52 protein-coding genes and 5 pseudogenes (1 of these 57 only partly in view) are annotated in these 57345 nt (G+C 58.9%); 23 read left to right on the top strand and 34 right to left on the bottom strand.

Features of this window, described 5'->3' with window-relative positions:
* From NMG46_RS26205 to NMG46_RS26175, 7 genes are all read right to left on the bottom strand, one after another.
* A protein-coding gene (locus NMG46_RS26205; RefSeq protein ID WP_128204860.1) for a 1-aminocyclopropane-1-carboxylate deaminase crosses the window boundary here: on the bottom strand, positions 1-572 show its 5' portion. 442 nt of this gene lie to the left of the window's left edge; 572 of the gene's 1014 nt are visible here — the first part of the coding sequence; its start codon is at positions 570-572; its stop codon lies beyond the left edge, outside the window.
* A gap of 273 nt (positions 573-845) precedes the next feature.
* Positions 846-1223: an exopolysaccharide production repressor protein gene (locus NMG46_RS26200; RefSeq protein WP_126057659.1), complete on the bottom strand. Its 378-nt coding sequence runs from the start codon at positions 1221-1223 to the stop codon at positions 846-848.
* Between the two features lie 27 nt (positions 1224-1250).
* On the bottom strand, positions 1251-1568 hold the full coding sequence (gene fdxB / locus NMG46_RS26195; RefSeq protein ID WP_254820259.1) for a ferredoxin III, nif-specific: 318 nt from the start codon (positions 1566-1568) through the stop codon (positions 1251-1253).
* Positions 1565-1768 carry a CCE_0567 family metalloprotein gene (locus tag NMG46_RS26190; RefSeq protein WP_128167322.1) on the bottom strand — a complete coding sequence of 68 codons (204 nt, stop codon included), beginning with the start codon at positions 1766-1768 and terminating at the stop codon, positions 1565-1567. The genes fdxB and NMG46_RS26190 overlap by 4 nt, the downstream gene beginning before the upstream one ends.
* Positions 1769-1814: 46 nt before the next feature.
* The gene (locus tag NMG46_RS26185; protein ID WP_245493164.1) at positions 1815-2258 is read right to left on the bottom strand and encodes a DUF269 domain-containing protein; all 444 of its coding nucleotides are present in this window, start codon (positions 2256-2258) and stop codon (positions 1815-1817) included.
* A gap of 330 nt (positions 2259-2588) precedes the next feature.
* Complete coding sequence (locus NMG46_RS26180) at positions 2589-3746, bottom strand: TlpA disulfide reductase family protein (protein WP_254820258.1); 1158 nt, start codon at positions 3744-3746, stop codon at positions 2589-2591.
* A gap of 449 nt (positions 3747-4195) precedes the next feature.
* Positions 4196-4390 (bottom strand): hypothetical protein, encoded by a 195-nt coding sequence (locus tag NMG46_RS26175; protein WP_254820257.1) that lies wholly within the window; start codon positions 4388-4390, stop codon positions 4196-4198.
* 950 nt (positions 4391-5340) lie between these two features.
* Between NMG46_RS26175 and NMG46_RS26170 the strand changes: the two genes are divergently transcribed.
* Both NMG46_RS26170 and pyrE read left to right on the top strand, forming a co-directional pair.
* The gene (locus NMG46_RS26170) at positions 5341-6126 is read left to right on the top strand and encodes an acetoacetate decarboxylase (protein ID WP_029356505.1); all 786 of its coding nucleotides are present in this window, start codon (positions 5341-5343) and stop codon (positions 6124-6126) included.
* Positions 6127-7153: 1027 nt separating this feature from the next.
* The gene (pyrE, locus tag NMG46_RS26165; protein WP_029356507.1) at positions 7154-7750 is read left to right on the top strand and encodes an orotate phosphoribosyltransferase; all 597 of its coding nucleotides are present in this window, start codon (positions 7154-7156) and stop codon (positions 7748-7750) included.
* A gap of 1109 nt (positions 7751-8859) precedes the next feature.
* Here pyrE and NMG46_RS26160 read toward each other — a convergent pair.
* From NMG46_RS26160 to nifH, 10 genes are all read right to left on the bottom strand, one after another.
* Complete coding sequence (locus NMG46_RS26160) at positions 8860-10158, bottom strand: lysine N(6)-hydroxylase/L-ornithine N(5)-oxygenase family protein (protein ID WP_254820256.1); 1299 nt, start codon at positions 10156-10158, stop codon at positions 8860-8862.
* An 842-nt stretch (positions 10159-11000) separates the two neighbouring features.
* Positions 11001-11873: a universal stress protein gene (locus NMG46_RS26155; protein WP_127399748.1), complete on the bottom strand. Its 873-nt coding sequence runs from the start codon at positions 11871-11873 to the stop codon at positions 11001-11003.
* A gap of 97 nt (positions 11874-11970) precedes the next feature.
* Positions 11971-12675 (bottom strand): response regulator transcription factor, encoded by a 705-nt coding sequence (locus tag NMG46_RS26150; RefSeq protein ID WP_236378829.1) that lies wholly within the window; start codon positions 12673-12675, stop codon positions 11971-11973.
* 107 nt (positions 12676-12782) lie between these two features.
* Complete coding sequence (locus NMG46_RS26145; protein ID WP_254820255.1) at positions 12783-13262, bottom strand: NifX-associated nitrogen fixation protein; 480 nt, start codon at positions 13260-13262, stop codon at positions 12783-12785.
* Positions 13263-13276: 14 nt separating this feature from the next.
* Complete coding sequence (gene nifX, locus NMG46_RS26140; protein WP_095517136.1) at positions 13277-13774, bottom strand: nitrogen fixation protein NifX; 498 nt, start codon at positions 13772-13774, stop codon at positions 13277-13279.
* Positions 13740-15122, bottom strand: a complete 1383-nt coding sequence (gene nifN / locus NMG46_RS26135; protein WP_127239619.1) for a nitrogenase iron-molybdenum cofactor biosynthesis protein NifN — start codon at positions 15120-15122, stop codon at positions 13740-13742. Before nifN ends, nifX begins: the two co-directional genes overlap by 35 nt.
* Positions 15123-15130: 8 nt before the next feature.
* Positions 15131-16606: a nitrogenase iron-molybdenum cofactor biosynthesis protein NifE gene (gene nifE, locus NMG46_RS26130; protein ID WP_029356524.1), complete on the bottom strand. Its 1476-nt coding sequence runs from the start codon at positions 16604-16606 to the stop codon at positions 15131-15133.
* A 61-nt stretch (positions 16607-16667) separates the two neighbouring features.
* Entirely contained in the window at positions 16668-18209 is a 1542-nt protein-coding gene (gene nifK, locus NMG46_RS26125; protein WP_254820254.1) for a nitrogenase molybdenum-iron protein subunit beta, read from the bottom strand.
* A 129-nt stretch (positions 18210-18338) separates the two neighbouring features.
* On the bottom strand, positions 18339-19841 hold the full coding sequence (gene nifD / locus NMG46_RS26120; protein WP_024505262.1) for a nitrogenase molybdenum-iron protein alpha chain: 1503 nt from the start codon (positions 19839-19841) through the stop codon (positions 18339-18341).
* A gap of 86 nt (positions 19842-19927) precedes the next feature.
* Complete coding sequence (gene nifH / locus NMG46_RS26115; RefSeq protein ID WP_024505261.1) at positions 19928-20821, bottom strand: nitrogenase iron protein; 894 nt, start codon at positions 20819-20821, stop codon at positions 19928-19930.
* A 589-nt stretch (positions 20822-21410) separates the two neighbouring features.
* Between nifH and NMG46_RS26110 the strand changes: the two genes are divergently transcribed.
* Entirely contained in the window at positions 21411-21974 is a 564-nt protein-coding gene (locus tag NMG46_RS26110) for a type II toxin-antitoxin system prevent-host-death family antitoxin (RefSeq protein ID WP_236378831.1), read from the top strand.
* Positions 21975-22035: 61 nt separating this feature from the next.
* A complete protein-coding gene (locus NMG46_RS26105; protein WP_254820253.1) occupies positions 22036-22383 on the top strand; it encodes a hypothetical protein in 348 nt (115 codons plus the stop codon).
* 577 nt (positions 22384-22960) lie between these two features.
* On the opposite strand, the gene queE is transcribed toward NMG46_RS26105, so the two are convergent.
* The 3 genes from queE to queC are packed head-to-tail and all read right to left on the bottom strand — an operon-like array spanning position 22961 to position 24746.
* A complete protein-coding gene (gene queE / locus NMG46_RS26100; protein ID WP_029356533.1) occupies positions 22961-23686 on the bottom strand; it encodes a 7-carboxy-7-deazaguanine synthase QueE in 726 nt (241 codons plus the stop codon).
* Between the two features lie 5 nt (positions 23687-23691).
* Positions 23692-24048 carry a 6-carboxytetrahydropterin synthase QueD gene (gene queD / locus NMG46_RS26095; protein WP_029356535.1) on the bottom strand — a complete coding sequence of 119 codons (357 nt, stop codon included), beginning with the start codon at positions 24046-24048 and terminating at the stop codon, positions 23692-23694.
* Positions 24048-24746: a 7-cyano-7-deazaguanine synthase QueC gene (gene queC / locus NMG46_RS26090; protein ID WP_254820260.1), complete on the bottom strand. Its 699-nt coding sequence runs from the start codon at positions 24744-24746 to the stop codon at positions 24048-24050. Before queC ends, queD begins: the two co-directional genes overlap by 1 nt.
* Positions 24747-25316: 570 nt before the next feature.
* Here queC and NMG46_RS26085 point away from each other — a divergent pair.
* A pseudogene (locus NMG46_RS26085) lies at positions 25317-25620 on the top strand (transposase); the annotation flags it as partial.
* Positions 25621-25696: 76 nt separating this feature from the next.
* On the opposite strand, the gene NMG46_RS26080 reads toward NMG46_RS26085, so the two are convergent.
* The 5 genes and pseudogenes from NMG46_RS26080 to NMG46_RS26060 form a co-directional block, all read right to left on the bottom strand.
* On the bottom strand, positions 25697-26731 hold the full coding sequence (locus NMG46_RS26080; protein WP_029356540.1) for an LLM class flavin-dependent oxidoreductase: 1035 nt from the start codon (positions 26729-26731) through the stop codon (positions 25697-25699).
* A 27-nt stretch (positions 26732-26758) separates the two neighbouring features.
* The gene (gene hisC, locus NMG46_RS26075; protein ID WP_126038032.1) at positions 26759-27955 is read right to left on the bottom strand and encodes a histidinol-phosphate transaminase; all 1197 of its coding nucleotides are present in this window, start codon (positions 27953-27955) and stop codon (positions 26759-26761) included.
* A gap of 173 nt (positions 27956-28128) precedes the next feature.
* Positions 28129-28361, bottom strand: a pseudogene (locus NMG46_RS26070) (IS21 family transposase); the annotation flags it as partial.
* A gap of 168 nt (positions 28362-28529) precedes the next feature.
* Positions 28530-28796, bottom strand: coding sequence for an asparagine synthase-related protein (locus NMG46_RS26065; protein WP_029356549.1), 267 nt, complete (start codon positions 28794-28796; stop codon positions 28530-28532).
* Positions 28793-29104, bottom strand: coding sequence for a hypothetical protein (locus NMG46_RS26060; RefSeq protein WP_254820252.1), 312 nt, complete (start codon positions 29102-29104; stop codon positions 28793-28795). The genes NMG46_RS26065 and NMG46_RS26060 overlap by 4 nt, the downstream gene beginning before the upstream one ends.
* A 1204-nt stretch (positions 29105-30308) precedes the next feature.
* On the opposite strand from NMG46_RS26060, the gene NMG46_RS26055 reads away from it, so the two are divergent.
* Both NMG46_RS26055 and rpoN read left to right on the top strand, forming a co-directional pair.
* On the top strand, positions 30309-30842 hold the full coding sequence (locus NMG46_RS26055) for a peroxiredoxin (RefSeq protein ID WP_029356553.1): 534 nt from the start codon (positions 30309-30311) through the stop codon (positions 30840-30842).
* A gap of 69 nt (positions 30843-30911) precedes the next feature.
* The gene (rpoN, locus tag NMG46_RS26050) at positions 30912-32345 is read left to right on the top strand and encodes an RNA polymerase factor sigma-54 (RefSeq protein WP_254820251.1); all 1434 of its coding nucleotides are present in this window, start codon (positions 30912-30914) and stop codon (positions 32343-32345) included.
* On the opposite strand, the gene NMG46_RS26045 is transcribed toward rpoN, so the two are convergent.
* The 6 genes and pseudogenes from NMG46_RS26045 to NMG46_RS26020 all read right to left on the bottom strand — a co-directional run bounded on the left by NMG46_RS26045 (position 32342) and on the right by NMG46_RS26020 (position 37952).
* A complete protein-coding gene (locus NMG46_RS26045; RefSeq protein ID WP_254820250.1) occupies positions 32342-32941 on the bottom strand; it encodes a nitrogen fixation protein NifQ in 600 nt (199 codons plus the stop codon). The genes rpoN and NMG46_RS26045 overlap by 4 nt on opposite strands.
* 14 nt (positions 32942-32955) lie before the next feature.
* Entirely contained in the window at positions 32956-34008 is a 1053-nt protein-coding gene (locus NMG46_RS26040) for an LLM class flavin-dependent oxidoreductase (protein ID WP_254820249.1), read from the bottom strand.
* Positions 34009-34145: 137 nt separating this feature from the next.
* On the bottom strand, positions 34146-35747 hold the full coding sequence (locus tag NMG46_RS26035; RefSeq protein WP_029356561.1) for an SDR family oxidoreductase: 1602 nt from the start codon (positions 35745-35747) through the stop codon (positions 34146-34148).
* Between the two features lie 148 nt (positions 35748-35895).
* Positions 35896-36483 carry a nuclear transport factor 2 family protein gene (locus NMG46_RS26030; protein WP_050580531.1) on the bottom strand — a complete coding sequence of 196 codons (588 nt, stop codon included), beginning with the start codon at positions 36481-36483 and terminating at the stop codon, positions 35896-35898.
* Between the two features lie 138 nt (positions 36484-36621).
* Positions 36622-36744, bottom strand: a pseudogene (locus NMG46_RS26025) (ferredoxin); the annotation flags it as partial.
* A 29-nt stretch (positions 36745-36773) separates the two neighbouring features.
* Positions 36774-37952 (bottom strand): cytochrome P450, encoded by a 1179-nt coding sequence (locus tag NMG46_RS26020; protein ID WP_029356565.1) that lies wholly within the window; start codon positions 37950-37952, stop codon positions 36774-36776.
* Positions 37953-39436: 1484 nt separating this feature from the next.
* Here NMG46_RS26020 and NMG46_RS26015 point away from each other — a divergent pair.
* Positions 39437-40669 carry an MFS transporter gene (locus tag NMG46_RS26015; RefSeq protein ID WP_029356567.1) on the top strand — a complete coding sequence of 411 codons (1233 nt, stop codon included), beginning with the start codon at positions 39437-39439 and terminating at the stop codon, positions 40667-40669.
* A gap of 264 nt (positions 40670-40933) precedes the next feature.
* Here NMG46_RS26015 and NMG46_RS26010 read toward each other — a convergent pair.
* A pseudogene (locus NMG46_RS26010) lies at positions 40934-41965 on the bottom strand (hemin-degrading factor); the annotation flags it as partial.
* Positions 41966-42551: 586 nt separating this feature from the next.
* Here NMG46_RS26010 and NMG46_RS26005 point away from each other — a divergent pair.
* The 15 genes from NMG46_RS26005 (at position 42552) to NMG46_RS25935 (ending at position 54089) form a co-directional block, all read left to right on the top strand.
* Entirely contained in the window at positions 42552-42872 is a 321-nt protein-coding gene (locus tag NMG46_RS26005) for an iron-sulfur cluster assembly accessory protein (RefSeq protein WP_029356570.1), read from the top strand.
* Positions 42873-42889: 17 nt separating this feature from the next.
* Entirely contained in the window at positions 42890-43207 is a 318-nt protein-coding gene (locus NMG46_RS26000; protein WP_126038026.1) for a hypothetical protein, read from the top strand.
* Positions 43208-43220: 13 nt separating this feature from the next.
* Entirely contained in the window at positions 43221-44432 is a 1212-nt protein-coding gene (nifS, locus tag NMG46_RS25995; protein WP_029356572.1) for a cysteine desulfurase NifS, read from the top strand.
* Between the two features lie 180 nt (positions 44433-44612).
* Positions 44613-44990: a nitrogenase stabilizing/protective protein NifW gene (gene nifW / locus NMG46_RS25990; protein WP_029356574.1), complete on the top strand. Its 378-nt coding sequence runs from the start codon at positions 44613-44615 to the stop codon at positions 44988-44990.
* 187 nt (positions 44991-45177) lie between these two features.
* Entirely contained in the window at positions 45178-46029 is an 852-nt protein-coding gene (locus NMG46_RS25985; RefSeq protein WP_029356576.1) for an electron transfer flavoprotein subunit beta/FixA family protein, read from the top strand.
* Between the two features lie 16 nt (positions 46030-46045).
* Positions 46046-47155 carry an electron transfer flavoprotein subunit alpha/FixB family protein gene (locus NMG46_RS25980; RefSeq protein WP_029356578.1) on the top strand — a complete coding sequence of 370 codons (1110 nt, stop codon included), beginning with the start codon at positions 46046-46048 and terminating at the stop codon, positions 47153-47155.
* A 10-nt stretch (positions 47156-47165) separates the two neighbouring features.
* Positions 47166-48470, top strand: coding sequence for an FAD-binding protein (locus NMG46_RS25975; protein ID WP_024505236.1), 1305 nt, complete (start codon positions 47166-47168; stop codon positions 48468-48470).
* Positions 48471-48482: 12 nt separating this feature from the next.
* The gene (locus NMG46_RS25970; RefSeq protein WP_024505235.1) at positions 48483-48782 is read left to right on the top strand and encodes a ferredoxin family protein; all 300 of its coding nucleotides are present in this window, start codon (positions 48483-48485) and stop codon (positions 48780-48782) included.
* A 266-nt stretch (positions 48783-49048) separates the two neighbouring features.
* Positions 49049-49765 (top strand): alpha/beta fold hydrolase, encoded by a 717-nt coding sequence (locus tag NMG46_RS25965; RefSeq protein WP_029356581.1) that lies wholly within the window; start codon positions 49049-49051, stop codon positions 49763-49765.
* 616 nt (positions 49766-50381) lie between these two features.
* Positions 50382-50570: a helix-turn-helix domain-containing protein gene (locus tag NMG46_RS30050; protein WP_348627402.1), complete on the top strand. Its 189-nt coding sequence runs from the start codon at positions 50382-50384 to the stop codon at positions 50568-50570.
* A gap of 272 nt (positions 50571-50842) precedes the next feature.
* A complete protein-coding gene (nifB, locus tag NMG46_RS25955) occupies positions 50843-52324 on the top strand; it encodes a nitrogenase cofactor biosynthesis protein NifB (RefSeq protein WP_029356585.1) in 1482 nt (493 codons plus the stop codon).
* A 29-nt stretch (positions 52325-52353) separates the two neighbouring features.
* Entirely contained in the window at positions 52354-52548 is a 195-nt protein-coding gene (locus NMG46_RS25950) for a 4Fe-4S binding protein (protein ID WP_029356587.1), read from the top strand.
* An 83-nt stretch (positions 52549-52631) separates the two neighbouring features.
* Complete coding sequence (locus NMG46_RS25945) at positions 52632-52952, top strand: nitrogen fixation protein NifZ (RefSeq protein WP_029356589.1); 321 nt, start codon at positions 52632-52634, stop codon at positions 52950-52952.
* Entirely contained in the window at positions 52949-53161 is a 213-nt protein-coding gene (gene nifT, locus NMG46_RS25940; RefSeq protein WP_024505230.1) for a putative nitrogen fixation protein NifT, read from the top strand. The genes NMG46_RS25945 and nifT overlap by 4 nt, the downstream gene beginning before the upstream one ends.
* A gap of 34 nt (positions 53162-53195) precedes the next feature.
* Positions 53196-54089, top strand: a complete 894-nt coding sequence (locus NMG46_RS25935) for an SIR2 family protein (RefSeq protein ID WP_029356592.1) — start codon at positions 53196-53198, stop codon at positions 54087-54089.
* Between the two features lie 307 nt (positions 54090-54396).
* Here the strand turns inward: NMG46_RS25935 and NMG46_RS25930 are convergent, their stop codons facing one another.
* Positions 54397-54963, bottom strand: coding sequence for a sugar O-acetyltransferase (locus tag NMG46_RS25930; RefSeq protein ID WP_029356595.1), 567 nt, complete (start codon positions 54961-54963; stop codon positions 54397-54399).
* A 584-nt stretch (positions 54964-55547) separates the two neighbouring features.
* Positions 55548-56591: pseudogene (gene nifA, locus NMG46_RS25925) on the bottom strand (nif-specific transcriptional activator NifA); the annotation flags it as partial.
* Positions 56592-57345: the final 754 nt, after the last annotated feature.

Raw genomic sequence — 57345 nt, 5'->3', positions numbered from 1 at the left:
TAGTCGAAGGCAAACCCAAGCTGCTTTTCCTGGGCGCGCACCTCCTCAGCGAACCCCACATAGCCCAGGCCGCCGTATTTGTGGACAGAGGCGCCGGCCGGTATCGCATAGGGCCTGCCGCCCCTTGCCTTGACCTCATAAAGTGCCTTTTCCCAGCTGCGGCGGATGCCGATGTCAAAGCCCTCGTCAACCAGGCGCACCTCTGCCCCCATGATGCGGCTCAAGAGGATATTGCCGACCCGGTCGTAGACGGCATCATCATGCGGGACCCAGCTCTCCTGGACCAGGAGGCATTTCATGCCGATCTTGGCGGCGACCGCAGCGACCATGCGCGTATGGTTGGACTGCACGCCACCGATTGTGACGAGCGTATCGGCATCTGACGCGATCGCGTCGGGCACAATGTATTCGAGCTTGCGCAGCTTGTTTCCGCCGAACGCGAGACCGGAGTTGCAGTCCTCGCGTTTGGCGTAGATTTCCACCTTGTCGCCCAGATGCTTGCCGAGGCGGTCGAGCCTCTCGATCGGCGTGGGCCCAAAGGTGAGCGGATAACGTTCGAATTTTTCCAGCATGCTTTCTCCAGCAAAAAAGTACCTGAACCGGCTACGCACCGGTCAGCCCAAGGGTATGTGTGATCAAAGCCACCCGTCTTTCGAAGCGGGTGAAGAAGACGTTCATCGTTATTACAGCACCGAGTTTGTCATTGCGACAAGCAGACCGCATCCGGCGTGCTGCGATGACTCTTATGTGCCTAATCGACCAACCACCCGCATCTCCCGGCCTAAGGACAAACCGAATGTGGTCGCGTCTTAGCCGAACACAGATTCCCTATACGATCAGCTCAGTCATGAGAGCGTGACCAAAATTGGTGTGGGGCTGAGCACTGATCCTGTCATCCGCGCATCAAAACAGCAGCGCATGCTGGGCATTCGACCAAGCCGGGACACAGCTGAAATTTCATTCCGCAGCTGATCAGAGTCAGACGACTGGTACCAAGCTTTCCTGGAACCATCGACATGCTGGCGGCTGAGGCGAGTTCCACGAGCGCGGCTAGACTGCCAGATCAGAAAGAGCACGCTGCCGAAATAGCAGGCCTGAAGCAGCAGCGAACAGGCCAGCGTCGTGACGACTGCCAGACGGAGCGAATCCAAAGCGACGTAAACAATCAAAGCATTGCTGCACAGGACCAGCCCCAGGAGCCGACAAAAGGATGTGAAGTGCAACGCCGTTCTCCTGGTTTTTCGGCCTGATCATGCTGCGAGCTCGTCGGCCGCAACATGGGTCTGGCAGTTCTTGGGGCAGACGCGGGCGCAGGCTCCGCAGCCGATGCAGCGGCCGGCATTGGCGACAACCATGATCATGCGATTGAGCTCGCCGTCGAAATCGTCGTCCTCGTCATCGCAGGGGCCGAGGATTTCACCCGCGTCATCGACGCCGTGAAGATGCATCACATCACGCGAGCAGACCTTGAAACAACGGCCGCAGCCGATGCAGGTCTTGCTATCGATGAAGGTCAGGTACAACGGCATCCAAATGGAGCCGTCACGGGTGGTGAATGTGCGCATCATCCTAAATTCTTCATTGAAGCGAGTTCTCTCTTGGCAACATCCAACTCGGCATAAACGGCGTGGGTTTTCTCGGCGACTTCCTGTATGTCGGCCCACTTTTTCGGCAGACCCTCGACAAGGTCCTGCAATGCCATCTTGGCAATAGCTGCACGCAACTGGAGCTTTCGGACTTTCTTCCTCATCTTATCTAGGTCTGACATAGATCCTTCCTGGAACAATGGTTTTCTTGATGCGCGCCATCTCGGGCTAGGCTTCAATGGCTGCAGTCGCATCGTCGACCAGTTTCGTACCGGCCTCAGCCAGTTTGCGGAAAGTCTCGAAGCCGAACCGGTGGACGTCTCGATAGAACGACCAACCGCCGGAAGCCCCCAGGGGTTTCATTCCAATTATTGGCGACGTCGACACGCCGGAGCGCTCCTCAATCGCAAGCGCCACGGCGGTGTAAAACATGTCGAGCCTCCACAGCGCGTCCGAATCAGGATGGCCGATGAGAGGGGTCGCACATTGCTGTTCCTTGGTGATGATGAATTCGGCCAGCAGCTCGGCGTCCGAATTGCCTTCCCATAAGCCGAAGGAATCCTGAGTACGGATCAGCCGCAGAAGGCATTTGACGAACGGGCGAGCAAGGGCTTCTTCGTCCTTGTTGACAGCAGGGCCAACCGGTGCATGAGGCATTTCGTTGTTCCTCATTTCAGTCTTCGTCTTCGAGGGACGATTTCCTTTTCCTGCGATGCCCACTCCGGGCCCACTTTCGTGGCCGACGAATGGCTTGGGCGGCCCAACCCCACCCAAGAGTGCCCCGTGGCCGACCTCGACATGTCCACGAGTGCGAGACCTACGGCGCGAATTCGCGGCGCACATCGTCTGCGCCGCGATCCGACCGGTGGTCAACGCAATTGAAATCCACCCTGCCGCAAGCCGCCCGCCCTTGCTGCATCGACATACTTGCTGCGAAGCGAGCCTCGATGGGCGGATTGGCCAGTGTTCAATTCCAATTGTCATCCCCTTCGCGATCTTTGCTCAGGAAGTGACTGCGTTTTGAGTTTCGAAAGCCTCATTTTGCGGAGCCACACAGATATCTGCATGACAGGCGGGCTCACCCGTGTAGTTGGCCAGGGCTTGGAGCAACGGGGTGAGGTAGTGCTGTTTGGTGTGGTCCGGCATTGGCTCCGGGTGGTCCAGCGATTTGATTGCCACCTCGATCAACTCGACCGCGCGATCCTTGTTGCCGCTCTCGTAATAATACTGAGCGACCGGGATGTACCAAAGGAATTTAAGGGGCCCGTCGCCTTGCGGAGGATTAAGTTCCAGGATCTGTTCTGAGAGCTCATTGCCCATCGCAAAGCGATCATCATGCGGAAGATGGGAGTTATCGATCGTGGGATCGAAGAGTTGGTTCAGCGCCATGACCATCCAAGACACCGCTTCGAACTTTTTGTCGATCGCGTCCTCGACCAATTGGCGCATAAGCGGCAAGCCGGTTTTGATGTCGCGCAGCTTGTGAAGCAGAAGATCCGCATGAATCTCCCGAAAATGAAAAGAGTCTGGCATCACGGCGAGGCCTTCTTCGATGGCCAATAGTGCCGCTGTCCAATCCTCGTCCTGCATCGCCGGCCTAAGTTTGGCGTATATCGGCCGGGTCAGCGACCTTTCGCGCGCTATACTTTGGTTACGCGCGATTCGCTTTGCATCGGCGGCTTTCGCTTCGTAGCTGCTGCGCCAGCTGCCGTTAAGGACTTTCGGCAAAACGTCATCGAGTTCCGCCGGGTGGCCGATAAAAGCGATGTGGCCGTCGCGGTCGACCACGAACGAGGTGGGAATCCCGATCGAAGAGCTGGGATCCATCCAGAGCTTGTTCATTTCGCCAGTGTAATCGAACGCGATACGATAATTCAGATTCGAGAACTTCTCGGTCAGCCAGGCATCCACCTTAGTACGTGCCTCGTCCGCGGTTGCAGCCCGTTCGCCAGCTGCGACTCCGATAATCTCAAATCCGCTGTCTGCATGTTTCTCCTGCAGTTCAACCAAATGCGGCATGGCCGTCACACATGGTCCGCACCAAGTCGCCCAAAATTCAACGAGGTAGACCTTGCCGGGCTTAAAGTTCGTGATGGGCTCGCCACGCAGCCAGTTCTCCACTTTGATCGGAGGAGCCGGGGACCCCATACGCAGTTCCATGATGTTCTTATCCAAAGCTACCCACACCTTTCGTGGCTTTTATGCGTAGTTGGTTTCTCTGTCAGAATCGCAACACACGGATCAGGAAGCCATCGCTCGTCTTGCGCGTTTGCATGCGATTCAGCCCTCTCACAGTGTTGCCGCCCATCAAGCAGCAATGGGCGTGCCAACCCCTCTCAGCTCCGGTAAGCGGCGGGGAATGCTTTGAAAATTCTCCACGAGCCCAAACACGGCCGATAGTCGTGAACCTGACATGTCTTCTGCCGCTGTCGGGTTTCGCCCTCTTGAGCCAGCCGCTTTAGGACAGGTGAGAGCTTGGATGGCTCGCCTGTCATTAGACTGGCCGGCGTCCTCGAGCAGTGGCACTTTGGCGCCGGGTCGAAAGTGCGGGGCGGCTTGGTCCTCGTGCCGCCACCGCCGCGTGTGGATCCTTGCCTCGTGGACATAAATCACCACGCGGCTGCCAAGTCGGCGGCATTGGGCTCAATCAGCGCGGCGTTGAGTCCCGACAGCACGTAATGCTGCACCAATGTATCGGATGCCCTTCGATGCCTCCACTTCTGCAGCCAGGCGTCGAGCGACGCTACCTGCCCACGTTCGAGCGCGACTGCAGTAATCTGCGCCGCAGGATAGCCAGCCGCCATTAGAAGGTACTTGGGTCGGATAGGCATTCTGCCAGCAAATGAGGTCCGCTGTATTTCCTCGCGATGGATCACAGGCGTTGTCGGGTGATCGGGCACTATGCAAGGCGCGTCACGCTGACTAGCGCCTCGAACCACACCGGTAAAGACGGCGAGGGTAACAGGACGGATATCGCAAGATCCCTTGAAATGGCTCGTTCCCCCGGCGGAGCGCGTCCAGCTCACCTTGCGGGCGTACCAGCGCCGAATGGGTACGCACGACGTCAACCTGCCTTTGGGCCCAGAGCCTCCTTGCCCTAGCCGCATGGCCGCGGCTGGTCGAGAATTTCTGGTCGTCGAGCAGGTAGAACTCTTTCACATGATGGCGAATGCGCGGCCTCCAGTGGGAGAACACCTCGGCATAAAGAGCGCTACTTCCCGGGCCGACGGTGGTGAAGCATAGCGCCCCGGTCGGAGCTATTTGCCTGAGGGGCGGAGGTCCTCTTGCGCAAAAGAACGAGACGTCCTCCCAATCCGCAAGCGGTCCCGTTCGGCGCTATCCGATGTCCGACAACGTCGGATACGTAACGTAGCTGAGCAAGATCTATCGCTTTGCCTCGACGATTTCTCATTTGGCATGGCGCGTGCGCGTTGATCCGCAAACCCCGCCATGAGGCGAAATCGGAGCTGGCCGCCACTCCACTTCCTCCTACCACGAGAGCAGACGGGAAGCAGCGCCTTCAAATGAGGAACAAAATCACTTTACCTCGAATCTTGCCTCTCGACCACAACCGGACCCATGGAACCGCGTCCGCGACCATACAATGAGTGCGCCCCGAGGCAATTGCCCAGCGCAAAATGGCTACGCGCGATCACGCCATGCATCCAGGCTAACGAAGGCACCTCGGAGAGCCTCGCCGCCATCATCGAGACCTATCTAAGCCCACTTGAGCCAGCACAAAGGAATTTCAAACATGCACCAAGATACCGTCCGTGGGAGAGCTTTCGCCATGCCCCTGACCAGCCCGGCCTACCCACCCGGCCCATATCGCTTCAGCAACCGGGAGTATCTGATCATCACATATCGCACCGATCCGCAAAAACTGCGCGACCTTGTGCCGGAGCCGCTTCAGGTGTGCGAGCCTCTGGTCAAATTCGAGTTCATTCGCATGCCGGACTCGACGGGCTTCGGCGACTACACGGAAAGCGGACAGGTCATCCCTGTCTCCTTCTGCGGCCGCATGGGGAGCTACACCCACTGCATGTTTCTCGACGACCATCCGCCGACAGCGGGCGGACGCGAGTTGTGGGGCTTTCCCAAGAAGCTCGCCAGCCCAACGCTCCGAACAGAGACGGACACGCTTGTTGGCACGCTGGACTACGGCCCGGTCCGCGTCGCGACGGGTACGATGGGCTACAAGCACCGGGCCGCGGACCTTGCGAGCGTTAAGGCCTCGCTCGCCGACCCGAACTTCCTCCTCAAAATCATCCCGCATGTCGACGGCACGCCGCGCATCTGCGAACTCGTGGAATACCACCTGGAGGACATCGATCTGAGAGGCGCCTGGACCGGCCCGGCAGCCCTGAACCTCTGGTCGCATGCGCTTGCCCCCGTCGCCGAACTGCCGGTGCTGGAAGTAGTCTCGGCCGTACACCTCGTCGCCGATCTCACGCTCGCGCTCGGGAAGGTCGTCCACGACTATCTCGCGGAAGCCGAGCCTCGCCATCGGAAAGGAAGAAACCATGAACTTTCACAATGATATTTTATTGAACCAGCGCGACGGGGAGCCGGTGGCCGGCTTATCGACAAGGTGGCGGTGATCGCCGAAGCCGCGAGCGGGGTCGGCAACGAAAGCGCGGTTCGCCCGCGAGGGAGCAAGAGTGGTCCGCGGATCTTGATCACAGCGAAGTCCAACAACGGCGTCCGGGATCGATCGATTGACGAAAAATGGTTGCCAGGGTGAGAGGCAGGTGGAACGCGGCTGATGCAGGCAATCGAAACCTTCGGGCGCCTCGATGTCCTGTCAGCAACGCCGGCGTCCAGAACGTAGCGCCGCTTGTCGAGTTCTGCCACAAGGCGCTTCCCGCCCGTGATAGGCTCCATCTCACGGGTGTCGGCGAACTCAATGTCACCAAAATCAGTGTAAGGCTCGGCCTGCTGTTCGGCGTCTGCCTCAGAGGCAGACGCTCGCCCCTGTCGCCGATATCGCCGTAAAGACTCGGCCGGCAGGGGAGGTGGACTACGACCTACCTTGAACTTTGCTTTTTACCGTCGTCAGATGAAGCGAGCCGAAATGTTGCGCCGCGGTGCTGATGACAAAAATTCTCGGCGGCTCGAACTTTACCTCTCGCGCCTCTACGAGGAGGTTGCACTAAAAGCGCGGCCTTGCCCACTCGTCATCACAAGAGCGACACGGGCCGACATGGCGGCCGAAACGCTCACCTCATGCGCAACCTGGTTAAGAAGCTGGCGCAAACGGGGCCGAGCGAGGCGGAACTCGAGCGGACGAGGATGAAACGCCCAAATCCTCAAAGAGACGGCCCGCATCGAGAAAAGCCGTGCCTGCCGAGATCGGGCAAGGGCGGGTAGCCAACGCTACCCAGCCGTAGGGAAACCCGTGATCACGCTTTAGGCACCCAATAACGATAATGGAAAAATCTGCGCGAAACGGTCGCACCGGTATTGACATTAATTGACACACCCCGCGAACACTTGCATAAGCCACATAGCGGTAGTGACTAGGTGCATGCCGCACCCAATTTTTTCCCTAGGGCGAGGTCAGATCTATGGCGGCACTGGCAAAATTCAGACCAGTTGATTCCAGCCAACACGACAAGGACGAACTCCGCGAAATCGTCCGTGAGCGCTCTTTTCGATCCGGACGCTACACGCTCTCGTCGGGCATAGAGAGCGACATCTATTTCAATATGAAGCCTACCATGATGATGGCGCGAGGCGCGCAACTTGCCGCTCTTGAGTTCCTAAAAATCGCTGAGCAAGTGAAAGCAGAGTACGTCGGCGGCCTTGAAATGGGAGCGGTCCCCGTAATCGGATCGATGGCAGCTGTCAGCTCGGCGATGAACAAACCCATAAACACGATCTTCGTTCGCAAGACTCCAAAGCCTCATGGCACAAGGGACGTGATTGAAGGTCTTGGGCCCAAAGAAGATCTCGAGGGAAAAGTCGTCCTGATCGTTGACGACGTTGCCACAAGCGGCAAGTCGATATTGAAGGCGATTGAAGAGGTTCGCCGCGCCGGGGGCATTGTAGGTGACGCTGCTTGCCTCGTGGACCGCGACGAGGGAGCTACGGCGCTGCTAGCCCAACATGGGGTCACGCTGCATTCCGTTCTGCATGCGAGCGAATTTGTGGAACGCCACTGACAATCTCATACAACGGCTTTCCGGCGACCTAGCCTTAGAGGACATTCCGCCGCTTTGCAGCGAGTGCAGGCGCCTCGCGAGTAAGAGCGACTGCCCTTGCCCATCCTCACTGCTTTTGGTGCAACATATGCTGGCTGCCGTTCACCAGCCGCTTGACGCCATTGACCACCTTTCTGAGCAAGGCGCCATCAGACTGAAGGCTTTTACCGATTATCTGGCGACGGTCGTTCGAATAGCTTCAGAGCGCGGAGACGCGGCACCCTGGATCGATCTAGCCAGCCGGTTTAGCGCCCTTTTCGGTCCCGACGAGGTTGCCCATTAATCTAGTGCTTATCGCTTTCCATGAACTAGCAGCCTCGGCGGCATCGCGTCATGGATCGCCAGCGGCATGCCGGCCCATGATGCGAGCGTAAAAGCGCCGAGCAGCCGGTGCTGAATCTCGGACGTGACGACGCCGATTGGCGCGATGCGCGTTGGCACGGGCCCTCGTGCCCAAGCATGATGCGTTCCCATTCCGCGGCATCATGCTCGCGATCCCGTCTGTGCCGTGCTCAAGCAAGCGAGCCCGAGCGAACCGCCCTGGGTAGCGGATTTAGACAATCGTTGGTGGAGTTGGCTGGCGAATTGGCGAGTTCGGCCTTTGGTTGGAAGACCGGCTTGCGGCGGGCCAACCAAACGGGATTGGCGACACTGGAGTATGCCTTCACTGGGGTCGCGTCCTTACGCTGTAACGCGGCGGTCAGCGAAGCCGCGCGAGCGCCCCCTCGATAGCGCTGAGCGGGCGAGCGGCTTCGGGGCGGGCGCAGGGGCTGGGTAGACCGGGCCGGACTCACCTAACTCACCGGGTCCAGCCACGACATGCATCGCCAAAGGCAAGGACCCTCCCCGCTGAGCGCGGGCTCAGCCATGGCCGCTGAGGCTACCGCACTCTTTCGAGTGAACGTAAGGACTTAACGAGCGTAGGGGAAACGTCCGCAGAATATACGATGTGCCTCAGGGCCCGAGTGCTTATTCGGTCAAGATGATCTGGGCTAAGGCTCCCGCGTTCGCCGCAACGAAGGCGTACATCATTCCCTGGATGCCACCGCCAATGAACAATAGTAGACCAGTTATATCCCGCTGCCCATTTCTTCGGCTACGAGGTCGGGCCGGCGCTCGATCAACGTACGGCTGATGAAGCCCAGATGCTCGGGATTGGTGCATGGCGGGCGCCCCAGAAGGCTGTCCAGGATGCGGCGCGCTCGCCAGGCCAGCAGGCCAAAGTTCGGATCAGCCAGCCCGCGCTGTCCAAGGCAGGCGTTCTGAACGAAAAGGCGTCTGTCTCGCGGTCCGTCCCAGTACACCGAAAAATCCTCGCCGGTGGCGAGCTCATTGCCGATCTGCTCGAGGCGATCTGCGATCGGTTCCAGGAAGTCCGGCAGCGCGTTCTCGTACCCCATGGCCAGGATGACGATGTCCGCGGTTACTTCTCCGATGTTATCCATGCCGCGCTGCAGCGTGAGCCTGTGCCCCGCCCCTGCGTTGATGCAGCGCGACACGTTGCAACTTGGCCGCAGTGTGATGTCGCATTGGTGTGGCTCGAGAAAGGCGTGGTGGTAGAGCGCCTGATAGACCGCGCGCAACGTGCTTTCTGAAATCCCGTCGGAGGCAAGCGCGAAACGCCGCAGGAACAGCTGGCGATGCACCTCGCTCATGGCCGCAAAACGATCCGAAAAGCAAGGCGTGAACAGCTCGTTTGTGAACGGGTGGTCGTCGAAAGGCATCTCGCGCGTCAAGACCCAAGTGATCGCCGCGGGCCGCCGTTCTTTCGGCCGGCCGACAAGGTGCAGCAGCAGCTCGGCTCCCGACTGTCCGCCGCCAACAACGCAGACATGCTTTTTTTGCACCTCAGGATTGATGTGGGCCAACTCAGATGAGTGGAACAGGTTGGGTCCAGTCCAGCCATGAAACTGAGGCGGAATTTGCGCCTGCTTGCCTATGTCGATGACGAGGTTTCTCGCATCAAGGACCGCGTTGTCCGTCCGCACGCGAAACTCGCCGTCAAAGCGGATTTCGCGAACGGCCTCGCCGCCACGGACAAGCGGATTCTTCTGGAACGCCCAGTTGAGATATTGAGCGAACTCGGCTCTGAGCACCCCGTGAAATTGCGCATTGAGGAAATGGTAAAGACGCCCGTTCTCGTGGAGGTAGTTTACGAATGTGTAGGCTGATCGCGGATTGACCAGAGTAACCAGATCCTGGAAGTGGCCGACCTGGAGCTCCGCGCAATCGAAAGCGCTGCCTGGATGTCCGCGGAAATCAACCTGCCGATCCAGGAACAGTGCCCCTTGCGCAATCTCTTCCTGTATCTGACACGCAAGGCTCAAATTAGACGGCCCAGCACCGATACCAATGCAAAAGAGGTCCACTTATCCTTGCTCCTCTAGGAGTGTTTTCCAACTCAGCGGCATGTGCGCGGCGACCGCCAGGCATTGAGCATTGCGAACCTCACAGGCATCCTTGAGCCGCGGTCCCGACTGAGAGGAAGGCAAAAGGCCTGCGCGGCCTTCCAGATCTTGGGCTCAATGGGCGACATCGACAGCGGGCACCGCATCATCCGAACCCAAGAGCGGAAGGAAAGCGTGTGATGCTGTCGCGCAGCTCTCCGGATTTTACGGCGGCTCCTAGCGGCTGCCTCCACCCCAGGATTGGCTGTTTCCCGGTTACGACGGAAGCGGCTCTTTCTTCGAGGGGCGTAACCATGGATAACGGCTCGTAATGCGTTCGTAGACTCCCATGCATGCAGCGTGCCGGATAAAGAAAACGTCAAACCAACGAGTTCGCGTAATTCCAGCTCGTCTGGAACCCGACATTGTCGCACGCCCGACGATCGGGCAGAGGAAGCTCCGCGGCAGCGGCCCTTGCACACCGCAGGCCTGACAGGGGGCAGCCGCCGATTTGACCCGCGTCCGGGTACTGATCAGGGGCCAACAGGGTTCGCGCCCCGAGGTGGGGGTCCCCTGGTACACCCGCCCTGTGGCTTGGCTGCGGTCTGCTGCAGCCGTTCGTCTTTACTGCCCGTTACAGACGATCTCGCACGAGTTGGATGCACGAGAGCGTCCTGAAGCAGTCGAGGCGTCCGGTTTGGCTCTGAAAAGCGTCGCAAGATGTTCGCGGATCCAGCCATGTCTCCGCAATCCGACCGGTAACCGACGACGACTTCGGACTGGTTGGCGGTCCTACGACCTGATCGGTGTTGCTACGGAACTGATCAGCGAGCCAAAAACAGCGGCAATGTGGTCTTCTCAAAGCTCCAGCTCGGCGGACCGCCGAAAATCCGCTCACGCAGCCCACGGCTGCCATAAGCACCCATGACTATCATGTCGGCGCAGGTGTCGGCCGCGTGCTGCGTCAGCACTGTGGCCGCCGATTTACCGGCGCTCTTAAGCAGGTCAACCGAGACCCGAGCACCGTGCCGAGTAAGATAGGCAGCGATGTCTGCTCCAGACTGCGCACCTTTCCCGTTGTTTTGCGCCTTCGGATCGACCATAGCGACACAAACTTCCTCAGCAGCGGATAGGAGACTAAGAGCTTCCCGAACCGCACGCGAGGCCTCTACGCGCGAATCCCAGCCGACCAGCACGCGTCGAGGCGACAGGGTCGCCTTAGCGCCCTTCGGCACGATGAGCACCGGCTTTCCGCTATCGAACAAGCAGCCGTTGACAACAGGAGGTCCGAGAGTCTCATCGTTGAGGAGGTCCGCTCCAACGATCGTCAGGTCAGCGCAGAGCGCCCGCTGTCGCGCCACTTCACCGAGGCTAGCCGGATCGCAATAGTCGGTGTCAACGTCACAGGAAAGCGACATAGCTTTCAGCCGTTTGAGGATATCCGCGGACCGTCTTTCCATTCTGGTCACGTCCTGTGAAAATTTCTCGATTTGCTGAAATCGATAATTCGGTACTGCAATTGCCTGTGCACGTCCCGTACCCCACTCGAGGGGCGGAGACGACATCAAGAGCAATGGAGGCGGTATAATCAGTACGGATAGGTGCGCGCCGACCTCGGCACACAGTCCGGCAGCTGTTGTGAGGTCCTCATCAGAATGATCAGCACCCGTCACACAGAATATGCTTTTAAATTCCATTTGCCTGCTTCTCCTGGTCTTCGTTAGGAGCGTCTCAAAGCGGCAACACCGCTCTCAGCGGAGGAAGAGAGAGCGGCACCACATTCGACCACCGATTTCAGTCGTCCGGCTTCTCGAGCGAGTAGCCGGCCGACCTGACGGTGCGAATGACGCTGCCGGGCAAGGCCGTTTTCAGCGCCCTTCTGATCCGGCTGATATGGACATCGACGGTGCGTTCACCGACATGAATGTTGGCCGGCCAAGCCGCCCCGATAAACTCGTCCCGGCTGAAGACCTTGCCGGGGGCCTCAATCATAAGCCGCAGCACGTTGAACTCGATCCGTCCGAGATGGATGTCGTGGCCATTACCGCGAACCCGACGGGCATCGAGCTTCATCTCCAGGCCTCCACAACAAATCCAACTGCCGTTTTCAACCCCGTTCGAACCACGCTTGGTCAGCCCGAGCCTCGCCCGCAGGCAGTCGAGCAGCTTGGCCGGAGCCACTGGCCGCACAAAGCTCTCAACGCCTGCCTTCAAGAGATCGAGGTGCTGGTGCTCGGCGCCAGGCGCGATCAGGGCGATAATGGGCAGGTCGGTGGTGCGCGGTTCCCGCTTGAGGTGGGCGCAAATTGCGGGCCCGTTTATGCTGGCTGGGTCGCAATCCAGCACCACGGCCTGAAGCTCCCGTTGGTCGGCCAAGGCCAGCGCAGCCTTCGCGCCGTCTGCCGTCTCACTGCTGAAACCGTCCACCTCCAGTATGTGACTGTAGAGCAGATAGAACTCGGCATCTTGCGAGCAGATCAGGACCAGCGGCTTCTTCATCAGCGATACCCCAGCAACCTGGTCGGCCTCGAGCCCCTGGATCGAGGGGGCTGGCCAACAAAGTTTCTCGGTTCCGTCATGATGGCCTTTCTCGAAAATCGCGCCCATCATGCCAGCGCCACGTGGGGAAAGGCTTCGATGACTGCAATCCCATCGTCGACCAGCTTCGTACCGGCCGTGGCGAGCTTCAGGAGCGTCTCGAAGCCAAACCGGTGGACATCGCGCAGCGTTTTGGACAAAACGACCAACCGTCCGGTCGTGAAAAGCACCCGACCAAAACCCTCATGGCTCACCTGGATCATCGGCGATGCCATAAGGCCGCAGCGCTCCTCGATCGCAAGCCCGATGGCGGCGTAGTACTTGTGGAGCCTCCACAGCACGTCCGGATCGGGATCTCCGATGATCGGGATCGCTCGGCGCTGTTCCTTGGTAATGATGAAGTCGCCCAGCAGCTCGGCGTCCGCTTTGCGTTCCCACGAGCCATAGGAATCCTGAGCACGGATCAGCCGCACGAGGCATTTGACGAACGGGGTGCAAAGAGCCGCCTCGTCTTCGGTGACAGCTGGGGGGATTGCGGGGTCAGACATTTGGCGTCCTCCTATCAGTCCTCGTCCTCGAAGGACGGTTTCGTTTCGGCAACGCCCGCTTGCGCCAGCACCTTGCGCAGCCAGGGCGGAGGACACGTCCTGAGCATCATCTGCGTGCGCAACAGCACCTCTCGGATGGATTGGGGCTCCGCCACTTTGATCGGGTGGATTTTTGCCGCGACAACCTTGGCTGCCGAAGGTCCGCCAATCGCCAGACAAAACAGCAGATGACAGCCTTTCAGCGCATCCACCTTGGGCGTGATGCGGTCATCGCCCTCGGCCCGATGCTCCCCGCTTTCATCCGAAACGTCATCGAAGGCCACGGCTTCGACGAGATTCCATTCCTCGCGCGTCACGTCGTAGACAGCAAAGCGCCTGGCCGACCCGAAATGGGCATTGAGGTTCTGCATGTCCTGAGTGGCGATCGCAACGCGCAATGCGCCCGCACGTCGTTCAGGCATCGGGGCGAAAACCTCATTACTGACCAGCGAGAGGCGGCGAACAGCGTTCATGTGATATTTCTCGATTACGGAGTGGATCAAGCGCCTCAGGAGTGGGCGCGTGTTGGTTGGCCTGGAAGATGTTGGCGACCTCGAAGATCAGGTCGCGGGTGCCCTGATAGAGAATTGCGAGCTTGTGCTGGCTGCCTAGTCGATCGAAGACCGGGAACCCGATGCGCATGAGCGGAATTCGGAGCCGCTCCGATGCTTGGCGCCCGTGCGAATGCGTGACAAGCAGGTCAGCACCGACGGCAAGACTTTCCAGATCGCCGAGATCGCCGATCTGAACCGAAACCGCCGGGACTTTCTCGAGAATTTTAGACCTGTCGGTCGTTGTGACGGCCGCGGCTATCTCGGAGCCGAGGCCAGCAAAGAAGGTTGCAAGTTGGAACAGCTGGTCTGGTTCGGCAGCGATGGCAATTTTCTTGCCGCCGAAATGGAAATGTCCGTCGAGCATCGCGTCCTGCAATTGCGCCCGGCGCCGGCGCACGCGGGCCGGTACCGCCGCGCCCGAAATCGAAGACAGCAGCGACACGAAGCGGTCCGTGTCCTGCAGCCCAGTCAGTGACTGGAACAACACGTAAGGCACGCCGGTCAACCCGAGCAGCGCTTTCGCCGGGCGGCGCATGTGCTCACCGATGGCGATGCATTGCATGGCCGTGCCCAACTCGCGAATGTCCTCGACGCTGGTGCCGCCGTATGTGGTCGCTACCCAGCGGTCAGGAACCGTACCGTCGAGCGAGCCTGAGATGTCGGGCAGAATAACCGGCTTGAGCCCAAAGCTTTCAACCATGTCCCGCATGTGCTCGACGTCGGCGACAGTGAGGTTGCATCCGGGCAGGATTGCGATCTTCTTCGGGTGCCGCGCCCGTTCGCCCGAGCGTGTAATCCCTTCGATCATTGCGGTGACTGCCCTGGCCCAGCCCTCTTCGATCGCGCCGTCAAAATCCGGCGTGTTGGCCAGCACGACCTCCGTACCCGCAAGCTCTTGCGTGTGCTTCAGCTTAATGTTGGCAATATCACCCGCGCAATCTTCGCCACGCGTCTCCACGAGCGCGGTCGTGCACACCCCGATCAGCTTTGGCTTCGTGCGGTTCTTGAGGTTGAGGATCGCCTCTTCCAGATGGTCGGCTGCGCCGAGGATGGTCGCCACCTCATCCATCGCCGTAGTCTGCAAGGGAATCGCTTCTTTGAAGTGCCGCACGAAGAGAACGAGCGCAAAGCTTGTGCATCCCTGGCTGCCGTGGAACAGCGGCATCGCACCGTCGACGCCAAGAAAGGCAAAGGCGGCACCCAGCGGCTGCGACGACTTCAGCGGGTTGACCGCAGCCGATTTGCTCTGGAGAAGGATGCGGGCCATCGGTCGCCTCAACACTCGTGTGCCGTCGCGCAGGCGAATTCATCAAACAGGTACGCGGTCTCGTTCCTCGTGCACGGCAATTCGCCTATCAGATCAGGCTGGCAATCCCACGGGGCCGGCTGGCGCACCTGAGACCAGATCGGATTGTGAATGGCGAGGTCGATCTGGCGTACGAGTTCCACCATGCCGTCATAGCCGGCATAAGGATGCTGGCGCTCCTGGTTGATATCGAGCCAGGGCGTCTTGGCCTTGAGCGCAATGAATTGCGTGCGACCGCCCGACAGCATGATATCGGCCCTGTGTTCAGAGAGCATGGCGTACAGCTCGCGCGCAGCCATGGATTCGAACATGTGCTTGTCGTGCTTGAGAACTTGTTTGATGCGCTCCTTGTCCTGCACCGTAGATTTCTTGACCGAGGTGCCGACGATCTCGATTCCGATCTCCATCAGCGCATGGACAACCGACCAGGACTTCACACCGCCTGTGTTGAGCAGCACGCGCTTGCCTTGGAGCCTTTGCCGGTAGGATTCGAGTTTCTTCCACGCGATCGCCTCCTGCTGCGCGATCAGCGTCTCTGTGCGCTCGAGGATCTCCGGATCGGCGCCCTTCCTCACCAGCAGCCTGACAAGGTTGCGAAGAGCTTGCGATGTGTCGGAGATGCCATAGAAGGAGCCCTCGAAGAACGGGATGTCCCAGCGCTCCTCCATCTTGCGGGCAAGACTGATCAGCGCGGTCGAGCACACCATCATTGCCGCCCGGGCGCGGTGCGCGGAAGCAATGTCGCGGTAACGCGCATCGCCGGGAATGCAGGCGCGCACCCGGATCCCGAGCCGATCGAGGAGCGGCTTTACAAGCCAGAATTCGCCCGAGAGGTTGAATTCGCCAAGGATGTTGATGTCGTAGGGCCCGGGGTCGTCGGGTTCGACCGTGCCGATGACATGATCGAGCAACGCCTCGGCGGCGAGCTTGTTGCCGAGGTTCTTGGAGCCTGCCAGGCCAGGCGCATTGATCGGCACCACGGCCAAACCGAACTTTTCCGTGGCGCGTTTGCACACGGCCTCGATGTCGTCACCGATCAGCGCCGTTACGCAAGTCGAGTAGACGAAGATCGCCGGCGGCGCGTATGTGTGCTTGATCTCGCGGATCGCCTTGAAGAGTTTCCGCTCGCCCTGCCCCATCACCAGGTCGAGTTCGGTGAGGTCGGTCGTGAAGCTTGTCCGCCACAAGGTCGGCCCTGACGAAACCGCACCACGGTTGTCCCAAGAATTGCCCTCGCAGGCAAGCGGCGCATGGACCAGATGCGCAACGTCGGTGATCGGCTGCAGGACGATCTTGGCTCCGTCAAAGGCGCAGCCGCCGGCTGCCGCCCCTGGTGTCAGCGACTTCGAGCAGCCCTCCTTGCGCGCCTTGGCATCTTTGCCACGGTTCTTATCGCAGGCGGGCTCATCGAAGGCGTCCTTGATTTTGGCGCTGAGGGAGGACATTGCTCAGCCTCCCCAGTCCATTGGGCAAGGAATGGCCTCGGCGAAAAGCCGGCCACGGCTCTTAGCGCGTGAGGTCATAGGAATAATCCGTCACACCCGTCTCGCTCGTCTCGCGATCGAGTTTGTCGAAGATCTTGTCGAGGATCGTCGTAAGCACGCGCAACGCGCCCTGGTAGCCAAAGAGCGCAAAGCGGTGATGATGGTGCCGATCGAAGATCGGAAACATCAGCCGGATCAGCGGCGTTCCGGTGTCGCGCTCCAGGTACTTGCCGTAGGAATTGCCGATCAAAAGGTCCACCGGCTCGGTAAAGAGCAGTGAGCGCAGCGCCCACAGGTCCTTGCCCGCCCAAACCTGGGCAGCCTTGCCGAAAGGCGAGGATGCTAGCAGCTTCTTCAAATCGGCTTCCCATGCCGAGGTGCCATTGGTGGCGAGGCAATGGGTTGGCTCGCCGCCGGTCTCCATGACAAAGCGGGCCATCGCGTGAACGAAGTCGGGATCGCCGTAGATGGCGTATTTCTTACCATGCAACCAGGATTGGCTGTCCGCCATGGCGTCTACCAGTCGGCCGCGCTCGAGGCGAATTGCCTCGGGGATCTCCTTGCCGGAAATCGCCGCGACCTCCATCAGGAATTCGTCGGTCGCCTGAACGCCGAGCGGATAGTGGAACGAGGCCGTCGCCTGCCCGACCTCCTCGCAATAGCCCAGCGTCTTTCGGGTGTTGTGATGCTGCAGCGAAAGCGTTGCCTCGGCGTTGAGGGCCTTCTTCACCTCGTTGATCTTCGTGCCCCCGTCATACATGCGGTATTCACCGTCCGAAGGCGTATCGAACTGGTCAGAGGCATCCTGGATGAATGTGTAGGACACGCCCATTACATCGAGCAGGCGCTTGAGCTCCCGGTTGTTGCCGACGCAGAAGCCGTCGAAGCCCGGAATGATGTTGATGGCTCCTTCGACTTGCGTACGCTCCTGGCCTTTCCAGAAGTGCTCCAAAATGCCTTTGACCATGTTGTCATAGCCGTCGACATGACTGCCAACGAAGGCCGGCGTGTGGGCAAAGGGCACGTCGAAGTCGCGCGGGACTGAACCTTCGTCCTTGGCGTTCTGGATGAAGCTGTGCAGGTCGTCGCCAATGACCTCTGCCATACAGGTCGTCGACACGGCAATCATCTTCGGGTCGTAGAGCTGGTAGGTGTTGGCGAGCCCGTCGACCATGTTCTTCAGGCCGCCAAACACCGCCGCATCCTCGGTCATTGAGGAGGAGACCGCCGCGGCAGGCTCCTTGAAATGGCGCGACAGGTGCGAGCGGTAATAGGCGACGCAACCTTGGCTGCCGTGGACGAAGGACATGGTTCGTTCGAAGCCGGCGGCAGCGAATACCGCACCCAGCGGCTGGCAGGCCTTGGCCGGGTTCACGACAAGCGCTTTGCGGGCGAGGTTCTTTTCGCGGTATTCCCACGTCTGGGTGAAATCGCGCTGATCGGAAACGATCTCATCGGGGTGCGGACATTCGAAGTTTAGCTTCTTCTCAGCGAGCATCTTTCTGTATTCCGGCTCGCGGAACAGGGGAGCGTGATCGAGAATTTTTTCAGCCGACTGCGGCATGATGATTACCTCTTTTGCATCTGGCTGCGCGGTACGGCAGCTCAGGACGTCAAGACGTTCCAGGCTCCGGCGGATCAGAGGCCGCGGGAGTTCACCGTCTCAGTGGGAGACTGGGGCTAAAGCAGATGTTTATTCGGCAGCCATCGCCCGCTCATCGCCCCGGCTTCTTTTCCAAGGCGCGTGGAATAGGTCCCAGACCGGGTTGTTGATGGCGAGATCCACATCACGTGCGAAAATGGCAAAGCCATCGTAGCCGTGATACGGGCCTGAATAATCCCAGGAATGCATCTGGCGGAACGGTATGCCCATCTTCTGCACCGGGTATTTTTCTTTGATTCCCGAGCCGACCAGATTTGGGCGAATCCCTTCGATGAATTTCTCCAACTCATAGCCGGTCACGTCATCATAGATCAGCGTGCCGTTCTTCACGTAGTGGCCGGTGCGCTGATAGTCGTCGCTGTGGGCGAATTCATAGCCGGTGCCCACGATGACCATGCCGAGGTCCTCGTAGGCCGTGACGACGTGGCGGGGGCGCAGGCCGCCGACATAGAGCATCACGGTATTTCCTTCCAGGCGCGACAGGTACTTGGCGATGACCGCATCAACAAGCGGCCTGTACTTGGCAATGACCTTTTCGGTCTTCTCCTCGATTTCCGGCCCAAAATGCTTGGCTATGTTGCGCAGAGAGGCTTCGATCTGGGAGGGACCGAAGAAATTGTACTCCATCCAAGCGACGCCATACTTTTCCTCCATATGCCGACAGATGTAGTTCATCGACCGGTAGCAGTGGATAAGATTGAGCTTAGCCTTCGGGGCGCGCTCGATCTCTGCGAGTGTGGCGTCACCCGACCAGTTGCCGACCACGCGCAGCCCTATCTCCTCAAGCAGTATGCGCGAGGCCCAGGCATCGCCGCCGATATTGTAGTCGCCGATGACGTTGACGTCGTAGGGGCCGGCCTCGAACTTGACATCCTTTTTGTCGAAGACCCAATCCCGGATCGCATCATTGGCGATGTGGTGGCCAAGCGACTGCGAGACGCCGCGGAAACCCTCGCAGCGTACCGGCACGATCGTCTTGTCATACTCCTTGGTCTTTTTGCGAGAAACCGCCTCGGTGTCATCGCCAATCAGGCCGATAGGGCATTCGGATTGCACGGTGATGCCGTTGTTGAGCGGAAACAAGACTTCAATCTCGTCAATGATCTGTTCCAGCTTCTTGTCGCCGCCGAAGACGATGTCCTTCTCCTGGAAATCGGAGGTGAACTGCATTGTCCCGAACGTGTCGACGCCCGTCGTACCGACGTAGTAGTTGCGGCGCTGCGACCAAGAGTATTGGCCGCAGCCGACCGGGCCGTGCGAGATATGGACCATATCCTTGACTGGCCCCCACACCACGCCTTTCGAACCCGCATATGCACAGCCGCGAATCGTCATCACCCCGGGAATGGACTTGATGTTCGATTTGACGTCGCATTCGGAAAGGACCTCGCTTTCCCCGCCAGCCTCGTTGCCGCTCTTTGCGACGTTGAGGTGCTTCTTGCGGCGCTTCGCCGCCTTGTCGGGATAATGCGACAGCACCTCTTCGATAAGCTTCGCATGAAGAGCACCGTCATTCTCGTATTCCCGGCTCATGAGTCCCCTTTCAAGGTTGGGTGACGCCTCAACGGATAGGCGCCGTTCTCTGCAAGGCGCGCCGATTCATGGCAGCGCTAATGTCACTACTGGGCCGCCGCCTTCGCCGCTTCCTTGGAGTGAAGCTCGGCAAGCATCTGCTCGTCGGTCTTCATGATGCCGAAGTCGAGCAGCATCTCCTCCAGCTCCTCCATGGTGATCGGCGTCGGGATCGTACCCTGGCCCGAATTGGCGTGGATCTTCTCGGCCAGAGCGCGGTATTCCCCCGCCTGCTTGGAGTCCGGCGCGTACTGGATCACCGACATCTTCCTGAGTTCGGCATGCTGGACGATGTTGTCGCGGGGCACGAAGTGGATGAGCTTGGAATTCAATCGGCCAGCCAGTGCTTCGGCCAGATCGAGTTCACGGTCGGTTTGACGTTCATTGCAGATCAGCCCGCCCAGCCGCACACCGCCCGAATGGGCATATTTGAGGATGCCCTTGGCGATGTTGTTGGCGGCATAGAGCGCCATCATCTCGCCGGACATGACGATGTAGATCTCCTGGGCCTTGCCTTCGCGGATCGGCATGGCGAAGCCGCCGCATACCACGTCGCCGAGGACGTCATAGGAGACATAATCGACATCGTCATAAGCGCCATTCTCCTCGAGGAAATTGATCGATGTGATGACGCCGCGGCCGGCGCAACCGACACCCGGCTCGGGGCCGCCGGACTCCACGCACTTGATGCCTCTGTAGCCGACCTTGAGCACGTCCTGGAGTTCGAGGTCTTCCACCGAACCTTCCTGTGCGGCGAGATCCAGGACGGTATCCTGAGCTTTCGAATTCAGGATCAAGCGTGTGGAATCGGCTTTGGGGTCGCATCCTACGATGAGGATTCTCTGCCCGAGGTCGACAAGGGCGGCGAGCGTATTTTGGGAGGTGGTGGACTTGCCGATGCCGCCTTTGCCGTAAAAGGCGATCTGACGCAGACCTGACATAATAGCTTTCCTTCCTTCGTTCTAATCATCGCGACTGCCCGCGACACAAGTGCCGATAGGCAGCTCGTGCCGCCTCACACCAAGCATCGCAAAAAGCGTACCAGCGTGATCGGCCGATCCGAGAAGAAACTTTGTTATTAAATTCCAGCCACTTAGACGGCGGCAAAACGCGCGAGCGGGCCTTTCAGGCGTCTGTCACGGACACGACAAAGCCGACACAGATTGTCGTGCGCCATCGAAACCGCCCTGTGGAGCTCGAAGCGGGATAATGGGGAGCTAGCCCAAAGCTGATGGCGAGCCATCGGAAGACGTCGGCTATTGTCTTTCCAGCCTGCTATTGATCGGGCGGTCGCTGGATGAGCAGGAGCCTGGGGCTTGACCGCCGCGCGGAATAGTTCAGGCAGGCTTGCGGAGCGGGAACGCCGGCGGCCGATAGACATCCGCGCTTAACCTTTCATAGCCCGTCTACGAGTTGGTTCCGCCGACGCGCTATATCGAAGGCAAATAATTCAGTACCTTAGCACGAGATCATTGATATTTTCAAAAAGATACGTATTATACGGATATGACGGATTATCGGGACAATTCTATGTCGGTCATTAGCTCGGTTGAATTTCAGCGCAACTTTGGGCTGTATCAGGACAAGGCGCTAGCGGAACCCGTGATCATCAGCAAGAATGGCCGCGAACGGCTTGTGCTGCTTTCGGTCGATGAATACCAGCGCCTAAAGGCGCATCGTGACGGCACTAGCGCGGGGCCTGAGAACGCAGCCCCCCCTGCTTTGCAGAGCACGGCGCACTTTTCACTTAAGAACCAAATACCAACCGAGCCACTAAGGGAATTGCTGTCGCACTTTCATTCGATCAAATCTGCCTTCGTGTACGGTTCAGTCGCCAAAGGCACGGACACAGAACGCAGCGATATCGATTTGATGGTGGTCGGCGATAACCTGAACCTCTCTGAACTTTATTCAGCCGCACAAAACGCGGAACTGAGACTAGGCCGAAAGGTCAGTCCGACATTTCTGTCGCCGGAGGAATGGCAACGAAAGGCGTCTCAGAAAGGGTCGTTTGTCCGCAAGGTAAGTACCCTTCCAAAGATTTTCCTCATCGGCTCGGAGAAAGATTTACAAGCGTGGGCAAGCAAGAACTAGACAACCTCGTAAAGATTGGGCTGATGAAAAGTGAGCCCCATCGCTGTCCGAATATGACGGCATGCTGGGTGGCGCGCGCAAGAATTTAACTGACGCACAGAAAGGTCTCGACCCCGACAGCCAATTCACTCTCTTATATGGAGCTGCGCATCGGCTTGCCCTGGCAGCCCTACGCCGCGAAGGCTATCGCTCGGACAATCGCACTTCGGTGTTTCAAGCGCTCGTTCATACCGTCGGAACCGACAAGGCTGACATTCAGATTTTTCTAAAGGCGCACAACGAGCGAAACCTCTCCGAGTACGAGGGGCACACAGACATTGATGCCAAATTGCTAGCTAACCTTATTGAGTGCACCACGAGGCTAGAGGTTTCGGTTGGCAAACTAGAACCGCCAGAAGATGACGAGTGAGCGGCAATCGAACACGCGCGGGCAAAGGGTCCGACGGTGCGGGTAGCGTATGCCCCGACCGGAACGAAGCCGAGCCGAGTTGCGCCGTAATCTCGGACGGCTTCACCTGTTGCGTGAACAAATCCATGAGATCGTTGGGCCAGTGAGGAAATCGATCTTCTTTATGGAAGGCATTTAAGCAACGGATGCATTCCCATGCACATCGCCGTTCTGTTTAGCAGCTGCCGTTGACCGGCGGGCCAGCCCCTTTGGCGTTCTGGTGTCTGACAGTCGAGCGTCAGGCCGGACCATGAGATACATCGATAAGGGCTGGACAAGGATGGGAGGGATGACGTGCTTGCGACGGAGGAAACAGTCAAGCAGCTGGGGCGAGAAGGCCAGTTCTTGCGGATTTCAACTTTGCGTGACGACCGCTCATCGGAGTCAAGGTAACACACGCCGGCAGCGGGTGTCCGGGCGGTTTCCAGCCGCACAATGCGAGACCGCTGGCGCGAACAAAGCTCGGCTGTACTCGGCACGCTAAGAGAGCCTGCCAAGCCGTCGGAGCCCGGCCTTCCGGTGCGACGCAAGCCGCAGACTAGACCGCCCTCTTGTTACCCCAAAGCAGAACGTGCAGCTGCGGCAACACGCGGGCTTCGAACCACCTGTCGCTGGTCACCCTTTCGACAAGCCATTCCATTCGCATCATTATTCCGTCCAAGTCGACAGAGGTGTCTTCACTGCCAGGGCGCGGCGGCGTGTGATTGCCGGGTTGCAGATAGATCGGAAGGTGCGGATATCGCGCCGCGACTTCTTTGGCGTAGGCATAGTCACTCTCGTCGAAAACGACGAGCTTGAGCACGATTTGCGGCTTCTCTTGCGCCGCTTCGAGGCACGCCTCAAACGCAGCCCAACTGGTCGTCATTTCGCTGGACGGCGGCTTTGGGCTAAGGATCAGCACGTCAAGATCCGCAAACCACTCCCTCACCACGGAACCCTGCGTTTCCAGTGCAAAACGATAGCCCTCGCGATGGCCTCGTTCTATGAGGGGACCGAACGGCTGAATGGCCGGGTTGCCGCCTGACAAGGAGACCATAACCGGCCTGCCGCCGGAAAGCGCATGGACGGTTTGCCACACGGCATCGATCGGCATCGGTAGCCATTCATTGCGATACTGATTGTCCACCGCGTGAAGGCTGTCGCACCATGAACAGCGATAATCACATCCGCCGGTTCTGATGAACACCGTCGGCAAGCCGATGAGCACGCCCTCGCCCTGGATCGTCGGCCCAAATATCTCGCTCACACGGATTGCGGGATGCATGTCGGTCACGGACGGTATTCCGCCCAAGTTTTCGGTGTTTCGCTAACGCGCACGGCCGTGGTCTGCGGCAGACGTGCCTTGCACCATTCATAGAAATGTCTGGCCAGGCATTCCGCCGTGACTTTCTCATGTCCCAGCACGTCGTTGAGGTGCCGATGGTCGAAGCTCTCGTCAATATAGCGTTTGAGCGGCGCCAGATCGTGATAGTCGCGCACGAAGCCGCGGGCGTCCAGTTCCTTGGCCGATAGCTCCACTACGACGATATAGTTATGCCCGTGCAGGCGCGCACATTGATGGTTGGGGGGCAAGGAGGTGAGCTGATGCGAGGCCGAGAAGTGGAATTCCTTGCTGATGTGGAACATTACGCGCGCCTCCTGCGGAGTGCCTCGAGCCAGAAATCGGCGTCCTCGTAGTCGGTGGGATCAGCGTGCCCGGCGAGATGGAACGCTTCGCGCCGCTCGACGCAGGTCCCGCATCGCCCGCAGTGACGCACGCCGCCCTTGTAACAGGACCAGGTCTCGGCAAACGGGGTGCCGTATCTTGCGCCATCCGCCACAATGTCAGCTTTTCCGAGGTTCACGTACGGTGCATAGAGGCGTATCTGCGCATAGCCGTCGAGCGCGCGGTCTTGCATTGTCTGGAAAGCTTCGATGAAGGCCGGACGGCAATCTGGATAGATGAAATGATCCCCACCATGCACGGCCGCCGCCACCGCTTCTGCCTTATGCGTGGCGGCCAGCCCGAAGGCGATTGCAAACATGATGGCATTGCGGTTCGGCACCACCGTAATCTTCATAGTATCTTCGGCGTAATGGCCGTCCGGCACGTCGACACTGTCGGTGAGCGCTGAGCCGGAAAGGCCACGGCCAATTTCGCGGAGGTCGATGATCTGGTGCGGGACCTTCAGTCGCTCCGCGCAAAGAGCGGCGAAGCCCAATTCCTTCCTGTGCCGTTGGCCATAGTCGAAAGATAGAAGGCCGGTGAGTTCATGCTCCGCTGCCACCATGCGAGCAAGGGAAACGGAGTCCAATCCGCCAGAGCAGACGGCGAGAGTCTTCATCATTGGTATCCTTGTTTTGACCGGGTAAGGCTGCGACCGGAGATTTCTCTGCGCCCCCACTACTCCAGCAACGCAATTTTGTGAACCGGGAGAATTTGCGCTCAGCCCGATTGGAACGAGAATGGTTCGCGTCCAACACGCGTGATCAATAAGAGTTGAGCGCTTCAGCAGTTTGTTCGCGTCGCGCGCACTTTCGCAACCTGCTGTCGGATTCGTCGACTTCGAGACAAGGTGATGTTCGGCCGACATCGGCTGCCTCTCAATTAAGCCGTAGAAACACAGGTTGGCTTTCTGGCCTTCGCTTGCGCGGTTGGCACGACAATTGATGTTCTATTTGTGGGGCGGCACACCCCGCCGACCGAAAGTGGCAGTGAGCTCCTTGAGGCGCAGGTTGATGCGCTGGTTCCATTCGGCGATTTTTCGATCTGGAACCAGAAAGCGATGGCGGCATGGATGCCAGCAAATTTGACATTGGCGACATCCGCCTGGAGAACCCTGCGCGGCGAGCGCTGCCAGGCCGGCGTGCCACATGCCACTGGAAGACCAAGGCCTTCACCGACATTGTCGCGGGGCGACGTAGTCGTCATGGGCGACCTGCCCGCCCACAAGGCCGCCGGCGTGCGCGACGCGATTGAGGCCGCAGGCGCGAGCCTGCTCTACCTGCCGCCCTACAGTCCCGACTTCAATCCGATTGAGAACGCCTTCGCCAAACTTAAGGCGCTGCTGCGAGCAAAGCCGAGAGAACCATCAAGGCTCTATGAGACGCGTCGGCGCGGTCGTCGACCTCTTCACCCCAGCCGAATGTGCCAACTACTTCAAAGCCGCAGGATATGAACTGGATCAAACAGGACGTGCTCTAGTGGTTTACGCCTGACACAAGAGTTCGGCCCCACAACCGTTTCGGAATGAGGAGCAGCGCTGCCGCTGCTCCTCCAATCACGCAACGGATTTCACGATGCGCCAACTCGAGCCATGATTTCGGATCGAATGGTCGATGCGGTGTATAGGGACGCATCCAGCGGCAAATCCCCAAATGCCAGTTGACACAGAAGATAATTAGCACCTGCCTCTTCCAACTGATCAAGGAGAGCTTTTCGGACAGAAGCTGCCGTTCCCACGACGCACAATTCACTTTCAATTGCTGCATCGAAGTTCAGAGGCAAGTTTGGTGGAGTGGGAATGGCATTTAGTTCGTATAGAAATTTGAAGCTCTTGAGCCATCGTTCATAGGCAGGTGCTGCGAGCAAATACGCATCTGTTTCAGAACGCTCTATCACCACCATTCGGAGCAATCCAAGAAATGGCGCTTGGTGGCCAATGTCAGCATCGTGAATTCGGGCGGCGCGGAACGCGTCGGTAACGCTGCGAACAGAAGTGGAAGGTCCGACGCAGGCGATGTTTGCCCCATTCGCGGCGGCCCAGCTAGCCGGCTCGGGTCGATTGGTGGCGATCCATGTCGGCGGATGGGGATATTGGTGAGGTCTCAACGTCAGCGGAACGTCTTTCAACTCAAAGTGGCGGCCCTGATAAGAAAGCGTCCCGCCTTTCATCGCATTGATGAGAATCTCGCTGGCCTCCGCATACTGTTCTGGTGCTGCTTCTACAGCAACCCCGAAGTATCCCAATTCAGTCGGAGCAGAGCCGCGCCCTATGCCGAGTTCAAGCCTGCCGCCGCTCAACTGATCAAGCATGCAGATCTCCTCGAAGGCACGCAGCGGATGATAGAGCGCAAGTAGCATTACCATGGGACCAACACGAAGACTGCGGGTTCGCTGGGCGACGCTCGCTAAGAACAAATTCGGTGATGGACCTCTGCCATGCGGCGTACAGTGGTGCTCTGCGAGATGATACGCATAAAAGCCATAGCCATCGCACGCTTCTGCTAGGCTCAGCCGATCTGCATATTGTTGGGCGATGTCATCGCCGTTTTCGTCCAGATGATCGAAGATGCCGAAGGTCAGGCCCGAAGCGAAAATTTTCTTCAATTAATTATTCTCCAAATTACCTATGATTTATCCACTATTGGAAACATCATAACTCACAACACATCGACACTTATTACTTGATACATTTCCAAAGCAATGTGAATTGACTTCATGCTTGTGCATACCGCGATTCCTCTTAACGTTCATACAAACGTTTTTGGCGGCAGCAAGGAATTTGTCCATCTGCTCTGTGGTGCCAATGCTGACGCGAATGCAGTTCTTCAAATCTATGTCAGGAAAGCTGGCGATGAGGATCTTCTGCTCTTTCAACGCGGCTTGCCAGCATGAGCCCTCCTGTCCCGCCGGCACACGGGCCAGCAAAAAGTTTGCGTGGGAGGGTGTTACTGAAAAGCCAAGTTGCAACAGCGCCAGGGTCACTCGCTGTCGTTCATGCTTGATGTGCCTGTGGTTCTCTTCGTAGGCGTGGCGATGCGCAAGAATGCTTTTCCCGACCGCCTGCCCGATCACGTTCATGTTGAAGACATTCTGGATGTTGCGCAGCCTGCCAATGATTTCTGGGTGACCGAAACCGAAGCCGACTCGCACGCCAGCGGCAGCATAGCTCTTTGAAAAAGTCCTCAAGATCAAAAGATTCGGATGCCTATTGACGAGGCGCAGGGCATGGTCGGGTGCGAAGTCAACGTAGGCCTCATCCAAGACGATCAAGCGATCTGCTTGCTCCACAAGGCGTTCGATTTCGGCCACCGGCACGAATGTTCCGGTCGGATTGTTCGGATTAGCCAACAGAATGAACTTCGCGTCTTTTGCGGGGCCGGACAGCAGTTTTTCTATCGGCAGGGGATGAGCTTCGCTCGATGCGATTTCGAGAAACTCGGCACCCTGCAACATGGCAAGTTTACGGTTGAACGAAAATCCGGGCGACAGCATCGCCACTCTATCTCCTGGGGCGAGGAAAGCTCTGTAGATGAGTCCGAGCAGTTCCGACGAACCGTTGCCGGCAATCACCTGATCTTTGGAAAATCCGTAAGTGTCGGAGGCAGCTGCCCTTAAGCTGAGATTGTCGTCTTCCGGATAAAGATACTGGTGTTCGATCGCAGCAATTGCACTTTGCATTACGCTCTTCGGCAACGGAAACGGGTTCTCGTTCGTATTTAGCTTAACGCAATTTGCATCCGTCGCTGGTCCGTTGGACGAGAGAGCATCTAATTTGCTGGCCACCGGCGAAAAAAGCGAAAGCACGGTCTTCAGTTTTGCATCGCACATGTTCTTCTCCGTTTTTCAGTCCCGCAGGGCATGTGACATGAGGCAATCGTTGATCGTGACTTGATCGACGTTCGGCTGTGTCAGCGCTGCCTTCCCACCTTGGTGGGGATCGCCGACCACGGTTTGGATTTGACACCGGGAAGCTGTCGAGAACCTGATGACGACCCAACGTGTGGCCGACGGCCGATTCGGCGCAACAGACGGTGTTTCAACATCGCATCGTCGTCAAAGCCGCATGCAGGGCCAGCACGACAGCCCGCCTCCAGCGCCCGCAGAAATAGGTGGAAACCGAGGTCTTGCCGAACCTCAGTTGCTCTGCCACCTCGCCCACCGGACTGCCCTGTTTATGGGTCAGGCGCAGGGTATCTCTGACGCTCGTTCGTCTTGCTTGCTTCCGTCTTGGCATGGGCTCTCTCGGTTCGCTGATGAGAGAGCCAAATACCGGCTCATCTGAGCATGAGACGCGGGCCTGACGATATGGAGCGTCTCTGGTGGCGCGCGTAGCCAAGAGGGTTCGCCTCGCTGGCGGGGCATGCAAGACGGCGCACCTCCTTGGCCATCCTGTCCCATCGTCTCAGATCGTGAGGCGCACCTTATAGTCGGCGAGGAGATCTTGCAGGGTCAGGATACGCCCTAGCCCCTTAAGGTTGTTGGTCGCACCGAGCAAAGCGCGGGACCTGTCGACGGACAACAGCGGTGCCACTGCCGCACTAGGGTCGTCCAGCACCGCAGTGAACCGCGTACGTAGCATTTTGTCGTAGGCGGCATCCTGGATAGCCGGATACGGGCTCTTCACCCGCTGCACCACCGATTGCGGGATGATGTCGCGAGAAACATTCACGGATTTCGTGAAAAAAGTGTACCCGCCGAAGAGCCCCACCCGCGGGGGCGGTGCAGCGCCACCTCGGTGTCACTGCTCGTGTTCATGCGATGGCCTAGGCCGGCCAGCTGTTGACGCAGCTCGCGGTAGTTGTAAGTCTCACCCGTGTAGACGAGCACCAAGTCAGGTCGGCCATCCTCCTGGAGCATCATCGGCTGACGGCCGCCATGGATCTCGATGATTGCCAGGCGGTGGTGTCCCAGCGCCGCAGGCCCGCCGATCCAAGTCCCCTCGTCGTCCGGACCGCGGTTCGCCATGGTGGCCGTCATATCGGCAAGCTCCTTCGCGCGTCGGGACCTCCGAGGTCTCGATTGAAGTCGATCCATTCACAGATGCCGCACAGGTTTGGCTCCCTCCTGAGATAACTGTCGCCGCATTTGGGGCGAAGCAGATATTAGGCCAGTGGGAAACCATTCGAGGCAAAGTGACGGATCTAGCCCAGCTACGATCCGCATCCGACATTGTCGGACATCGGACAGCACCGCGATTCGCTGCATAGGAAGGCTGGAGTCGCGATTTCCCTAGGGGAATCAGCGCATGAAAGGAGAGCTGGGTCGTGTCGGCCGAAATGAGAAATTGCTCCCCTTATTGCCTCACCTAGGAATGTTACCCAGCGCGATAGACCGGCATGCCCTATCTCCCCCCGTTGCAGCTGAGGGAGATAGGGGCCAGCTCTTCATCCAACCGCCATGGAGGATGATCAGCCCAGCCATTTCCATGCGCCAGGCCTTCACAAGCCGTGCACCATTCAGGTTCTTTTCCTTGAAGCGCGACGATCCTTGTCAGACGTCGCAACACTTGCTGCCGAGAGCACGAGCTCTTCCTCGAGCATGCCTTGATCTGCGGCTCGAACGGCTCGCACATGCTGGGTCTCAACGACTTCGCAGAGGTTGATATTCTGCAGTGACTTTCGTCTCGCTGCTGCACGGCATTGACGCTGGGAGCCATGCTCGCGTGGCGCAATTGTGCTGAAGAACGGTGCCCACGGCAACGTTTCTTAACCCGCCCCAGGTCCTGGCGTTTGGCTAATTTCCGACATTCGTGTCCGGCTTCGGACAAAGGCCGGGTTTGCCGAACGGAGTCCCACCCAATTTCCAGTGCTGCTTGAGCAATAATATCGACCGGCATTACTGCACAACACGAAAGTTGCTGCAAAAACCGAAGTGAACCCAAGGCATGGGGTCAATTGGCATGGCGCTTGCGACTCGGTCGCTTGAACGCAGTCAAAACCACGGTTGGAGACCATGCCTACCTCTCAAAGCTCGATAAAGCACGCGAGCAAACATTCCCCGTCCCCGCGGAAAACTGGAAGCTCGTCGCCGTTAAACGTCCCTGCTCGGGGGCGGTCTTGCACAAGACTGGTCCGAGGCAACCACGCCAGGGCGAAAGGCTGCCGGAACTGTCCACCGAAGTCGATGCCGCTTCAGTTTAACCGAAAAATGCACCGTACCACTTTGGCCTGGGAGCAAATCAATGACCGATAGAAAGAACGTTCCTCTCGTGACCTTTCGCACGCGTGTTCGCGATGAGTCGATCGGGGGGCCAAATCCTTATCGGTGGGAGAACAAGACCTCCGACGATTATTTCGGGGGCAAGCGCGTTATCCTGTTCTCGCTGCCTGGCGCCTTCACCCCGACCTGCTCGACCTTCCAACTGCCCGATTTCGAAAAACTCTATGATCAATTTCTGGAACTGCGAATTGACGCGATCTACTGCGTCTCAGTCAACGATGCTTTCGTCATGAATGCGTGGGGAAAGTCCTTGGGGCTGCAGAAGATCGAGCTGATCCCAGACGGGTCGGGCGAGTTCACGCGCAAGATGGGCATGCTGGTCGCGAAGGACAATCTGGGCTTTGGAATGCGCTCCTGGCGATACGCCGCTCTGATCGACGATGGCGTGGTGGAGCAGTGGTTCGAGGAGGAAGGCTTCTGTGACAACTGCGAGACGGACCCCTATGGCGTTTCATCCCCGCAAAACGTTCTCGACAAACTGAAGGCGGCGGCATGACCCAGAAGTGGCAAGTCTCACACAACCCCAGCACACACTAGAGCCTCCTCGGCAGATTACCGGTTCAACATGCATCTCTCAGCAAGCCTGCTTCAACGCCAGAAGCAACGTATGGTCTTATCGCCTCAAGCCATTGAAGCTATTCGCTTGCTGCGATTGACGCATACTGAACTCCATCAGCTCGTGGAGCAGGCACTCGAGAAGAACCCCGTTTTGAAGCCTGACCCGTTTGACGACGTTTCGCCGCTGCCAGGGGAGGATCAGCGGAGCAGTCAAAGCAGAAGCGAAATCGGCGAATCGCCCATTGGCGGGCCGTCTGGCGGGCGCGGGCAATGGAAGTCGCAACGCAGTAGCGGCAACGATCGACCTGCCGTCGAGGAGTTTACCGCCCACACCGAAACATTGCACGACCATGTCGCCCGCCAGGTCGCCCTCACCCCGTTCACCCCCCAGGAGCGGCTGATTGCCGGACAGCTCGCCGCCCATCTGGAGGACACTGGCTATCTTCAGGTAAACCTTTTCGATCTGGCCGGGAGGTTAAACGTTCGGCAAGCTGATGTGGAACGGGTCATCGGAATCTTGCAGCAATTTGATCCGCCGGGGATTTTTGCGCGAACTCTCAGCGAATGCCTGGAGATTCAGCTGCGCCAGCAAGACCGGTTCGACCCGGCTATGGCAGCTTTGGTCGCCAATCTCGAGATGCTTGCACGGGGGGATTTTCAGGGATTGAAGCAGCGTTGCGGAGTCGACGAGGAGGATCTCCTCGACATGAGGAACGAAATCCGCGCGCTCGATCCCAAGCCTGGAGACCGGTTCCAGTCCGGGACGCCGGAAACCATCGTACCGGACGTCTGGGTAATGCCCTCGTCCGAAGGTGGATGGCGGGTGGAGCTTGATCCGGCCACGCTGCCCAAAGTGTTGATTAACCAAACCTATGTCGCCGAAATCAAGCAGCTGACCAAGCAAAATCCGGAAGGCAAAGCGTTTCTCGACCATTGCCAGGAAAAAGGGAACTGGCTGATCAGCAGTCTCAAGCAGCGCGCTAATACGATCCTTAAGGTTGCGACCGAAATCGTGCGCCAGCAGGATGACTTTTTGAAACACGGCGCCGCCCATCTGCGGCCTCTCTATCTCAGAAATGTCGCTCACGAGATCGACATGCACGAGTCGACGGTAAGCCGGGTGACTTCGAACAGGTACATGTTGACTCCGCGCGGGGTGTTCGAGCTGAAGTATTTTTTCGCGGCGCCAATCGCATCCTGCGAGGGCGGCGACGCGCACTCCGCCAAAGCTGTCCGCCATCGGATCAAGGCAATCATAGCCGAAGAATCGCTCGACAAGGTACATTCCGACGAAGACATCGTTGCTCAGCTCAAGGAGACCGGCATCGATGTCGCTCGCCGTACCGTCACCAAATATCGCGAGGCGATGAACATCCCTTCCTCCATACGACGGCGCCGCGAAAAGCGTTTGTCCGCAGCTGCGATCAAGCGAAGTGACTAACCGACATTCCTGGTCGGCGAGAGGCGACTCTCAACTTCCTCCGGGCCGAAGCAGCTTTCGAAGTCATGGCATTCCCGACAACTGGGTGCAGTGCATGACGAAAAGCCTTCGGCCTCACACAGCTTGCGGTAAAAGTACTTTTTCCATTTCATGTTTTTTGTGTTGCCTGCCGCCAGCGCGGGAAAATGTCTGGCAAGCAGGCGGCTGAGCTCAGCGCGATTTGAGAGGCCAAGATCCCGCCAAAGATGGTCCGTGCGCATCGCACGCCGGGCGATGATCTTGGCCAAGCGGGCGCTCGCCGGGTCGCCCGGCGCAGCATGCGCTAGCAGCAGCCGGCGCAGCAGCTCCTCTTCCAGTTCCGGCTCGGGCTCGCTCAACTCCTCCAAAGCGAATACGCTGCTGGAGGTAGACGGGAAAGTTGCGGCCAAGACATCACGCAATTCGACAGACGAAAGGCCTGTCCCCTCCGTCGCCAACACCTCGCCCGCCTGGACCTCCTCAAGCGAACGCGAAAGCACGCAGGGCAGCACATGCTGATCGAAGCTCCTTCCTAGCTCGGACCCACGCCATTGCGCGCGTGGATAGGCAGCCATCATCGTAACGGCCGGCTTCAGCTTCCGGCATGACAAAGCGCCTTGTTGACCGCAGGGATGATCTTGTCGCCCCAGAGCTCGATCTGGCGCAGCATCGTCTTTTGGTCGAAGTCGCCCAATTGAGTCTGAACTGCGATCTGGTCCGGTTTCAAGATATCGATCTCTTCCAGCAGGCGATCAATCACGCGATTTACGCTGCCAATCGGCAAATTTTTGCGCATGGTGTCGAAGGACAGATCCTGCTGGGTCGGTGTCTCCTGCAGCAGATAGCCATCGTGGCTCTGTTGGCGGCGCTGATGCAGGGCTTCAGAAAGCCGGCGCTGGAAGCGGGCATTGTCGAGATAGCTGTTGATCTCCAACTCGTCGTGGCTGGCATAGCAGCAGCGCAGCAGCGATATCTTGACGTCGGTGACGTTCTTTTCCTCGGATGCCGCCGCCCTCTCGACTGATTCACGCAGTGTGGTCAAAGTCTCTAAGCCGTCGTGGAAGGCTGTGACAAAAAAATTGTGCCCGTCGCGGTAGGCCCGAGCCATCCGTGCGGCTCCGCCAGCGATCCAGATAGGCGGCGTCGGCTGCTGGACTGTGCGGACCGAAATCGCTGTTGGGGGGATCTTCTCATACTGGCCGTCGTGTTCGAAGACGTTTTGGTTGAGGCCCTTGAGAATGATGTCCAGGTATTCCGAAAAGACGGCCGGCGCCTCATTGATGTCCACGCCGAACCGTTCGAACTCGAACTGCTGGTATCCCAAGCCTACGCCGAGCTCGAGACGGCCGTTCGCAACGATGTCGGCGAAGCCGATCTCGGACAGCAGGCGCTGCGGTTGGTAAAGCGGCAGCACGCAGACGGCAGTGCCCAGGCGAATCGTGCTTGTCAAGCCGGCGCAGTGCGCCACCATCATCAGCGGGGATGGTATGAGGCTGTAATTGTTGAAGTGGTGCTCAGCAAACCACGCGGTGTTGAACCCAGCCTGCTCCGAAGCGACGGCCTGTTCGATGGAGTTGCGGATGACGCTTTCTGAGGATTGGTGATAGCCACGCTGGGCGGCCAGAATGAACGTGGCAAATTCCATGATTTCTCCTCGTTATAGACACGTCAGCCGACCGGGAATGTGCTCGGCATGCACATGCTTGGATCTCAAGCACCTCGGGTGCGTCGTGGAGCCGAGGCTTCATAATGCTCGGCCGGTCGCCTGCGAAGGCCTGGCAATTAACCTGCGGCCTCCGCAAAACATTCGTCATAGAGTTCGCTGGCGTTTCCCGCATCACCGAACGAGGTCCAGCCGCCGTCCACGTAGAGGATCGAGCCGTTGATGTATGAGGCGTCAGACGAAGCAAGGAAGAACGATGCATCTGCGACGTCTTCTGGCCGTCCCATCCTGCCCATGGGGATGCGTCGTCCGATTGCTGCCAGGTCGATGCGGCCGGCTTTGGCCAACTGAGCAAGTGCGGGCGTGCGGATGTGGCCAGGAGCGACGGTGGCTGTCCGAATTCCGACCGGCCCGAGTTCGGCCGCCATGCAACGGGTCAGCATATCCATCCCCGCCTTGGAGGCGCCGTAGGCATGGCGCGGCGCGAACGGCAGAAAGCTGTCGATCGACCCGAGATTGAGGATCACGCCGCCCGGGCGCATAGCCTTGATCGCTTCGCGCGCGCAGGTGAAGGCGCCGGTAAGGTTGACATCCAGGACGTGTTCGAGCTGTTTCGACAGTTGCTCGATCGCAGGCACAATCCTGTCGGCGGTATCAGCACTATTGACCAGAACATCGATATACCCGAAGCGTCCCCTCAGTTCTTCGAACATCGACACCACATCGCTCTCGACGGCCACGTCCAGCGATTTCGCCAGATGCTTGCCGGGGAGCGATGTAGCCAGCTCTGCCGCTGCAGTGCCATCTTTATCAGCAATCACGACGGTGTCGCCGTTCGCGGCAAAGCGGCGAGCGACGGCCGCGCCAATGCTTTTTGCGCCACCGGTGACGAGCACGATTCGCGCATCTGTGCATTCGGCCGGACAGGAGAGCTCGGCTTGGAGCGCACCATCCACCGGCGGGTGAGCATCCCCCGGCTGGTTGAATGACATCCAGCCTCCGTCGACTGCCAGCACCGAGCCGGTGATGTAGCGCGCCTGCGTGCTGCTCAGAAAACGCACGACCCTGGCGATCTCGTCGGGGCGAGCCAAGCGCCCCATCGGCACGCGGCGGCGTATCGCCGCGAGGTCCATTTTGCCAGCGCGTGCCAGTTCTGTGACCATTGGGGTGCGGACGGAGCCCGGCGCCACCGCCGTGACGCGGATTCCTCGCATAGCCCACTCGCATGCAAGGGACTTTGTCAACGAGATCACGCCAGCTTTCGAGGCTGCGTAGGCGTTGCGCCTGGGATTGCCGACCACGCCCGCCATCGAAGCCACATTGACGATCGCACCGCCCGGCTTCATGCGCCGCGCCGCTTCCCGGGCCATAACGAATGGCCCAATAAGGTTCACTGTCACGCCGCGTCGGAAGGTATCGACAGCGGTGTCGATGATCCTATCCATCGTGGGTCCAACCGCCGCATTGTTGATGAGGACATCGATTTGCGCGAACCGTGCTTCGACCTGGCCGAAAAGTGAGAGCATGTCCTTCTCTCGCGACACATCGCACTCCAGACCGACGTGCGGCGACCCGAGATCCCGAGCCAGTTCAACCACACCACTGCCCGGAAGGTCCACCGCAACTACAGTGTCTCCGTCCGCGGCAAGGATATCGACCAGGGCACGGCCGATCCCGCCCGCAGCGCCTGTGATGATTACGGTGCGTGCTGCCAGTTTCACGAGAGCTTCTCCACGATGACCGCTTGTGATCTCAGCCCATCAACCTTGGGCGGAATGAAGGGCCGAGCCAAATCGTTGCAGTGACCGCCAGTTGCGGCCCCACACAGATGTCGTTCCCGTAGGGCGCTCATCCTCCATTTCTACCCACTTATGCAGCTCCCAGTTGGGGACCCTCGACGCCATCTTGGTCGGTGGGGATGTGACCCTTGAGCAACTGGTAGATGGGATCGTCTGGATGTGGTGCTCCAATCGGCTGTCGCCGGCCGAACCTATCTGCCTCAAGAATCGCTGGCGGGATTTGCTCCTCAACCCAATCGTAGACGACTGTCCGTTCCGCAATTCGCCACTCGTCCTGCCTCTTCTGAAACAGATCGCAGTAACGGCCGCAAAGCAGCGTCTGACGTATTTCTTGGTCTGTATCCGGTCCGCGTTGCAGCGCGGTGAAATAGCTCTCGACCGCGGCCTCTGCTGAACTGATGAAGTCGATCAGGCTGTTCGTGATTTGATGGATATTACGGTGCCCCGGCAGACCGAGAGCAAATTGGATGAAGTCCTCTGCCGGTCCGCAATAGGGACCGTGCCTGTCATACGCTTCGGGCCAGTATGCGCTACGCAGCGCCGCCTCATCGGCGCGGTCTATCCCGCGGCAGTACCGATACAGGCAGTTGCGGATCGCCTCTCGGTCACGCAGTTCGGTAATTTTCGCGTGGTCGACAGGGTCTGTCGCGAATTGTATGATTGTTTTATCCTTCCCGATGCCAGTCTGCACTTTGCGTGTGTCTCTCTCTACAACTGAGTTAGCGGGGGGCTCGTCAACTTCCAGAGCTTGTTCGGGGCAGGCTCGTACCCCTTTTGAGGCAAGCAGTTGCTCCCCATCGGCAACATCAATATCACCGGGCAAGATGTAGCCGGCGTCATCAAGCTTGAAGACTCTCGGCGCCCGCGCCCAGCAGCGCGCATGACCCTGGCATCTGGCTTTATGTACGACGACACGCATAGCGAACTCCAATGTCGTTGGCTGAAACTTCAGGACCAGTCCAGGATCAGATTCTCGATCCCGAACACATGGCCGCCGAAGGTGATAGGTTCAGTCCCTGTCTTGATCCGAAAGGCTGGGATGCGCGCCAGCCACTCCTCCAGGCCAATGACAATCTCCCGCCGGGCAAGGTGTGAGCCAAGACAACGATGGGGACCATAGCCAAAGGCAGCGTGCCGGTTGTCCTCGCGCGCCAGATCGATCTCATTCGGGCATTCGAATTCCGCCGGGTCACGATTGGCAATCATCGTGGCACAGGAAACATAGTCTCCCTTGCGGATCGGCGCGCCTTTGAAGTCGACATCCTTCGTTGCCACTCGGATCATCTGAATGGTCGAATAGGCGCGCAGCAATTCTTCCGCAGCGACGGCAGTCCGGTCCGGTTCGCTTCGTAGCAATTCCTGATCTTTGGGGTTGCGCGCGAGATGGGCCAAGTCGAAGCATATGGCTGCTGAGACCGTGTCGAGCCCCGCGACAAACACAAGCACGCCGATGCCACGGACTTCTTCGTCACTGAGCAGACGGCCCTCGACCTTTGCCTTCACGATGAAGGTCATGAAATCATCGACCGGCTCCTTGCGGCGCTCGGTGGCAAGTTCGTCGATGAAGGCCACGATCGTCCGGGCTGCGGGTGGTCGTTGCTCCTTATCGCCGTGGAGCAGATCTCTAGCCCAGCCGACAAATGTTTCTAGTCCGTCGTCCGAAAGCCCAATAAAGCGAAGGAAGATATTGACCGCGAACGGAACTGCAAAATCCTTCATGATGTCGCAGCTCGTGCCTGATGCGGCGATCCTGTCGATCAGCTTGATCGCTCGTTCCCGGACAGCCGGCTCCAATGCCATTACCCGCTTTGGCGAAAGCAGCGGATTGAGCAGTGAGCGAAAAACACCGTGGAATGGCGGATCGAGCTCAAGCGGGATCATCGGCCAGCTCTCGCCGAGCACAGAGGCGAAGATGCTGCGATGGCTGGAAAACGTTTCGGTGTCCTGCAGCACCCGGCGCTGGTCGCTCGCGCGAGTGATGACCCAGGTACCCCGACCGTCGCGCGTGTTGCTGGTTGAATAAAAGATCGGAGGCCCGGCATGAATGCAAGCAACCGCTGCATGCGGATCCCCGTTAGCGGTCGGCAACATGCCGGGCGACGTAAACAGGTTGAAGTCCCTCACCATTTCGGGCGGGACATGATCTGGAACCGGCCGCGATTTAACCGCGCCAGAATCGAGAGACCGTTCATGAGATGCTGTCGGCATTTGCATGCAATCGTTGGTGCAAGCTCCGTGCCGAATTCGTCTTTCGATAATCCTTGCTGTTTGCTGGGCAGCAGGTGGCGCCTGCGCTGACTTGCTGGTCGGGATTGCAACATTCTTGTCCAGCGTCGGACACAGAATGTAGAAAGCTAGACACCGACTTGGAGCAACTCAACTGGTGGGATCGCTAGCCGATCATGTGCCCGGGGAGCATCCAGTTCGAAAGCTTGCGCTAAGCGGCTTGGTGACTTGGCCGAGGTCACCCAGGTGGAAATGACCAACACTTGGGGTGAGCCTAGTGGCGCTCCCCTCGATGATGTCTGGCGGGGTGGTTAGCCGCCTCCGTGGGACAAGATCAGTCTACACGAATGGACTATAGCCTCTCCTCGCCTGCCTCATTGGCCGTCCTTCAGAGCCGGCCACACGAGCTTTTGTCTTTCAGCAGGGCGTTTTTCTCGCCAGCTACAGAGCCACACCGACGCCATGAGCGTCCAGTCGACGGGTTGGATGGCCCTGTCCATCTTGCCCAGCACCTTGGCTTCGCATTTGCCGGTGCGGCGGAAGCCTTCAAGACGCAGTTCTTGACCTTCTCCAGATCAGCCTCGGACGGATATCGGCAAGGGTTCAGCTCGTCCTTTTGAACTTGCGCATCTTCGTGTTGGCCAACCCCAGGCCGCCCGACATATTTGCGGTCTATCCGGCACCTCAACTTCGAACAACCTTGCGGCAAGCTCTTGGGATAGCCCACGCTCGTGCCTCCACCACCCGCTCAGCAGAGCCAGATTTGTCGTTGATGGCACGGAACTTGCGCAGTCATTCGCAGATGCGTCACGGACCGAGAGTGTCGTCCCATGAATTCGATCACCAAAAAGGCCGCCCGACGTTGCTGGGACCGCCTGCAATCACCTTATCCCAAAATTGGGAGCAACGGCTTCAAAAGGGATAACTCATCACCTCAATTTTGTCGATCGCGCGGCCATCGAACCGCAGCCATCGATCAGACTTCCGCCTCGTTGCACTCATTGCGACCGCCTTGGTGCTTGCGACAACCGCTCAATTCTGGCTGCCAGGATAACCACATATGGCGACGGAACTTCCTGCTTCAAAGCAATATAGAGATCGTCGATCATCCCCCAATCAAGGCCTCGATCGAGGACACCGCGTTCGGCTTGCTTGGTTCGCAGTGAACAGGCCGCACTTCGACGAATGCGATCGATGCGACCGCGCCGAGAACTCTCCCGCATTGTCGACGGTTGGGTCCGTCGGCCCTCCGATGAGGCCTCGGATGCGTCGGGCGCCGAGGCCTCGACTGATGCCGACTGGCCGCCGCCGGAAGGTCTCGCGGCTTTGATCCCCGGCGATGTAGCCACCCCTGCTGCAACAGCTCCTAGCCGGAGAACTCATTCATGACCGAATCGGCGACAGATTTAGTGGACGCGGCTTTGTTCGACCGAGATCGGCTTGACCCAGAAAGTCCCTATCAACGTTCTGGCCCTGCATGGGGTGCCATCATTTCGCTTTCCTTCGGCACCTTCGGGCTTGTGACGGCAGAGTTTCTGCCCGCCAGCGTTCTGACACCGCTCGCGCATGATCTCCGTATCACCACGGGCACGGCTGGACAGGCGCTAACAGCGACCGCAATCGTCGCGGCGATCTCGGCACCGATAATCGCCATCGTGACAAAGCGTCTGGACCGCAGGGTCGTCATCTGGGCGATGACGCTCCTGCTGATCCTGTCGAACGTTCTGGCGGAGGTTGCGGGGTCGCTGCCGGTTTTGCTGGCGGCACGCGTCGTCCTTGGCATATCGCTTGGTGGTTTTTGGTCAATTTCGGCAGCGTTGGCGATGCGGCTGGTTCCAAGTCACCTCATGCCGCGCGCCATGTCGATCATCCTCACCGGCGTTTCTGTCGCCTCCGTCTGCGCGGCTCCAATCGGCGCTTATGTCGGTGACATTTGGGGATGGCGAGCCTCGTTCAAGGTCGCCGCAATCGTGAGTGCCGTTGCGCTGCTCGTGCAACTCGTAACCATTCCGCCACTGCCTCCGATCGAAGTGCGCAGATTCCGCAGTCCGCTGGATGTCGCGAAGAATCCGGCGATGAAGGTTGCGGTGCTAGTCGTGCTATTGGTCGCTTCCGGCCATTTTGCCAGCTTCGCCTACATCCGCGCCTTTCTTGAGAGCGTTCCTGCGCTCGACAAGAAGTCGATCCCGCTCGTGTTCCTTGCTTTTGGCACGGCCGGCGTCTTCGGCAATTTAGCCGGCGCATTCCTCACCAAACACAGTCTCAAGGCGGTCGCGGCCCTGCCGCCCCTGCTCATTGCCGTAGCCGCTGTCTCGCTCCTGACGATGGGAGCATCGGCCTTGATCTCGGCAATTGCAGTTACCGTATGGGGCTTTGCTTTTGGCGCAGTCCCGGTCGGATTGCAGACCTGGATGGTGCTGCGCGTCGCTCCGGAACAGGCCGAGAGCGCTGGTGTACTGATGGTCATAGCCTTCCAAGTGCCCATCGCAGCCGGCACAGCTTTCGGTGGCCTATTGGTGGATCACACGGGTATTGCCAGTGTCTTTGTCTACAGCGCGGTTGCTACGTTCCTCGCTGTCTTGACAGTATTTTTGCTCGGCCCGAACCGCAAAACCTGACCGCCTGGTGGGGAGTGACGACGGTCGGCGGCGTTCACGCTATTGTCACCTCTGAGCTCGGCCCAAAGGCCGCGGCTTCGTCGTAACCATGCGGTCGATGGGGCAGCGCCAAATTGCTTCCTGCTCATCGCGTTGCGATAATACAGCGCGCTTATTGCGTCATCGTGTCCCCGATCTCGGCTTCAATGCCCGGCTACTGGCTGCGGAGGCAGATGGGCGCCGGCGTCCCACCGACGACGATCGGTCTTTTCTCATGTAGCTGTCGGGGAAACGAGGCAGGTTTTCCGCCAGAACCCGCCAGTCGTCGCGCTCGCGTTCGCCTTCCTTGCGCGCACCGAACAACTGGATGATAATCTTGCCGTCGGACCCATATGCTTCGAGCGAGGTGACGTGACTGTCATTGGTCGGCTTGCGCACGGCCCAAACCTCACGGATTTGGTGGGTCCTGAGATGCAGCCGGAACGTTTCGTCCAGCACATAGATGCACGGCCCGATCTGCTTGACCGACTTGATTAAGCCGGAATGGGTCTGGATAGAACCTCGGTTGCCGACGAAGCACATGATCGGCAATTCGTCTTCGGCCGCACGCTGGAGCACGGCGCCAACTGCGGCATTGTCGAGCAGCCAAGCGTAATCCTGGCCGACCATGCGCAAAGCCTGGCAGCGGCTGAGCTTGAGCGTCTTTAGAAGGTTGACGTCAGTCAGCCGGCTCCAGTGCTCGCGTAGGTCGTCCACCGTGCCGGCCCAGTCCGCAGTCCTCGCGCCCAGGTCGGCTACTCTCGCCTTAAGCGACATGGTCGGCTCCTGGTTGGCGGATACGAGCTCGGCCACCAGCTTTCGATAGGCATGAAGGTTGGAGACCGGCCTGAGATGCACCTTATGCACTGCTGCGCCGGTGGCGTCGAAGAATTGCAAACTGCGCTGGATTCCGCCGCGATGGCGCCTTTCAACAGCGAAACCATACCTCCAAGCCTGCGGGAAGACGCGAAGGTCGAATTCGTCACCAAGGACCATGGCGTGATTGTTGCCGGTTATCACTCTGTTGAAGACGCCAATCTTTTCGTGCACGGCACCTTGATTGCGGGTCAGCGCCGTCACTTCGCCCACGAATTCGAGGCCCGTCAGAAGGTGATTGACGCGCGGGTCGATGCGTGCCGCGCCGAAACCGCAATGGGCAGCGACCAGTTCCGCTTCCGAAATGGCCAATTGGGCGGCGAAATCACGCGCGGGAATGTTCGGACAGACTTCCCACGCACGCCGGATTTCGTTGGGCGACCGCTTCTTGCGCTGATCCATGTTTTTACCCCCGCCCCGTTCTTCTTTTGACGATCGATCGAAAAACGGGCCTCAGGGGTGTGCACGGCGGACGCGATCGATCGTCAGGCACATGCCAGTCGAATCCTGTCTCCGGGCGGTCAGCGGCCAATCGCCGGTAGAGAGCGATTGTTGGGTGGTCGGCGCCAATCGGCCGATCGAGCATTCGGGTACCACCGGCGGTGCTGCTTTCCCACTCAAGGCGGGTCTGATGGATCATATTGCTTTCCTTCGTTCTTCGATTGCGAGGGCAACCCAAAGGTGAATCGGCCGGCAATTTTGCCGCCGCAACGAAGGCTTCACAAAAATCGTGCCAGTTGCTCCGCGGCAAGCTCTGAACATCTTTGGCTCTGTTCATTGCTTTACGCGTGAGTGCATCGCGAACTCAGGCGCCCTTCCTGTGACGCGGACGCGACAAACCCGACAGTAAGTGTCGGTTGTCGGACGTCTCCCCAGCAATCGAGCATAAGAGACGTCGGGATGTCCTACGGTTTTTGACACGTCTTCCCTTTGGCACGGTCCATGCGAGATGATCCGCGAAAACGTCGGACCGAGGAGAAATCGAGCCATGATTACGCTCACCGACAACGCTGTTGCCGCCATCAAGGCCGCTCTTTACCGCGCCAGCGAGCCGGCGGAAGGATTTCGCATCATGGTCCATGCCGGCGGCTGCGCCGGCTTCCAATACTCAATGGGCCTGGAGAGCGTCTCACGTGAGGGCGATGCGATCATCGAGCGAGATGGGCTCAAGGTGTTCATGGATAGAGGCTCCCAACCCCATGCCGCCGGCATGACCGTGGACTTCGTCACTGGGCTCGAAACATCCGGCTTTGTTTTCGATAACCCCAATGCGCGTGAGACGTGCGGCTGCGGCAAGTCCTGCAAATGATTGCGAGGGAACAGGCTATGTTCGACTATAGCGACGCCAAGGAATACTGCGTCGAACCGGTAACCGCCGGCGCTCTGGAACCGGCCGACACGCACTGTCGGCCCGGAACAATTGCGTTCGGTGATGCGCGAAATCGCGATCATCGATCGTTGCCGTGGGCAAGCAAACAAAATTGCCCGAAACAGCTGAATTCCCGGCGGATGCCGCCACCAAAGGGCAATGTCGACAGCGACCGGTCAGCCAAGCCATCGCTCGCCCGGCCGCCCACCTTACCAGATACGATATGCGCCAGAGGTTCAATGGCCCGCCTACCCTTGAATCATTTCAGCAGTTGAAGGATCACTCCCAATGAGCCCTGTCTATCTCGACAACAACGCAACGACGCGGGTTGATCCTGCAGTCGTTGGAGCGATGTTGCCTTTCTTTACGGAGCAATTTGGCAATCATTCGTCCATGCACGCCTATGGCGCATCGGTTGCTGAAGCCGTGAGAAAGGCGAGGCAACAGTTGCAAGCCCTCATCGGCGCGGGATTCGAGGACGAGATCATCTTCACCTCGGGCGGGACTGAAAGCGACAGTACAGCCATCCTTTCGGCGCTGGAGGTGATGCCCGACCGAACGGAAATAGTGACTTCCGCGGTTGAACATCCGGCCGTTCTGAAGTTGTGCGCGCACCTTGAAAAGACGCGCGGCGTCAAGGTGCACATTATCCCAGTCGATCACCACGGCCGGCTCGACCTGGACGCCTACAGAACCGCCCTCACCCCACAAGTGGCAATCGTCTCGATAATGTGGGCGAACAATGAGACCGGTACGATCTTTCCCGTGGTTAAGCTTGCCGATCTAGCCAGGGAAGTCGGCGCGCTTTTCCACACTGATGCAGTGCAGGCGGTCGGAAGGCTTCCGATTGAGCTGAAATCGACCGCGATCGACATGCTGTCGCTCTCCGCCCACAAGCTGCATGGTCCAAAGGGGATAGGCGCGCTTTATGTAAGACGTGGCGTGCGCTTCTCCTCCATGATCAAGGGTGGGCACCAAGAGCGCGACCGGCGTGCAGGCACTGAAAACACACCCGGCATAGTCGGACTGGGCATGGCGGCCGAACTCGCCTTGAAATTCATGGACGAGACAAAACGAATAAAATGGTTGCGCGACCGCCTTGAGAACGGGATCATCCAGCGCATCCCAAACACATCCATCAACGGCGATCCGCAAGAGCGATTGCCAAACACTGCAAACATTGGATTCGAAGGTATCGAAGGCGATGCAATCCCAATTGTCCTGAGCCGGCTGGGAATCGCCTGTTCCGCCGGGTCCGCCTGTGCCTCTGGCTCACTGGAACCGAGCCATGTTCTGATCGCTATGAACGCGGCATGTGGGGCAGTCCGCTTCTCCTTGTCGCGTGACAACGGCGAAGATGACGTAGACCGCGTGCTTGAGGTCCTGCCTGCGATCACCGAGAAGCTACGGGCCGTTCCCAGTGCTGGACTGTGCGGGCGAGGTGCAGAACAGCTTCATTCCGGCCCGGGTCCGAGCGGCACAATAGCCGACGAGCCGTGAGGTCTTCCTCAACGTGACGACCCTGCGCAATGGAGAGCGGTCAAACCCGGGGTCGCCTTCACCACTTCAGAAAAGCTTGAGATCGCCAAGTCTCTTGCCCAGCCGCCGTGCCAGAGGTCGGCACGCCGTCAGCAATGTCACCAACGCATCGACACCACAATTTCGTGCCGGGAGAATACAATGAACTGCTCCGCTGACAGCCGCCCGATCGATCCCACCGATATCCTGGCGCGACTGAAGGGGCTGTCGGCTGCGGAGGACTTCTTCGCCTGCCTTGGCGTCTCCTACGACCCGAAAGTGATGAATGTCTCGCGGCTCCATATCATGAAGCGCGTGGGCCAATACCTTGCCGAAGAAGATTTCTCCGGTCTGCCTGACCAGGTAATCGCCGCGCGGGTACGCGCCAAGCTGGAACGCGCCTACGAAGATTTCGCGACTTCCTCGCCGCTCACGCAACGTGTGTTCAAGGTGCTAAGGGACCACGATCCAAACATATGTGCCGCACCTGGCCGCGCCTTCGTCCCTCTCGACTCTGCACTGAAGCGGTTCGGAAAGTAATGAGCCCGACACGGCTGCGGCGCGACAATGTCGAGAAGTCGACAAATCCAGTCCTCATGACGCCTCCTCGGAAGCAAACGAAGCCACCTTCTGGAATAGAGGCAGGAAGAAGACTTGGCATGAACGATGCAGGCATGAGGTGAACCGCCAAGCACGCATCCGGACTGGGAGCTTAGAGAAATCGCCAATGCACATCGTAATCTGCATCAAGCAGGTGCCGGATTCGGCACAGATCCGCGTCCACCCGGTGACGAACACGATCATGCGTCAGGGTGTGCCGACCATCATCAATCCCTACGACCTGTTCGCCCTCGAAGAAGCGCTCAAACTGCGCGACGTTCATGGTGGCGAGGTTACTGTGCTCACAATGGGTCCGCCCATGGCGGAGGACTCGCTGCGAAAGGCGCTCGGTTACGGTGCTGACCGAGCAGTTCTCTTGACGGACCGCTATTTTGCCGGATCCGATACGCTGGCGACCTCCTTTGCTCTTTCGCAAGCAATCGCAAAAATTGGGGAGACTTTCGGCAGGCCGGACATCGTCTTCACCGGCAAGCAGACGATTGACGGCGATACCGCCCAGGTCGGACCCGGCATAGCCAAGCGCCTGGATCTATCGCAACTTACCTATGTCGCGAAGATTGCCTCCATCGATCTCAAAACGCGCGAGATCGAAGTCGCGCGTCGCGCCGAAGGCGGCACCCAGTTGCTGAAGAGCAGACTCCCTTGCCTCATTACCATGCTGGAAGACACCAACGAAATCCGCCGGGGCTCGCTCCAGCAGGCTCTTTGCGCGGCGCGCAGCCAAGTCGTGAAGTGGACTGCAGCCGACGCCGGCATTGATGATCTCACCCGGTGCGGTCTGCGTGGCTCGCCGACAGTCGTCAAGCGTGTTTTCGCCCCCACCGCACGGGCAGAAAGCGCGGCGCAGATCGACACCGCGGAAAAGTGCTTGCAGGACATCGCCGATGAACTCATCGCCAATATCTTAACCCGCCGGCCGGCGCTGGAACATGAGTTGGCCTTCAACAGCGGCACGTGACGGCCAGGAGCAGAAAATGTCGACCGCAAGCCAAGCTACCCCTCGCCTCGCCCCCGGCCGTTCCGGTGTAAAGAAAGAACTTCCCGACCGTTTCAAAGACTACCGGCACGTGTGGGTCTTCCTCGAGCTCGAACGCGGCAATGTGCATCCTGTATCATTCGAACTGCTGGGTGAAGGCCGCAAATTAGCCGACAAGCTTGAAGTCCAGCTCGCGGGCGTCGTGCTGGGACCGCCGGGCGAGATGGTCGAGGACGCTGTTGCCGAGGCCTTCGCTTACGGGGCGGATCTTGTCTACATCGTCGATGCGCCGCCGCTCGCCGACTACCGGAACGAGCCGTTCGCCAAGGCGCTCACGGATCTGGTCAATACCCATAAACCCGAAATCCTCCTTCTCGGCGCGACCACACTGGGCAGGGATCTTGCGGGCTCGGTAGCGACGACCCTGCAGACGGGGCTCACGGCCGACTGCACAGAACTTGATGTAGATTCCGACGGTTCACTCGCCGCGACCCGTCCGACTTTTGGTGGCTCGTTGTTGTGTACGATCTATACACTAAACTACCGGCCGCAAATGGCGACGGTGCGACCAAGGGTCATGCCTATGCCGCAGCGGGTGGATAAGCCGGTCGGGCGTGTCATGCGGCACAAGCTGTCGCTCGTTGAGGACGATATCGTCACCAAAGTCCTCGGCTTCCTGCCGGATAACCAGTCGGCAATGGCAAATCTTGCCTATGCGGATGTCGTGGTTGCGGGAGGCCTCGGTCTCGGCGCGGCGGAGAACCTTCAGCTTGTGAAGAAACTTGCCCGAGCGATCGGCGCCGAGCATGGCTGTTCGCGCCCCTTGGTCCAGAAGGGCTGGATGCCGGCTGATCGGCAGATTGGCCAAACTGGCAAGACCATTCGACCGAAGCTTTACATCGCGGCCGGAATTTCCGGCGCCATCCAGCACCGAGTTGGGGTCGAGGGGGCCGATCTCATCGTCGCGATCAACACCGATCCGAACGCGCCGATTTTCGAGTTCGCCCACCTCGGGATCGTCACGGATGCAATCCGCTTCCTGCCCGCACTGACGGAAGCCTTCACCCGGCGGCTGTCGCCGCACAGTCGAGACAAGCTTGCGAGTTGAGGGAGAGGACATGATTGAACAATTCGATGCCATTGTGGTCGGAGCCGGCATGTCCGGAAACGCAGCTGCTTACACTTTGGCAAGCCAGGGGCTGAAGGTACTGCAGTTGGAGCGCGGGGAATATCCGGGCTCTAAGAACGTCCAGGGTGCCATAATGTACGCGAACATGCTGGAGAAGATCATCCCGGACTTCCGGGATGATGCGCCCCTCGAGCGGCACCTGGTCGAACAGCGACTTTGGGTGATGGACGACACGTCTCACACCGGAATTCATTACCGGTCGGACGACTTCAATGAGGCGAAACCCAACCGCTACACGATCATCCGCGCCCAGTTCGACAAATGGTTTTCCCGCAAGGTGCGCGAGGCTGGCGCGACGGTCCTGTGTGAGACGACCGCGACGGAACTCGTCCGTGATGGCAATGGCAAGGTGATCGGCGTCCGCACAGACCGGGCTGGCGGAGTGGTCTTCGCGAATGTGGTCGTTCTCGCAGAAGGGGTGTCGGGATTGCTTGGCACTCGCGCAGGCCTGCGCGAGATGCCGAAGCCGGAGACCGTGGCGCTTGCCGTCAAGGAAATGCATTTCTTGCCCGAAGAGGTCATTGGCCAGCGGTTCGGTGTCAAGGGCGATGAAGGCTGCGTAATCGAGGCCGTGGGCACGATCTCTCGCAGCATGGCCGGGCTCGGCTTCCTTTACACCAACAAGGAGTCGATTTCACTCGGCATCGGCTGCCTGGTCTCGGATTTCGCCGCGACGATGGAGAGCCCGTCCGCCCTCCTAGATGCGATGAAAAACCATCCTTCGATCCGGCCGCTGATCGCTGGCTCGGAGGTGAAAGAATATGCCGCCCATCTTATCCCCGAAGGTGGTTACAGGGCCATTCCGCAGCTCTTCGGCGACGGTTGGGTCATCGTCGGCGACGCAGCGCAACTGAACAATGCCATTCACCGTGAGGGTTCGAACCTTGCCATGACCTCGGGTCGTGTCGCGGCTGAGGCGATCATCAAAGTCAAAAGCCGCAACGGTCCTATGACCAAAGCGAACCTTGCGCTCTACAAGACGATGCTGGATGACTCCTTTGTGATCAAGGATCTTAAGAAATACAAGGACATGCCAGCCTTACTCCACACCAATTCCAGCAACTTTTTTGACAGCTATCCGCGGTTGATGTCGCATGCCGCTCAGAACTTCATGCGTGTCGACGGCACGCCGAAGATCGAGAAGGAAAAGAACACCACGGCCGCCTTCATCAACGCGCGCTCGCGCTGGGGGTTGGTCAGCGACGCGGTCCGCCTGGCATTGGCATGGCGCTGAAGAGGGTACAAGATGACGATCGCAGTGACGAAGGTTCGTGTCGAGGACAAGCTTTACCAGAACCGCTATCTGGTCGATTCCGGCCGCCCCCATATTATAGTGCGACCGCACGACAAGCCAAGCGCGAACTTGCTTGCGTTGACCTACGTCTGTCCAGCGAAATGCTATGAGTTGAATGACAAGGGTCAAGTCGAGATCACCGCCGACGGCTGCATGGAATGCGGCACCTGCCGGATATTGTGCGAGAAAGGCGGCGACATCGAGTGGAACTATCCGCGCGGCGGCTTTGGTGTCCTGTTCAAGTTCGGATGATCAGCCGGGACCGTGCCAAGAGCATGCCGGCAGCGAGCAACTGCGGCACACCATGAGCCTCTCCATCCACTTGCAAAGAGCTAGTGAATATTGGCCTTTCGCAATTCAAATTTCCTCGACTCGTTAGCGGTGTCCTCAGGCCACGGCGGTGCCCTGTGCGCCGGACTTACCACCGGTCACGTGGTCGAGCCCCTTTGGGACAACGTCCGGCCATCGTGCCGGATGGCAGCCACAACGGCCGGTGAGCAAGTGGAACGGCACAACCCATGACAAAGACGTATGTGCTAGTGCATGGTGCCTGGCATGGCGGATGGTGTTGGCGGGACGTGGCCGCCAATCTTCGCAAGATGGGATACCACGTGACCACGCCGACCCAGACAGGTGTCGGCGAACGCGCACATTTGCTGTGCAAGGACATCACGCCCGACACATTCGTGACCGACATCGTCAACCACATTGTGACGGAAGAGCTGAGCGATGTGATCCTTGTCGGTCACAGTCTAGGCGGCATCAGCATCACCGGCGCCGCCGACCGGATACCCGACCATATCAGCCATCTCGTTTATCTCGACGGCGCCATCGTCGAGAGCGGTCAAAGTGTATTCAGCACCATGCCCCCCGACATCGTCGCCGCCCGTCGAAAATTGGTTGCGGAGGAAGGACGGGGTATCTTCATGCCGACTCCGCCGCCAACAGCATTCGGCATTCCCGAGGGACACTCGCTCACGGACTGGGTGCGGCGCCGGATAACACCGCATCCGGCAGGCACCTACGAAAGCGGACTTAAGCTCGAGCACCCGCTCGGCAACGGCAGGCCCCGAACCTATGTCGTCTGCACTAATCCACTCCACCCGCCGATGGCGGGAGCGCGAGAATGGGTCGCGAAGCAGGATGGCTGGGCGTGGCAGGAACTCGCCACTGGCCACGACGCAACGATCCTCGCACCGACGGAAGTTGCTCTCCTTCTTAGCGCTGTCGGCTGAGGAACCAAGTAAAGGGTGAGCGGCGGCCGATTCTCAGGCCGCGGCCTTGAGTTCTGGTGCACGGATGTAGGCCCAACGGGTCGTTCCGGTGGCGCCACCGAAACCACCGCCGGAACAAAGGCGGGAGTGGCCTGTCCTGCGGACGTAGCAAGCTTGCGAGCGTTCCGCCGCGGCCGCAGCCCGTAGCGCCGGGCAACCTCCGAGATCACCGCGTTCGGCTCCAGGGTCTCGGCGATGACTCCGTCCCTTGTCGTCCATCGACCAATGCCGTCGACTAACAGCGCCGTTGATCATCTCGAAACGCCGAGGCTGCCGCTCAGGGTCAATCGTAAGTTCAAGTTCAGACACAAGCCGATCTCCGATCCACCTCAGAATCGGCAGGCCCACAGATCGCGGGCACTCCTGGAAGGACACAGCGCTTACCCTTGAAATATGGAGAACCATGGCTTTACGCCGTCGGCAGTTGAGCTGATCTCGCAATGCTATTTCCCCCGGCAACGTCCGCGAGCTGGAGAACTGCGTGTAAAGAACAGCCACACTTGCGCGTTCTCCTCTGGAAGGAACCAATCTTTCGGAACGTGGCAATGTCATCGACGAGCTCTCACGGCCCAGCACGATGCCGGTTCGGCGCATCGGCGCCCCTGAACACGAGATAGCCGGTTGCGATTCTAACGATACGGCCGGACCGGCGCTGGGTCCGCGGCGGACGGAGCGTGACCGGCTGATCGACACAATGGAGAAGGCCGGCTGGGTTCAGGCTAATGCGGCTCGAATTCTCGGCCTCACGCCGCGACAAGTCGGCTAGGCGATACGCCGGCATAGCATCGAGGTGAAGGAAATTCTAAGAGCCTGATGAGCCAATCGTCAGGCCAGTGGTCTTGCGCGCCCTCTGCGCGACAAGGAGTGCTTTGTGCTTCTGAACGGATTTGGACTTGCACTGTCGCAAGCAGGACAAAATTGTGTCGCGCCGGCCTCACACAACCCGACATCGACCCAAATAGTGAACTGAAGCCGCTTTTTTAAGTTGGTATGGCTCTTGCACCTTGAACCGCGACGTACCAGCAACGGAGCCGTTTGATGTCCTCACCGATAATTTCGATTGAGGGGCCGACTAGCACGACATCCGAGGGTTTTCTGGCAGCCGCGAAATCCGGTGGCTGCGCACCGTCCTCCTACGGCTCGTCGCCGACCAGCCCGGGCGATGTGGATCCGGCTATTTGGGACAAGATCAAGGATCACCCCTGCTTTTCGGAGGAAGCGCATCACTATTTCGCGCGTATGCATGTGGCGGTCGCGCCGGCTTGCAATGTCCAGTGCAACTACTGCAATCGCAAATACGATTGCGCCAACGAGAGCCGGCCTGGTGTTGTGTCTGAGAAGCTGACGCCCGACCAAGCGCTACGCAAGGTCATCGCGGTTGCCAACAAAGTTCCGCAGCTTTCGGTTCTTGGCATCGCTGGGCCGGGGGATGCCTGTTACGACTGGGAGAAAACGAAGGCAACGTTCGACCGCGTCATCAGGGAAATCCCCGACATAAAGCTGTGCGTCTCCACCAACGGGCTCGTGCTGCCGGACCATGTCGCCGAGCTTGCCGAAATGAATGTTGATCACGTGACGATCACCATCAACATGGTCGACCCGGAAGTCGGCGCAAAGATTTATCCTTGGATCTTTTATGAAAATCGCCGCTACTTCGGCATCGAAGCCGCTCGAATCTTGCACGCGCGGCAGATGTTGGGCCTGGAAATGCTGAGCGCGCGCGGCATCCTCACCAAAATCAACTCGGTGATGATTCCTGGAGTGAACGACCAGCACCTGTTTGAGGTGAACAAAATGGTCAAGGAGCGGGGCGCGTTCCTGCACAACGTGATGCCTCTGATTTCGGACCCGGCGCACGGCACCCACTACGGACTCATCGGGCAGCGCGGCCCAACGGCAATGGAGATGATGGCCCTTCAGGATCGACTTGAAGGTGGCGCCAAGTTGATGCGCCACTGCCGGCAGTGCCGGGCAGATGCTGTCGGCCTGCTCGGTGAAGATCGTGGCCAGGAATTCACGCTGGACTGGATTCCCGACGGTGTCACCTACGAGGCTGGCAAGCGTCAGGCCTATCGGCAGGTGGTCGCACACGAGCGCCGTGATCATGAGGCGGCGAGGAGCGAAGCCATCGGTATGGTCAAGGCAACAGACTCCGAAAAGTCGCTTCTGGTTGCGGTGGCCACTAAGGGAGGTGGACGGGTCAACGAACACTTCGGCCACGCGAAGGAATTCCAGGTTTATGAAGTCTCGCCTAGAGGGATCAGCTTGGTCGGGCATCGGAAGGTCGAGCGGTATTGCCTCGGAGGCGGGGGCGAAGACGCCATCCTCGAGGGCGTCATCGCTGCGCTCGAAGGCATACACATAGTGCTATGCGCCAAGATCGGAAATCGCCCGAAGGAACAACTCTCGCGAGCTGGACTGCGCGCAACCGACGCCTATGCCCATGACTATATCGAGACCGCAGTCAGCGCACTTTACGCGGCCGAGTTTGGGATCAGACCACTAGCGGCGACGGCCTGAGCCGTCTCGTCCGATAACCAGGAGTTAGAATGGCTTTCAAGATCATCGCATCCCAATGTACCCAATGCGGGGCCTGCGAGTTCGAATGTCCCTCGGAAGCGATCAATTTCAAGGGCGACGCCTATGTGATCGATCCAAACAAGTGCACCGAATGCAAGGAGGCCTTCGATACGCAGCAATGCGTGTCGGTCTGTCCGGTACCGAAAACCTGCGTTCCCGCTTGATTCCTACCGAAGGTCGGGTTCGCCGCACGAGGACGCCTGCAAACCGCGACCACACCAAAAGCCTCGAGAAAGGAATGGACAGCATGTGGTCCAGACGCGAACAGGAGGTCGAAATCGGCAGACCGCCACGGTTCATGCAGGGTGAGCGGGTCCGTGCGACACGCCACATAAAAAACGACGGAACCTATCCCGGCAAGGAGATCGGCGAAAACCTCGTGCGGAAGGGCGACGAAGGCTACGTGCGCGACATTGGAACCTTTCTCCAGCAATTCTTCATCTATGCGGTCGAATGGATCGATCGTGGCACGGTCGTCGGCATGCGAGCGCGCGAACTCATTAGCCTCGACAAAGTCGAGGTTCCCTGCGGAGCTGAAGGCATTTCCAACGGAGGAACAGCCGGATGAAAGTAATGATTCGCAGGACCGCTACTGGCTTGTCGGCTTATGTCCCCAAGAAGGATCTCGAAGAGCCGATCACCGAGATTGAGAACGCAGACTTATGGGGCGGGACCGTGACGCTCAGGAATGGTTGGCGGCTCATGCTGCCCGACCTTCCGCGCGATACGCGTTTGCCGATCACGGTCGAGGCGATGAAGATTTCCGACGGGGCCTGATGCCGGTGGGTTCAGTGGCGGAGAGGAAACGCGTATGAACACGATGCTGAGCTGGGACCATCTCGTCGTCGTCCGGGGCAGTTTTGCCAAAAAGCTGATTGACCTGCTGAAGGGCGCTCTCAAGGCCGATCGAGTGATCCCCTATCTCGGTCCTGGTCTTCTGCAGCTTAACGCGCCGGAATCACCTGTACCTTGCACCCCGGAAGATGTCGCCGCGGCACTCAACAAGCGGGCGCCTGCCCCTTCCAGGATCCGCACCAATATGTGGTCGGTCGCGCAGTTTATCGAGCAGCGCCGACATCGTCGGACTCTTCAAGCGTGGATGGCGGAGATATTCGCAGCCCCCGCCGAGCCGACCGTTCTTCACGCCTGGCTCGCAACCCTTCAACTGTCTGTCATCATCGACAGCTGGTACGATGGCGCCATGCGAGCAGCCCTTGCAGAGGCCGGCCAAACAGACGTTGTCGAGATACAAGGAACCACGCGCGCGACCGGAATTGGTAACATCTGGACGAGAACTTACGATTTGTCAGGAACAGAACTCGACGCCGAACAAGTGGCAAGGACGGTGCTCTATGCGCCGCACGGCAGCGTCAGGCCGGCCGCAAACTTCCTCGTGGCTGATTCCGATTACGTCGAAGTCCTAACCGAAATTGATATCCAGACGCCGATCCCGGACGTGGTGAAGCAACGGCGCGTCAACCGGGGCTTTTTCTTCGTTGGCTGTCGCTTCAACGATCAGATGCTGCGCACATATGCCAGACAGATGATGAAGCGCTCCACTGGCCCACATTTTGCGGTGATCGATTCGGCTACGCTGACCAGAAACGAACGTCGTTTCCTTGCCGAAGGCGCAATCACGGTCATCGACATGCCGATCCGCAACGCCGCGGCTCGCCTCGTCGGGGTCGATGCTAGCCAGGATTAATGGCCGGCGATTGCTGGTGAGTCGCTGCTTGCCTCCAAGGGCGAAAACTCAGTTGGGAATACATTCGTGAGCAGTAATGCTAGTGGCAGCACAACGGAGGCTCTGAATTCGTTGGGCCATGTGAAAGGGTCCGCTGCTGCGGGACGTGAGCACGTTGCGGCGGCATTACGCACATGATCTTGTGACCCCCGTGGCAAAAGAACTGAAGCGCCCGAGTCGCGACAACATATGCAGCGCTCAATGGCTTCGACAAAAATTCGGCACAGTTTCGACAGTTCGCATGCACCTCCAGGGTCAACGAGGTTGATTATGCCTGTTTATGTGGGTCGGCCACGCGAGCAGGAATTCCCACTACCTTTGCCCCGGCGGGAACATCTCGTGTGACCACGCAGCCAGCGCCTACCACTGCATTATCACCAATCGTGACGCCAGGCAGAATGATTGCTCCACCGCCGATCCAGACACGGCTGCCAATGCGAACAGGACGCCCGACCTGCAGGCCGGCCTGCCGCTGCTCGGCATCATGTGGATGATCGGCGGTATAAATCTGCACAGCAGGCCCAATTGCCGTTCCTTGCCCGATTTTGACCTCTACCACGTCAAGAATAACGCAGTTGAAGTTGATGTAGGCATTGGCTCCAATGCGGATATTGAATCCGTAGTCGCAAAAAAAGGGCGGACGGATGACCGTTCCGCGCCCAACCTCTCCCAGCCGCTCGGACAAAAGCTCATGCCAATGCCCCGTGGTCTGCCCCAGCGTATCATTGTACCGCTTGAGCCAAGCCCCGGTGGCCAACAGGTCAGCTTGGATCTCCGGATCCGCCGCATTGTAAAACTCGCCTGCGAGCATCTTTTCTTTTTGGCTACGCATCATAGTCTCCCGTCAGGTCGTGTCCCGTACAGTGATGCAGGAACGCACATCAAACTGCCTCGGCAACTTTGTAACTCGGTCTTGCCGGGCGCGCGGTCGGTCACGAGCCGGGGCGACAGTTCGTCTCGACCAACTTCCGCGAATTTGGATATCGCAGATCAACCGGTCGCAGGGGCCAATACCTGACGAAGTCGGCAACTGTCCAGCGGTCGAACTCACTTTCATGCCCATCTCAGATTGCGTGATATCGAGCGGTAAGCCATCAGCTAATGTATCGAGCAGGTCCCGCCAGCGGAGATCTGCGCGTCGCCTCTACGCATGCTGGCGTGTCACCAATGATACATCGATTATTTCTGGATTTCAGGCACGTCGAATTGATTTGCCCTTGCGGTGTAGAGCGAAGTTACTAGCCATAGGATACTCCTTTTTAGTTTGTCAGTCGCAGAGCCCCAGTACGACTGGTGGTAGAAAGCACACGGCCGGAATCTTGGCAGCGCTGTTCACACCCACTTCGTAAGCCTGGCCGATGGGCTCGGCGCCAGAGCACCAATGCTTGACCTGCTCCAGCTCTTGCTCGGCGGGTTGTTTCAGAGACGCTTGATCTCGATACCGCGTTTTCTCAGCACGTAGCCGATCTGGCGCGGGGTCAAACCGAGCAGGCGCGCCGCCTTTGCCTGCACCCAGCCACACTTTTCCATGGCAGCAATGACCGTATCGGCATCGGGCACCCTACCACGAGTCGTGGCAGGGCCTATCGGCGCTTGCCCGTCGCCGACGGGCGGGGCGGCACAGGCGGCGGAAGGCTCGATCGTAGTCGACGTCTCTGACGTCGGCGGTCCGTTCTTCCACAGCGCCGCGGCCAAGCACTGATCCGCGTAACAGGCAAAGTCAGTTCTGAGGATTGATGGACCCGTCGCCAGAACTGCCGTCCGTTGAACGCAGTTTTCGAGCTCTCGGATGTTACCTGGAAATTCGCAGTTCATTAGCACCTCAATCGCTTCGGGAGCGAAGGTCAGCGTGTGATCATTCTCAGTATTGAAGTTCTTGAGAAACTGAGCGGCCAAGAGCGGAATATCACCTCGCCTTTCGCGCAATGCCGGCACGCGTAAAGTGACGACGTTGATGCGATAATAGAGGTCTTGCCGGAACTCCTTGCGTTGAACTGCCGTTTCCAAGTCCCTGTTCGTTGCGGCAATCACGCGAACATCAACTTTAATGGTGTGGTTGCTGCCGACGCGCTCAAACTCCTGCTCCTGCAGGACACGCAGCAGCTTAGCCTGGAACGAACCTGATATTTCGCCAATCTCGTCCAGAAACAATGTGCCTTTGTCGGCAGCCTCAAAGCGCCCCTTGCGCAAACTGCTCGCGTCGGTGAAGGCACCCTTCTCATGACCGAACAAGTCAGATTCCAGAAGCGTCTCGGTGAGCGCCGCGCAATTGACCTTGATGAAGGGCTGCTTGGCGCGAGGCGAGAGCTCGTGAATGGCTTTGGCAACCAGCTCCTTGCCGGTTCCGGATTCACCTCGCAACAGGACCGTAGTCTTCGCCTTGGCCACCTTGACAAGGTGCTCACGCAGCTTGCGCAGCGCCTGACTATCGCCAAGCATCTCCTTGCTGATCTTTTTACGTTCCATTTGGCAGCCCATCCCACTCCGCTACCCGCCGGTAGAACTGCACTGGACGGTGAGCTGTGTTGTATTTCGTCATCATCATTCTCGATCTCACCTTTGTTGCTTCGAAATTTCCGGCGCGCGGACGCCCTCGGCAAATGGCAATGGCGCCTGAGCATCGTTGCCTTTCACCAGGACGAGCGTCTCAGCCTGCAAACCCATCGTTGACGCAAGAGAGGGAGGGGTCAATCGAGCTCTCCTTGCATTTGTGCAAGGAAAATTGTCAGTTTGATAGAATTCTATCAAAACGGCAGAAACGCCCCGCCCCCAATTTGGCTGTACCTGCGGCGTTCAGCGTACGTGACGACATGTGCGGACTTGTCCCAATTGCCATCCGAGTTGTGCGGAACAGTAGCCGCTGCGCTGTTCGCTTCAACCGCGTGATGCCGCTGACAGTAGAGGCGGCGGCTCGTCGAGCGAGGCTTCATTGTTCGGCTACTAAACCGGCTGTCCTTTGGTGGGAGTTGGTTTCGCCCAAGTTCTGGGCCTGGGGGGCCGGCCCGTTTCGCCGCACAGGCTCCTTCCACATCGTCGAGGCCGAGAAAGAGGGGCCCCACAGCTCCCCCTGTATCACAATGCCCCGCCCCTCAAGCAGCTAGATACGACAGGTGACCTCAAATGAGGCGTCTTGCATGGCTTCTACACCTGCCTGAATGCCAGAACTGCGTTCGTGCCGCCCATGGCGAAGGCGTTGCTCATGGCGACGCGCACCTTG

Source organism: Mesorhizobium sp. LMG 17147, from assembly GCF_024297145.1.
Lineage (GTDB): Bacteria > Pseudomonadota > Alphaproteobacteria > Rhizobiales > Rhizobiaceae > Mesorhizobium.
This window is presented reverse-complemented; position numbering and strand designations above follow the sequence as displayed.

Coding starts and splice junctions, on each gene's coding strand:
- fdxB (WP_254820259.1), bottom strand. CDS start 1,568: ATGATGCGCACATTCACCACCCGTGACGGCTCCATTTGGATGCCGTTG.
- NMG46_RS26190 (WP_128167322.1), bottom strand. CDS start 1,768: ATGTCAGACCTAGATAAGATGAGGAAGAAAGTCCGAAAGCTCCAGTTG.
- NMG46_RS26185 (WP_245493164.1), bottom strand. CDS start 2,258: ATGAGGAACAACGAAATGCCTCATGCACCGGTTGGCCCTGCTGTCAAC.
- NMG46_RS26180 (WP_254820258.1), bottom strand. CDS start 3,746: ATGGAACTGCGTATGGGGTCCCCGGCTCCTCCGATCAAAGTGGAGAAC.
- NMG46_RS26175 (WP_254820257.1), bottom strand. CDS start 4,390: ATGGCGGCTGGCTATCCTGCGGCGCAGATTACTGCAGTCGCGCTCGAA.
- NMG46_RS26170 (WP_029356505.1), top strand. CDS start 5,341: ATGCACCAAGATACCGTCCGTGGGAGAGCTTTCGCCATGCCCCTGACC.
- pyrE (WP_029356507.1), top strand. CDS start 7,154: ATGGCGGCACTGGCAAAATTCAGACCAGTTGATTCCAGCCAACACGAC.
- NMG46_RS26155 (WP_127399748.1), bottom strand. CDS start 11,873: ATGGAATTTAAAAGCATATTCTGTGTGACGGGTGCTGATCATTCTGAT.
- NMG46_RS26150 (WP_236378829.1), bottom strand. CDS start 12,675: ATGAAGAAGCCGCTGGTCCTGATCTGCTCGCAAGATGCCGAGTTCTAT.
- NMG46_RS26145 (WP_254820255.1), bottom strand. CDS start 13,262: ATGTCTGACCCCGCAATCCCCCCAGCTGTCACCGAAGACGAGGCGGCT.
- nifX (WP_095517136.1), bottom strand. CDS start 13,774: ATGAACGCTGTTCGCCGCCTCTCGCTGGTCAGTAATGAGGTTTTCGCC.
- nifN (WP_127239619.1), bottom strand. CDS start 15,122: ATGGCCCGCATCCTTCTCCAGAGCAAATCGGCTGCGGTCAACCCGCTG.
- nifE (WP_029356524.1), bottom strand. CDS start 16,606: ATGTCCTCCCTCAGCGCCAAAATCAAGGACGCCTTCGATGAGCCCGCC.
- nifK (WP_254820254.1), bottom strand. CDS start 18,209: ATGCCGCAGTCGGCTGAAAAAATTCTCGATCACGCTCCCCTGTTCCGC.
- nifD (WP_024505262.1), bottom strand. CDS start 19,841: ATGAGCCGGGAATACGAGAATGACGGTGCTCTTCATGCGAAGCTTATC.
- nifH (WP_024505261.1), bottom strand. CDS start 20,821: ATGTCAGGTCTGCGTCAGATCGCCTTTTACGGCAAAGGCGGCATCGGC.
- NMG46_RS26110 (WP_236378831.1), top strand. CDS start 21,411: ATGTCGGTCATTAGCTCGGTTGAATTTCAGCGCAACTTTGGGCTGTAT.
- NMG46_RS26105 (WP_254820253.1), top strand. CDS start 22,036: ATGCTGGGTGGCGCGCGCAAGAATTTAACTGACGCACAGAAAGGTCTC.
- queE (WP_029356533.1), bottom strand. CDS start 23,686: ATGCATCCCGCAATCCGTGTGAGCGAGATATTTGGGCCGACGATCCAG.
- queD (WP_029356535.1), bottom strand. CDS start 24,048: ATGTTCCACATCAGCAAGGAATTCCACTTCTCGGCCTCGCATCAGCTC.
- queC (WP_254820260.1), bottom strand. CDS start 24,746: ATGAAGACTCTCGCCGTCTGCTCTGGCGGATTGGACTCCGTTTCCCTT.
- hisC (WP_126038032.1), bottom strand. CDS start 27,955: ATGTGCGATGCAAAACTGAAGACCGTGCTTTCGCTTTTTTCGCCGGTG.
- NMG46_RS26060 (WP_254820252.1), bottom strand. CDS start 29,104: ATGACGGCCACCATGGCGAACCGCGGTCCGGACGACGAGGGGACTTGG.
- NMG46_RS26055 (WP_029356553.1), top strand. CDS start 30,309: ATGACCGATAGAAAGAACGTTCCTCTCGTGACCTTTCGCACGCGTGTT.
- rpoN (WP_254820251.1), top strand. CDS start 30,912: ATGCATCTCTCAGCAAGCCTGCTTCAACGCCAGAAGCAACGTATGGTC.
- NMG46_RS26045 (WP_254820250.1), bottom strand. CDS start 32,941: ATGATGGCTGCCTATCCACGCGCGCAATGGCGTGGGTCCGAGCTAGGA.
- NMG46_RS26040 (WP_254820249.1), bottom strand. CDS start 34,008: ATGGAATTTGCCACGTTCATTCTGGCCGCCCAGCGTGGCTATCACCAA.
- NMG46_RS26020 (WP_029356565.1), bottom strand. CDS start 37,952: ATGGTGAGGGACTTCAACCTGTTTACGTCGCCCGGCATGTTGCCGACC.
- NMG46_RS26015 (WP_029356567.1), top strand. CDS start 39,437: ATGACCGAATCGGCGACAGATTTAGTGGACGCGGCTTTGTTCGACCGA.
- NMG46_RS26005 (WP_029356570.1), top strand. CDS start 42,552: ATGATTACGCTCACCGACAACGCTGTTGCCGCCATCAAGGCCGCTCTT.
- NMG46_RS26000 (WP_126038026.1), top strand. CDS start 42,890: ATGTTCGACTATAGCGACGCCAAGGAATACTGCGTCGAACCGGTAACC.
- nifS (WP_029356572.1), top strand. CDS start 43,221: ATGAGCCCTGTCTATCTCGACAACAACGCAACGACGCGGGTTGATCCT.
- nifW (WP_029356574.1), top strand. CDS start 44,613: ATGAACTGCTCCGCTGACAGCCGCCCGATCGATCCCACCGATATCCTG.
- NMG46_RS25985 (WP_029356576.1), top strand. CDS start 45,178: ATGCACATCGTAATCTGCATCAAGCAGGTGCCGGATTCGGCACAGATC.
- NMG46_RS25980 (WP_029356578.1), top strand. CDS start 46,046: ATGTCGACCGCAAGCCAAGCTACCCCTCGCCTCGCCCCCGGCCGTTCC.
- NMG46_RS25975 (WP_024505236.1), top strand. CDS start 47,166: ATGATTGAACAATTCGATGCCATTGTGGTCGGAGCCGGCATGTCCGGA.
- NMG46_RS25970 (WP_024505235.1), top strand. CDS start 48,483: ATGACGATCGCAGTGACGAAGGTTCGTGTCGAGGACAAGCTTTACCAG.
- NMG46_RS25965 (WP_029356581.1), top strand. CDS start 49,049: ATGACAAAGACGTATGTGCTAGTGCATGGTGCCTGGCATGGCGGATGG.
- NMG46_RS30050 (WP_348627402.1), top strand. CDS start 50,382: ATGCCGGTTCGGCGCATCGGCGCCCCTGAACACGAGATAGCCGGTTGC.
- nifB (WP_029356585.1), top strand. CDS start 50,843: ATGTCCTCACCGATAATTTCGATTGAGGGGCCGACTAGCACGACATCC.
- NMG46_RS25950 (WP_029356587.1), top strand. CDS start 52,354: ATGGCTTTCAAGATCATCGCATCCCAATGTACCCAATGCGGGGCCTGC.
- NMG46_RS25945 (WP_029356589.1), top strand. CDS start 52,632: ATGTGGTCCAGACGCGAACAGGAGGTCGAAATCGGCAGACCGCCACGG.
- nifT (WP_024505230.1), top strand. CDS start 52,949: ATGAAAGTAATGATTCGCAGGACCGCTACTGGCTTGTCGGCTTATGTC.
- NMG46_RS25935 (WP_029356592.1), top strand. CDS start 53,196: ATGAACACGATGCTGAGCTGGGACCATCTCGTCGTCGTCCGGGGCAGT.
- NMG46_RS25930 (WP_029356595.1), bottom strand. CDS start 54,963: ATGATGCGTAGCCAAAAAGAAAAGATGCTCGCAGGCGAGTTTTACAAT.